The organism is Staphylococcus sp. GDY8P47P (assembly GCF_016892225.1).
Taxonomy (GTDB): Bacteria; Bacillota; Bacilli; order Staphylococcales; family Staphylococcaceae; genus Staphylococcus; species Staphylococcus borealis.
This window is the reverse complement of record NZ_JAFENV010000018.1, coordinates 10563-68233: the sequence shown is the minus strand read 5'-3', so window position 1 is coordinate 68233 and position 57671 is coordinate 10563. Positions and strand designations below refer to the sequence as shown.

The window sequence follows — 57671 nt, the reverse complement described above, 5'->3', positions numbered from 1 at the left end:
AATGAATTCTGTCCCGCTCCCTTTTTCATATTTATATTACTTTATTATACAAATAGTGCCTGATAAATATAAAGAATGGTAATACTTATAACGATTGAAATATTCGTTACCATACCAACTAAAGGTAATGTTTTATATTTAAATTGAATAGAATATGGAATAATCGCTACACCTACAGGCAGTAGCCAAGCAATAAGCAATGTCGCCTTAATCATTTCATCTGAAACAGGTAATAAGAAATGAACGAGTAGTCCGGCTATTAAGCCTAAACCATAATGTGCTAATAAATATTTAATCGCAATGGGTAAGAAATGGCGTTCTATCTTGAAGTTAAGCATAACACCTAATAAAATCATTGAAAGTGGCATGTTCGCTTTAGAGATAATTGTGAAAAAATCAATTGACACCTTTGGTAAATGAATATTTAGCATGTTCAAAGTAAACATAATGATATATGTGACAAGCGGAACGGATGTAATCAGTTTCTTACCTAGATATTTAAAATCGAACTGATCTCCGCCTTGACTAAAATAGCTACCAACAAAATAAGTTACGCCAAACATAATAATTGCGCCACCTATATCAGCCATACCAAAATAAATCATACCGTTCTTTGGCCAGATTGTATCAACAAGCGGATAAGCAAATAATCCAATGTTAAGTGATGCAGTCATCATCCCTACTGTACCTTTTATATGGTTATTATGTCTGTTAAATAGCCATAAAACAGTTATCTTAGCAAGCACACCATATGCAATCATCATGATAGGTAATATTGAAAATGAAAAATCTAATGCTGCACTGTTAAGATTAACAATAACTAAAGAAGGTAGTGTGACATTAAGTACTAGCGTTGATAACACTTGACTATCTGCTGCTTTCAAAAAGTTTATACGTTTCAATAGATATCCTAGCGCGATTAAAAGAATGATCATTATAAACTGCTCTGTCACGGTAGTTCCTTCCTTCTACTAAAACATTTTATTACAGTTAAATACTTTAACATAATTTACATCATTTTTAGAAGTGTCTTGTTTCATGCTATAATTCAATGTGATTATTAAATTTTGATGTTAAAGGGGTTTGAGACTAATGGATTTAGAATCACAATTAGATGAATTAAAATATGATTATATTCGATTACAAAATGACCTCGAGAAGCGAGAATCTCTAAATCAAACGATAGATCCTCTCGTTAAGCAATTAGAAGACATCGAATTACAAATTGCTGACATACGTGCTAAATTACGTCAGAAATAACGATTGTCTTGATTTAGACCAATTTAGGATTAATTTGTTGCCCTAGCGCTTTCTGTAGTAATCATCTAAACTAAGAATAGTCATACTTGGGCACCTTTCCAATCCATTAAGTAATTGCCAATTTGTAATAAATTGTATATTATTTTCAGACAAATCATATAAGTTGTAATTAGAAAGGAAGACAACAGGTGAAACTCTACTTATTATTATTACCCGTTTTATATCTCATTGTTAGTTATATAAGTATTTTCAAAATGCATTCTATATTTATTCGTATTTTACGCATTATCATGGGTGTGTTATTACTATTTGTATTAGCCTTAACAACACTACAATTTCCAGCTGAAAACTGGTGGGTCTTTGTTGTATTAGCCCTTCTTGTCGGTAATGTTGAAGTAACTGCATTCAAAGCTTTAAAACATGATGCTAAAGCTATTTCAATTCTGAATATCCTATCAGTTATTTTATTTGTAATTTATATCATTTTAATTTTTGTAATGTACTAAACCATTCTTTATAAGATTAAAAGAAGCCTAAGGCATCAATCAATGTCTTAGGCTTCTTTTTACATATTAGCAGTAGTTGGCTATATGTTTTATTTACGTGTTATTTTATTTTTTAAAGTGAAGAGGATTTCATAGATGACAGGTACTACAATTAAAGTAAGCAGTGTAGACGAAATTAATCCTCCAATAACAGTTGCTGCCATACCTTTTGATATTAATATTGAACTGTCTTGACCAAATAATAATGGTAACAATGCGCCAATAGTGGCAATGGCTGTCATCAGAATTGGTCTAATACGCGTACTTCCCGCTTCTAGCAATGCTTCTTTCATAGACATACCTTCTTGCTCATTTGTAATCACACGATCTATTAACACAATAGCATTGGTTACAACGATACCTATTAACATTAACATACCTATTAAACTTGGCACTGAAATTGTTTCACCCGTAATGAGTAATGCTAATACGACACCGATAACTGTAAATGGTAGTGAGAACAGTATTGTGAATGGCGCTAAGCCACCTTTAAATGTGATAACTAATACGAGATAAACAATGACGATAGCTACTAACATCGCAAATGCCAATTGGCTTATTGCTTGATTAATATCATCTGTTGCACCACCAACGTTGATTTTAACGTTATCTGGTTTGTCTATCTTATTAATTTTATTCATGACTTTACTTGAAACGCCACCAACGTCAGAATCTGTGATTTTACCAGATACTGTTGTTGCATAATCTCCGTCTTCTTGCACGAGTTTACTTGGTGTTGTTGTACGCTCAAGGTTCGCGATTTCTTTCAGTTGAACTGTTTCACCAGTTGGTGATTTTAATTCCATATTCTTCAATTTATCTTTAGACCAATCTGTCTGTTTGTTTTGTTTAACTTTGACGTCTACTTTATTACCATTTTCTTTAACTGTGGTAATCGTTTTTTCTGGTAAATTCTCATTTAAATTCAATGCTAGTTGACCAGCTGAGATACCTTTTTCAGTTGCTTTATTTTGATCAACTTTAATTTCATATTGATCATACGTTTGCGATAAATCTGATTTTACATTAGTTATACCGCTAACAGATTTCATTTCTTTCTCTACTTTGGCAACGGTATCTTTGATTGCATTCGTTGAAGGTCCTTTTACAGTAACTTCAACCGAATCATTTCCAGAACCAGTACCCATGTCTTGATTTTTCCATTCACCAGGTTGATTCATCTTAGATAAATGTGAAATCACTTTATCAGGTTCTTCTTCAAAGTCAGGTGTGTCTTTATCATATTCAACCATAATCGCCATACTATTCGTGCTACCAGTTGGATCTGCAGGCGAAGGTCCTCCCACAGAATATTGCACAGTTTTCACTTTATCTTTCGATTGCAAATAGGCTTGCGCTTGTTTTGCATGATTCAACACAGCTTTTTCAGTTTCACCAGGTTTAGGTGTATAAGTTACAGCTAGGAATTTATCGTCACCAGTCGAAATATAGCTTGTACCTAATTTTGAGCCGCCTAGTGCAATGCTTCCAATTAGGATAACAACACTAATAATTAAAACAATCCACTTATGATTTAAAGACCAGCCAAGGATTTTACGGTAGCCCCTACTTATGACGCCACGACTTTCTTCATTTTGACTATTCGAATGCGCCTTTAACTTAATTCCTTTTTTGAAAAATGTAGAAGCTAATGCAGGTACCACAGTAATAGATACAAGTAATGATGCTAACAAACTAAAGGCGATTGCTAAAGCGAAAGGTCTAAACATTTCACCTACTGAGCCTGATACAAATGCAAGTGGTAAGAATACGATTATCGTAACAATTGTAGAAGATAAAATAGGTTTAAAAACTTCTCTCGTTGCACTGATTACTAAATGGTCTCCAGACAATGCTTCTTTTGGATCTGACAATCGTCGATAAATATTTTCAACAACAACGATTGAGTCATCTATCACACGACCAATTGCGATTGTTAATGCACCTAGCGTCAAAATATTTAAAGATACATCGCTTAATTTTAATGCAATGAGTGCGATTAAAATAGAAAGCGGTATAGAAACTATTGATATAGCCGTTGTTCTAATATTTCTCAAGAATAATAGGATAACAATAATTGCGACAATAGTTCCTAATGCTGCTTTTTCGACCATAGTATAAAGTGAATCTTCGATTGGCTTAGCAGTATCCATAGTCTTAGTCGCTTTAATGTCATCATTGTTTTTCACAAAGTCATCAATTTTCTTTTGTGCATCTTTAGCAACTTGAACCGTATTAGCATCTTGTGCCTTCATAATTTGGACATTGACCGCATCTTTCCCGTTCGTCTTAGAAATTGATTCACGTTCATCTCCAACAGTAATGTTTGCTAAGTCACTTAACGGTATGCTTGGCATTTCACCACTAGACGCTTGAGATTGATTGTTCATTTGAGATTGAGCGCTTGACGATGATGCGCTGTCTCCAGTGCTACGCATCTCATTACCAGATTGGTCATCACTACTACTTGCTTGGCTTTGACCGCTTATTGTTAATGGGATTTCTAAGTTTTTAAGAGCATTGACGGATTTGAATTGACCATCAATGACGATTGATTTTTCATTTTTGCCAAATTGAAATAATCCTAGAGGTGTTTCACGTGTTGCTGTTTTGATGTAATTCTCTACGTCATCAGCTGTTAATCCAGCTTCATCTAGTTTATTTTGTTTAAATTTTAATGTTACTTGTCTTGTAGTTTGACCATTAAGTTGCGCATTTTGTACGCCATCAACGGTTTGTAATTTAGGGATAAGTTGTGTATTAATTTCTTTTGTCGTCGCTTTGAGATCATTATTTTTATTAGTAAATGAATACGCTACGATTGGGAATGCATCCATAGAATTTCGTGTTAATTCTGGTTCACTTACACCGTCTTTGAAGTCTAACTTATCTATTTCTTTCTTTAAGACTTCTTCCGCTTTATCCATATCCGTATCATTGTCATATTCAACGGTTACTATAGAGGCATTTTGTATTGACTGCGTTTTCACACTTTTTACATATGCGAGTGAGCGCACTTGGTCATCAATTTTGGAACTGATCTCATCTTGGGTTGTTTGAGGTGTCGCACCCGGCATTGTGGTTTGTACAGATATGACTGGATTTTCAACATCTGGCAGTAACTCGAGTTTTAATTTAGCACTAGCATATACACCTCCTAGGATAACTAATACAACCATCAAGAATATTGCAAATTTATTTCCTAACGAGAACGTTAGCATTTTCTTAATCACTTCTGGTTTTCCCCCATTCTTATATCTTAAAAAATCATCCATTCATCCATTTTAGCCATCCCTATTATCCTAAAAAAATCTGAACGTCACAATATTAGTTGTGTAATCGTTCAGATTAAATTCTAATAATAAATAAACTATTTACCTTTTAATTTACGAGAAATTTTAATTTTAGCTTTAGTTAAACGTGGTTTAACTTGTTCAATTAATTGATAAAGTGGTTGATTTAATACATAATCAAATTCACCTATTTTTTCACTTAGATACGTACCCCATACACGTTTAAACGCCCAAAGACCATAATGTTCAGAATCTTTATCTGGGTTATTATCCGTTCCTCCAAAGTCATAAGTTGTCGCACCATGTTCACGTGCAAATTTCATCATTTCAAATTGCATATGATGGTTAGGTAAGAAGTCACGGTAATCATTCGATGACGCACCATATAAATAATATGATTTTGATCCTGCAAACATTAACAATGCACCAGATAAATAAATTCCATTAGGATGTTTTGCTAATAAGTCAGTCATATCGTCTTTTCTTTCAATAGATTTTTGAATTTTAGCTTCGACATCATTGAGTTTATTCTGCGTCTTTTTATCTTGCTTTCTTTCATATTTGTCTTGTAGTTGTGCTTTTTCGTTGTCCAGTTCTTGAAGTTCTTTATCAATGTCCTCTAAGACAGGCTTTGGTTCCAACTTAACAAGGAATAATTCAGCATCTCCATCTTCATGCAGAGAGTCATAAATATTTTGGAAATAACTTATATCTCTTGTTAAAAAGCCATCACGTTCTCCTGTTACCTTCATTAATTCCGCAAAAGTTTTAAGTCCTTCACGATTTGAACGTTCTACTTTCGTACCTCGTTTTAGAGCAAGACGTACTTTTGAACGATTTCGTCGATCAAAACTTTGGATTATTTCTTCATCTGTTTTATCAATTGGCGTGATCATTGTCATTCGTGGTTGAATGTAGTCTTTAGATAAACCTTCTTTAAACCCTTTATGTTTAAATCCTAATGCATTTAAATTTTTAAGTGCATCTATACCTTTATCGACTTCAACATCTGGATCAATTTTAATAGCATAGGCTTTTTCTGCTTTAGCTACTTTTTTAGTTTCGGCTAATAACTGTTCCAAGGCAGCTTTATCACTATAATCTGTTACGAATCCACGAGAAACATAACATAGCGTGAATGGTAGTTTAGGTATCTTCTTAAATAATAATTGACCTACACCTTTAATTTCACCATCTTCGCCCACTGCCACACGCTTTGAATACCATCCTGTTAGTCGTTTTGTTTCTGCCCATTTCGTTAGTTGCAGCAAATCGCCATTAGGATGAGCTTTCACAAACGCATCATGCTCTTGGTTAGTGATATTCATCTTTTCCATGCTATAAAAACTCCTTTTTCTTTACATTAATTATAATTATACAATGTCATGATTTGAGTGTCGACAAACTCGCCGTCCGATTCAAATATTATTTCATGATTTTAAATTTTTGATATACTGTATAGACTTAAAATACTAATATTTCTTAAAAAGAGGGTTATTATGCGAAATTTAATATTAATACTATTTGTTATTTTAAACTTGATAGCTATTGTTGTTACGATGACTCAACCTTTAACTATTTCATATTTTAGTTTAAGAGTAATGTTCGTTGGATTGTCGTTTGTACTTACTATCTTTTTCTTATTATTACAAACGTCAAAAATAACTGCATACCTCAGTATACTCTCTTTAATACTTTCAATCGTGCACATCGGATTGATTGCACATAGTACTTATATTTACCTATATTAATCTTCTGGTTCAAAGCGATATTTAGCACCTTTTGTAATAATTGAGTACGGTGCAGTCGTTTCGCTATCTTTAAATACGACTGTATTATACCCCGACGTTTTCGCATCTTGTATGCGGTATATAATGTGATCTGTCGTTAATTGTACATCCGTGTAATAATCGCCTTCTTCAAGAATAGTCATATCAAACCATTTTTGCCATTTTGAAAGTGTTTTTGCACGCTTTTCACTATCTATAATAATTTTATAGATTTTGAATTGTTTTTGAAAAAGCGGTTCTAATTTCTGATTGTGTTTAACTTCTTTTTCTGCCCATTCAATAAAGAATGGCGGTTTTACCATGTAATCAGGATCTGCAATGTACAGTAGTTTCCATCTTACTTTGTCACCTTTTTTATTCTCTCTATGCATATCTATAGGTCCAATTGTTTCAATGCCACGACCTTCTAATGTTTGCTTCAATTGTTCTATATTTGAGGTTCTTAAAGCAATTGTCTTAAAACCTTGTTGGAAGTGGTCTTGAACAATTTTAGTCGCAAATGCAACGCGACCTTCTTCTGTTTTTGACTCTTTAGTTAGTTTTTCTTTGTCTTCTACATCTATCAATTCAATATAATTTTCATTTATATAAGATAAACGATTAAATGTTCCAAATTTATGATGTTTACCACCCGAGCTAATTTTTAAGATTTCCCCTGGGTATTTAAAGTTCTTTAGGTTATCAACATAATGAATAATATGGTCAAATCTTAGTTCCATTGATCGTATTCCCCTTTAATTATTCGACTTGCATCTATCTTATCAAACTTCTTATCTGATTACTTCTTTTATTCATACAACTTATTAATAAAGTATTGCAATTTTTTTAAATAAGTCATATAATAATTTTTGTTCAAAAAATAGTTAGCAAAGCTAACTTGTTTGGAAGGAGTATATTATGTTAACAAATGAATTTTTTAACAGTTTCATCGGTTTATATCGCCCATATATTAAACGGACGCAACCGATACTCGATCGATTCGATTTACACCCTGGGCAATGGTTAATATTAAGAGATATTGCCAGTACTTCTCCGACGACACTAGTTCATATTTCTAAACGTCGTTTTATAGAGAAACCTACGACACGTAAGATTATTAAAATTTTGTCTGAGAAAGAATTGCTAGTTATAAAACCAAGTAAGCAAGATAAACGTGAGAAATTATTAAGTCTCTCTGATAAAGGACAGGCACTATACGAAGAAGTTTATCGTGAGATTCTACCAGTTCAACAAGCGCTTATTAAGCATGCTGGATTATCAAAGGAAGATCTTGAAAGTGTCATAACAGTAATGAATAAACTTCATCTTGCGTTGGCAGAGGAGGAAGCAGAATGACACAAAACATAAATGCAAAACAACCCATCTTCACGAAAAGCTTTACAGTTAATTTCTCAATCAACTTTTTCGTGTATTTATGCATGTATCTTTTATTAGTCATTATTGCTGACTATAGTAAGACAACTTATCATGCCTCAGATAGTCTAGCCGGACTCGTAGTAGGATTGTTTATTATCGGTTCTTTAATAGGAAGATTTGGTACTGGTAAATATGTTAATAAATTTGGTCCTAAAAAAATATTAATCACTGGATTACTATTGCTTCTTATAACACAATTACTTTATTTTATACCCGGATCAATTACATTTTTAATGTTCGTACGTTTAATAAATGGCATTGCAACGGCTATTGCGACTACAGCAACTGGCACGATAGCTGCACATGTTACACCAGTTGAACGTAAGAGTGAAGGTATTAGCTTATTTTCTCTGAGTTTAGTACTTGGAACAGCTATAGGTCCTTTCTTCGGCATCTTATTATTAAAATCATTTTCTATCAATTTATTATTTACGATATGTGTCGTGTTAGGCCTTATTAGTTTAATTATTTCTTTATTTATTAAAATTGATTTCGATGCCGTTCATAATAAAACGGATGCTAAAGTAGCTCAAGCGTCTGGTTTCAACATTCACAACTTTATTGCTAAAGAAGCAGTACCTGTATCTATTGTTATGATGGTTATTGCATTAAACTATGCTTCCATACTCACTTTCCTAAAATTCTTTGCAGAGCAACGTCATTTATTAGAAGCATCCAGTTATTTCTTTATTTGTTATGCCATCGCTTCTTTAATTACACGTCCAATTGCAGGACGTATGATTGATGCACGTACTGAAAATGTTGTTGTTTATCCAGCATTTATCGCTCTAATCATTACCTTTGTCTTATTAGTATTCAGTTATAATGGCTGGATGTTATTACTTGCTGGTGTCTTTCTAGGTATTGGCTATGGCAATTTATCGTCATCAATGCAAGCAATTGCCATTAAAGTGTCACCTACGAGTAAATATGGTATCGCAACATCAACCTACTTTATTGGTTTAGATATAGGTATTGGATTCGGACCATCTTTATTAGGTTTATTTACAGGTTTCATTAGCTATACAGAAGTTTATATTATTATGGCTATTGTCGCTGCACTTAGCATTGTACTTTACTTTTTTGTTCATGGTAGAAAAGTCAAAATACAATATCAATAAATATAAAGCGCTAGGAAATCATTAAAACGTTTCCTAGCGCTTATTATAATCTATTAATTAGCAATACTAATTGCTTCGATTTCAGATTTCATTTTATCTAATAATTTCTGTTGTGTTGCGTTGAAGAAATAAAAAACTTGTCGCTCATCTGTTTCAGAGCGTAATTTAGAAATCAATTCTTTCTTATAAATTTTACGTATAATCACGTCAATTTTGCTTGTATCCCATAACATTTCAAAATGCAACGTATCGCGTAATTCTTTACCGCTAATTTTTTTACCTTCATAAACTTTAAATAAAACTACAAATTCCTCAATGGAAATTTTATACGATGATTTTAACCAATGTTTTAATTGGCTTAATTCTCTCTCTGCTGCAATAAAGCGTTGTACTTTTTCTGTTGCCATAATTAAAGACCTCCAATGTTGATTCTAAGATGTAATTATTGCTTTAAAAAATTAATTTTCCTTAACAAAATTATATAACACATACACAATTTAATCTATTACAAATTTTATTTGTTTTCTGATTAGTGTTTAATACAAAATCAGTTATACATATACTCAGTGCTATTATGACATTCCTATACTTTAATCATAGGTATTATATTAAATAATGATTTACTTTAAATGAAAACTGTTAATTGAATTTATATTCTAAAAGAACGGGAGCGAAACAGAATTCTTTTTAAATTCTGCGCCACTCCCATTCTTAATTTAACCACCAATGTAGTTCATATTAATTTTCTTGCGTTGACGATTTTTAACGGTTTGTTCAGTACGTTCATCTGAATATCGATCGTCACGAATGTTCCATAAGCTTATTAATTGTTCTCTTAATTCATCATCCGTAACACCTGAACGAATAAATGATTTAATATCAAAGCCTTCAACAGTACTAAATAGGCACCCATAAAATTTACCATCCGATGATAAACGTGCTCTCGTACACGTAGAACAAAATGAAGCTGAGACACTTGTGATTAAACCAAATTGAGCACCATTATCTTTATGTCTATAGTACTTTGCGACTTCCCCAAAATATTTAGGAGGGACTGGTTCAATATCAAAATGCGCTTCAATCATATCTAGCATTTCATTTTTGGTCACAACTTTACTGAAGTCCCAACCATTATCATTACCAACATCCATGAACTCGATAAATCTAATTTCAACATCTTTATCTTTAAAGTAATCGACCATTGGGATGATTTGATCATCGTTTACACCCTTTTGGATTACAACGTTTACCTTAACATGGAAACCAATAGATACTGCATAATCAATTTGATCTAGAATAGTAGTAGCTTTAATATTACGATTATTGATAGCTTGGAACACTTCATTATCAATAGCATCTAAGCTAACATTAATACGTCTTAAGCCCGCATCATATAATTTTTGACCATGCTTTTTCAACAAGAGTCCGTTCGTCGTCATACCGATATCTTCAATACCATCAATGTTGTTTAACTCAGCAATTAATTGATATAAATTGCGTCTAAGCAATGGTTCTCCACCCGTTATACGCAATTTTTTCACGCCAAGTTCTGCATAAACACGCGCAATTCTCACCATCTCTTCAAACGTTAATAACTCATCTTTAGGTAGGAACACGTAGTCATCACCGAAGATTTCCTTAGGCATACAATAGTCACATCTAAAATTGCAACGATCAGTTACAGAAATACGTAAATCGCGAATAGGTCGACCTAATTTATCTTTGATTTGTGCAACCATACATGACCCCTCCTTAATGATTTATCTGATGTTTCAATGTGGCTAAATCTTCTTGATAATTAATATTCTTATACCAATATTCAGGTGGTTGTATGCTTGTAACATCTATACATTCTGTCGTCACTTGATTATATACGTGTCGTAAGCTAAAATCATCTGAATCTAAAGCTTCTTTCATAACGTCAATGCAATTCGGGTGATAAAATGCAATGGTTGGTATGACACGTCCATTTTCTGAATATGCAGCAATATCAATTTGATCTTCGATTAGTTTAGAAACTAAAAACTGATACAATGCACTGATGGCCTTACCAGTTACCATCGGCGTATCAACAGAAATGACAAAGAATAATTCCTCATCATTGTATTGCTCCATTACAGTATATATACCAGCAAGTGGCCCTTTATCTTTATTTTTAGTGTCATCTATAATGACATGATCATGTTTAAATTGATCAGCTAATTGATCATTCGTGCTAATAATGATGTCATTAAACATATTTGTTTCTTGTAATGTTTGAACAATTCGTTGATAAAATAATTGTCCATCTATTTCAGCAAACGCTTTAGCCGTGCCAAAGCGTTCTGAATGACCACCTGCTAAAATAATAGCTTTCATTTCCTGTTAACCCCCACTTACTGGTGGAATCAATGCAACTGTATCTGTTGGTTGAATGATATCCTCTTCTTGTACAAATTCTTCGTTTACTGCAACCTGAAATTTTTTAGATTGAATTGAGGGATGTCTCTCAAACAATCTTTGTTTAAAATTATTAACATCAATTGCTTCATTAATATCAAGTATTTCACTATCAGTTTGCAAAATTTCTTTTATTTCAGCGAAGTATAATACCTTCACACTAGTCCTCTCCTTTAGTTGCAAGGTCGTGGCTACCTCTTTGATGGCCCTGCCATTCTGCACCATCTTCCCATATTTCTTTTTTCCAGATTGGAACAATTTCTTTAATACGCTCTATCGCATACTCATTCGCACGGTATGCATCTTTACGATGTGGTGATGATACTGCAATTAATACTGCAATATCTGAAATTTGGAGCGGCCCAATTCGGTGAACAATGGTTGTAATTGTCCCTGGCCAACGTTCTTGAATTTCATCACCGATTTGCGCTAATTTCTTCTCTGCCATAGGAACATACGCTTCGTATTCTAAGTATTCCGTTTTAATGCCTTTGGTCCACTCTCTTACATGCCCTGTAAAGACCACTACAGCACCTTGGTGTTCATTTATAGTAAATGTTCGATACTGTTCCGTTTGGATAGGTTCAGTAACGATTTCAAATTGCTTCATTTAGTGTCAATTCCTTTGCTCTATCCATTGTAATAGCCAATTATCATAATGTGATAATGCTTGTATATCTTGAACATGGTAACAATATTTAACACATGTCAATTGCTTTAGCTGTTCTAATTCTTCGGTTGTTCGATAAACAATTACTTTATCATAATGTTCATCTTTATATCCTTCAACCAAAATGATATTACAATCAATTGTAACAGATTGGTCAATCATTTGAGTAAGATTTTGTTTATATGCACGCGTGACCGTTTGTTGATAGTGTTCACCTTGCACAATGCTTTGATCTGCTCCAGCATTAAAGTGTTTCATATGATCTACATGATCCTCTTGAAGCGTGATATCATCACCAATGTGACCATGATGTTTGATTGTTGCTACAGTGTAACCATGAGATTTTAAAAATTGTATCGTATGTTGCATCAATGTTGTTTTTCCTGAATTTTTAAAGCCTACGATTTGCAAAATCATAAGGTCATTTCCGTCTCAAAAACATTAGATTCAGTTAAAATAACATTTACTGTATGTCCAGCTTTAAATCCTCTTGTCCCCCCTGGCAACATAATCATTGCATTACTATGCGCAATTGCCACTACTGCTCCTGATTTATTAAACCCTGATGGTACTACAGTCGCACCGCTTTGTGAGAAATTAGCAGTTGCTCGAATAAAACGTGTAAATGGATTAGCTTTCGTAAAATCTTCCATTAATGTAGCTTTAACAACCTGAGGGTAATATGCAGTTGCGCCCATCATGTGCTGAACAGCTGGTTTCACAAATAATTCAAAACCGGTAAAGCAAGCAGATGGGTTGCCTGACAAGCCAAATAAATATTGTCCATTAGCAACAGCTACCGTTGTTACACTACCAGGTCGCATTGCAACTTTGTTAAATAATACTTTAGCATTAACCGCTTTATAAATTTCTGGTAGGTAGTCAAAGTCTCCAACAGAAACACCGCCAGTTGTTATAACAATATCGTGTTTAGACATAGCATCTTTAACTACAGCAATACTACTTTCTAAATCATCTTGTTGGATTTTGTATGCTTCCACGTTTAAGCCAATCTTCTCTGATAATGCTTTAATCATTGGACCATTTGAGTTGCGAATTTTTCCTGGTTGCAAGTCATCGTTCACATCTAATAGTTCACTACCTGTTGCAATGACAGCAATGCTAGGACGACGTGTGACTGGCACTTTAGTATAACCATACGTTGCTAATACGGCTATTGCACCGGGGTTAATGACTTGTCCCTTTTTCAAAACAATATCTCCAGTTGTCGTTTCTTCAGCTTTAAGCGATACATTCTCATTTGCTTCAAATGATTTACGTATCGTGAATGTATCTCCGTCTTCAACTGTTTGTTCAAACATCACTACTGCATCGGCGCCTTCTGGAATTTGAGCACCCGTCATAATACGCACCGCTTCGTTTTGACCAAGTGTTTTACTAGAAACTGAACCTGCACCTATATGGTCAATTACTTTAAATTGTTTGCGGTTTTCTGAATAGGCACCTGCAGAGTCTTCACTGCGTATCGCAAACCCATCATAAGGTGATTTATTAAAACGAGGTATATCATAAGTCGCAACAATATCCTCTGCTAAAATATATCCTAAACTCTCATCTAAATTCACTTCAATTTGATTTAAATATATCTCTTGTTGGACAACACGATGTATTGCTTCTTTCACTGGTATAGGATTTCTTTTTTCAACTGCCATTGATTTCATCTCCAATTTATTATTTAAAATCATGATATACTATCCCTATCAGGAGGGTTAATATGTCAAAATTCACTCATATTAATGAACAAGGTAATGCTAAAATGGTTGATGTTTCAAATAAAGCTGTTACGAAGCGTACTGCACAAGCCCATTCTAGCATTACTGTTAATGAAACAATTTATAATCAAATAATTGAAAATACTAATAAGAAAGGTAACGTTTTAAATACGGCCCAAATTGCTGGTATTATGGCCGCTAAGAACACATCAACAATAATACCTATGTGCCACCCCTTACCTTTAACTGGTATTGATGTTCAATTTGATTGGCAAACGAATGACAACATGTCTTATACATTAAATATCACTGCGATTGTCTCCACAACAGGAAAGACTGGTGTTGAAATGGAGGCATTAACTGCCGCATCAGCGACTGCACTAACCGTTTATGATATGACGAAGGCAGTAGACAAAGGCATGATCATTGGTGAAACGTATCTTGAATCAAAATCAGGTGGCAAATCAGGTGATTATCGTCGATAAGCTATTCTAAGCCCATATATTATGTTCAATTTAAATAATAAAGTCATGGATGCAAAACTTCAATTAGGGAAACCTATCATTTAAGTTTAAATCCATGACTATTTTTTTATTTATTCAATTCATGCAACATATGATTTAATTCTGGCTTAATTAACTTTTCAATAGCTAATTTCACAGCGCCAGTTGATCCAGGTAAACTGAAAATTAATTTATTTTCGACTGTACCAGCAACCGCTCTTGATAATAAAGCTTTAGTGCCCACATCTTCTGTGTAACTTAAATATCTAAATAATTCTCCAAACCCCTCTATTTCTTTATCAAAGATGGGTTTAACTGCTTCAATCGTAACATCTCTTTGCGCAATGCCAGTACCACCTGTTGTAATAATGACATCAATATCAGTTGCCAACCATTGTTTGATTTGCGAATAAATCGCTTCTTTATCATCTTTGACAATCGCATAATGTGACTTTGCGACTTCAACATTAATGTCTTGTATTAAAGTTTGAACAAGTTGACCACCTTTATCTGTTTCTTTATCTCTAGTATCTGAAACTGTCAAAACTGCACAATGAATCGTTCTGTCTACTTTCGCATGATCATGTTGATGCATTAAATTCACTCCTATCCGAATAATTGATTAATTAAATGAATGGCATCTGACGTTTTTGTTGTGCCATGTATAAGCATCCGCCCACCTTCAAAACTAACAATTCGATGTCCTTTATATTCAAACATTATCATATATTTGTTTTCTCTATAATTAAGTTGATGTTGTTTAAGAAACTCACGCACCATTTCCTGGGTAATATTATCATTATCATATTGTACTGTATCTCTACCACATAATGTTGCATATAATGTATGTTGCTGATTTAAATAAGGAAATGATGGATTTGAACCACACGTTGGACATTCATTTCTAAACATGCGACTAAAGCCAAATGTATAATGTTGTCCTTCCCATATATCCCCGTATGTTAATTTACTAGGCACTGATTGTTCAGTTAATAATTTAAGGGCATCTCGCAATTGAAAGCTCGTTGTCATTGTGACTGCAGGTTGTATAACACCGACTGTATCACACGTTAAATTAATTGCTGGGAGTTGTGGCATTAAACAGTTGAAACACGGTGTCTGTCCGGGTATAAATGCAGCTTCTATATAAGTGCTTTGTACGACACCACCATAAATCCAAGGTATTTTCTCTTTATAAGCAAAGTCATTGATTAATTGTCTTGTCTCAAAATTATCCGTAGCATCAATGATTAAATCTACATGCTGTGCATGTTTATCTAAAAAATAATAATCAACATGCGTAATGAACGTATTGAGTGCTAGATCTTGACGCAATGCTTTTAAATGACGTTCAGCAGCGACGACCTTAGGTAGCATTTTATTAGCATCCTCTTCTGTAAATAATGTTTGACGCTGTAAATTACTAAATTCAATATAGTCTCTATCCACAATTGTAAGTGTGTTTATTCCTGCACGAACGAGCCCCTCAGCAACATGTGTTCCCAATGCACCCATACCAACAATAAGTACATGCTTTTGACTGATTTTATTTTGTCCGTTAGCTCCTATTCCTTTAAACAAAGTTTGTCTCGAATAACGTTCCCTCGTCATTTTTATTGCCCTCTCTAGTTAAGACCCATTTCTATTATTATAACGAACAGGGAGTGGGACAGAATTCTTTTAAATTCGTCGTAACCCCAACTTGCTTAGCTTGTAAAATCACTTTCGTGATTTTTTGTGTTGGGGCCCCGCCCACCTCCGCAAGGATGACTAGGACTGAGAAAAGCTTGATTTAAGCGCCTTCTCAGTTCAGTCATCTACTGCGAATTCTCAAAATAGCTTCATTATATTATTTATGTCTCAGCCTCTTATTACCCTATCTTTATGATTTTATCCGCTAAAACTTCAGCTTCAAAATTAGAATGTGTAACAAAGATGATAGGTATCTTCCATTCTTTAAAAATACGTTTGATTAACTTGATTCCCTCATCTCTTGTCGCATCATCTAAACTTGAAAAGGGTTCATCTAATAAAATTAAATCTGGCTTCGTACTTAATGTACGTGCTAATGCAACACGTTGAGATTCGCCTCCTGAAAGCGTCGCTGGATATTGCGCGCTTAAATGATGAATATTTAGACGATCCATTAAGTCATCTATATGAACAGATGGTTTAGCCATAAAAGTGATATTCTTATTCACTGTCATGTTCGGAAATAATTGGTAATCTTGAAATAAATAACCAATATGACGCTCTTGGATTTTCACGTTCACTTTATGTTCAGTATCAGTGATAAGTCTATCATTTATTTTAATATATGCTTTATCCGGTTTTCTTAAACCTGCTATCATATTCAATACTGTCGTTTTACCTATACCTGAAGGTCCTCGTATTGCATAAATTTTAGGGACAGTATCATGAATGTTAATATCAATAAACGTCTTCTTTAATTGATATTGTAGTTTTAACTCTAACATCTAATCTACCTCCCTATATTTATCTTTATTAGCAAAATTCAATACACCTATTACAGTAATTGAAAATGCGACTAACACAAGCACCCATAACCAAGCTTGGTTTTCTCTACCTTGTTCCACTAAAAAGTATATCTCAAGTGGTAACGTGTTCGTTTTATTTGGTATGTAACCTGCAACCATTAATGTTGCACCAAATTCTCCAATTGCACGAGCAAAACTCATCATAATCCCCGCAATGATTGAACGTTTAGATAACGGTAAAATTAAGCGATAGAATATTTTATTTTCACTTGCCCCCATGGTACGAGCAGTATTTAACATTTTAGGGTTAATACTTCTAAATCCTTGAATCGTGTGTTGATACATTAACGGAAAACTAACAATGACAGATGCAATAACTGCACCTGTCATTGTGAATACTACCGGAAGATGTAGTACCTCTTCAAAAAATTGTCCTACAACACTTCTAGGAGAAAATATTATGAGTAAGATAAACCCTAGCACCGTTGGCGGTAGAACAATGGGTAATAATATAAAACTTTCAAGGAGTTTAGTAAGATGCCCTTTTCCCTTATAAAGCAATCGACATATAAAAATACCTAGTACTGTTACAATAATCGTACTTATGACGGCTACTTGAATCGATATCCAAAAAGGTGTTAATTCAGGCATTCTTCACCCTCCTAAACTTCGAAATGATACTCTTTTAAGATATCTTTCGCTTTGTCAGATTTTAAGAAGTCCATCCACTCTTTCGCAAGCTTTTTATCTGAAGTTGCACCTGCTTCATACGTGATTGGTTTTTTAAGTTCTGCTTCTTTAATTTCATTTACTTTATCTGTTTTTTTGTTGTCAGTATATAAATCTGTTTCATAAACAAAGCCCATTTCGGCATTGCCTTTTTCAACATAATTTAATACTTGTTTAACGTCTTTGGCATAAACTAAATGATCTTTAACGTCATTATATAAACCTTGATCTTCTAGATATTGTTTCGCATATTTACCAGCTGGAACTGTTTTAACTTCACCAATTGCTAATTTTTCATTATCTTCTAAATCTTTAACTGATGTTTTGTCGCTATTTTTATCTCCAACTAAGACAAGCTTATTATGTGCATATTTGTATGTATCGTGTGCTTTGTCTTTATCTTTTAGCATATCAACATCTTTAGTGTTCGCAGACATGAATACGTCAGCTGGGGCACCTTTTTCAATTTGTTGTCTTAATGCACCAGAACCACCATAGTTAAAGCTCACATCAACATTTTTGTGATCTTTTTTAAATTCTTTCTCTAATGCTTTACTTACATCACCTAAGCTAGCTGCTGCCGAAATTTGTAATTCTTGTTTGTTGTCACTATCTTTTTTGCTTGAGTCAGATGATTTATTTCCACTATCATTGCTACCAGAATTTGAACATCCTGCTAAAATAATAACTAATGTAATAATAACTGCCATGAAATGCTTAAGTTTCATTTCACAACCCCCTCCTTTTATACCACTTATTATACGCTTATTTATAGCTTTTAAAAGGTATAAAATGATAAATTTCACCTAATCTTCATATTATTAAATATATTTAATATACTATCAATAATTTATATGTAATTTAAATCTTTTCAAATAATGTTCAAAAGTTTTAATATAGAGTTATATATGCCTAAAGGAGAAATAAAAAATGGATAAAGATGTATTACAAGGGCAATCTATCCTCCGCTATGAAGATGGGCAACTCATCAATACAACAGATAGCTATGTTACAGAATTTCCATTGACAATTATTGTTAATGGCACAGAATTTGCTACTGTCATTTGTAGTCCAACACATATGGAAGAACTTGTAGTGGGATTTTTAGCTTCTGAGGGAGCTATTTATAAAAAAGAAGAAATACGCGCTTTGCAAATAGATGATAGTAAAGGTTTCGCACATGTAGAGTTAACTAAAGATTTAGGCGACCGTTTTGAGTATTCAACTAAACGTATGATTGCATCATGTTGCGGAAAAAGTAGAGAATTTTACTTTCACAATGATGCAGCTATCGCTAAAACCTCAATGTCCAAAATTACATTAACGCCGAAACAAGTGCTCAATATGATGACTGGGCTACAATCCGCTAGTACATTGTTTAAACAAACAGGTGGTTTGCATAATGCTGCCATTAGTGATGGTGATGAATTTTTTGAACATAGACAAGATATCGGCCGTCACAATGCGCTCGATAAGCTTTACGGATTTTGTCTTGAAAGACATATACCTGTCAGAAATAAGGTCCTTATTTTTAGTGGGCGTATTTCATCGGAAATATTATTAAAGGCGGCTAAAATAGGTGTAGGCGTCATTTTATCCAAATCTGCACCTACTACGTTAGCGATTACGTTAGCTAATGATTTAAATATAACTGCAATTGGTTTTATTAGAGATGGCAACTTTAATGTTTATAGTCATCCAGAACGTATTAAAGCCACTGACACATTGGATTAATCTTCCAAATGCGTCAGTGGCCTTTTTATTTTACATCTTCTTTGATGATATGATACACAAAGCTTTGATACGTGTAACCTTGTTTCGTGTACATATCTTTGGCTGTATCTTCTCCATCAGCTACGAGTATAACTGGACGTTCATTTGCTATGCTGCCTATATGTGCTTGCAAAGTTGATCCAACACCCTGTCTTCGATAGTTTTCCATAACACCAAAACTATCAATTTCGATAGTTTCCTCAGTTTCAATCACATCAACAGTACCTACAGGTGCTTTGTCAACGTAGGCTATTAGTCGGCATATGTTATCTTTTTTATGCTGAATTGTCCGTCTCGTATCATTGACACTCTCAATCGCAAACGGCTTACCATAAGGCAAGGCAAATGAATAATAAATATTCAAATAATCTTCCATATTGCTTTCATTTACCTCTTCAATCACAACATCTTTTCGACTAGGTAAGCGTGTTAATTCATTACCTTCTATAATATAGAATTCAAGTAAACCTAGTTGAAATCCTTCTTTTTCAATTGCATTTTTCCATACTTCTTCCAATCTTTCATTCTCTGGAAAAGTAAACGCTAAATGATTCGAATGCTGTTGCTCATGCAATTCATACTGTGTAGTCATATCTTTATGCCACTGTTCTATAGTTGGCATTTCTTTATACACCCACTTATTTGTATCATATTTCAAAGGTTGTGAAGGTGTTAAGTAAATCATTATTCGTTCATCTTCATGATATAGATGCCCCTCTTGAGCAATGTTTCGGATTGATATATTCGACATCACTACATCCACCTGCCTCGTTCATTTGTTAGACTTATTGTATCAAACTTTTGAAGCGTGAATGATTTAAAAGTGTTACGCCAATTAAACTTGCAATGATGGCTTTAATGATATCTCCTGGCATAAAAGTAAATGACAATAAGAAGGCTTTACTTACTGGAATATGTATAATGAAGCCCATAATAATTGTACCGACGATATCTAAAAATAAAACACCAATTACTAATGTAGTAACAAATAATACGGCAAAATTGATTTTATTAAAATATTGATCTCTTACAAAACCAATACCAAACGCAACAACCGGATATAAGAATAAGAATCCTGCTGATGGTCCTGCAAATACGCCGATTCCTCCACGTCCACCTGAAAGAACTGGTAAACCTGCAGCAGCTAATAGTAAAAAGACTATGACACTGAGTGTCCCATATTTTTTACCTAATATCATACCTGCTAAAAATATACCAATATTTTGTAATACGATAGGTACTGGCATAATCGGAAGCGGAATGCCCGGAACCAATCCTAAAACACAAATAATCGCTGTCATTAAAGCTGTGTAAACTAAATTTCTTGTATTCATGTTGTATCCTCCTTCTACGAAGATGATTATACCACTAATGTAAACTTTATAAAATAAAAAGTTTACATTTATGAAGGAGAATCTACTTTTTTAGCTAACTGCGTAATATATTTAAAGAAGTCATCATGATTTACACTCGTAACAACTTGGACAGGACGACCTTTTTCTGTCACATATGTACGCCCTTGACTTGGTCCTTGATGTTCAACATCAACATGCTTTGTTATTGATTGAACCAATTCAGGATTACCAACATAAGCAGTGGTTAGGACATCCCATAAAAAGTAAGTTGAATTAGTTATAAAATGAGTCAAAGGTGGGACTGCCGCATAACTAACGCCTAGAAAATCAACGCCTGAATAATGACGTTCGTTTGCCCACATTTGTCGAATATCTAATGTTAATGGCACTTGATTCGTGCTTTCTAAAGCCACCATATCTATAGCAATGTCACTATCAAATACTACTTTTACCGCCTCTGGATCCCAAAATGCGTTCCATTCAGCTGTACCATCATGTTCTGGCTCTTCCACATTGCCTTTTTCAAGAAAAGTCTCTCCCATCCATACTAATTTATCAATATTCTTCTGAATGCTTGGATCAATTTTAAGTGCTTTAGCCAAATCTGTTAATGGTCCCGTAAACAATAGTGTTATCTTTTCTGTTGACTCGCTCAATACGCGTATAATATCCTCATACGCTTCTAGGTTGCTCATGCCAGATTGTTGATTCGTCGTTTGTTCATTCAATATCGGCAATGCATCCATAAAGAATGCATGCATTCTCCACTCTTTCGGAAAAGGATTGGCACCACGTTCATATGATGGCGCAACTTGTAATGATGCATTAGAAAATCGATTAATAATTTTACATGAAGCACTAACAGACGGTTCTAAATAGCAATCTGCTCCTATTGTACTTACACCAACTAAATCAATATCTTCCATTTGTAATAATAAAAATAAAGATATTAAATCATCTACACCACCATCGTGGTTAAAATATACTTTAGTCAAAGTGATTCCTCCCATTATTATGTAAATAGTAAATAAAGCGGGACAGAAATGATATTTTCCCAAAAATTTATTTTGTTGTTCCGCTCTCAACTTGCTTAGCTTGTAGACTTTCTTGATGAAATGCTTTGTGTTGGGCCCTTTCAGTAAGGTTGCCTAAAATTAAAAGAAGCTTGTTGCAAGTGCACTGTTATGTTAGTCAACGACTGCCAATATATTTTAAGAGCCTAAAACATTGATTGATGTCCCAGGCTCTTAAAATATCATAAAAAATTGATCGTCGTCTCTATATTCTATTATTTACTAGCTTCAATTAATTTGTCTTTTAAATCTTTTCGCATAAAGTCAAGTGTGTAAGGGTCATTATACCAATATGTTTCAGCCTTAACTTCAATCACGTTACCATTTTTAACTGCTGGCAAGTTTTTCCAGATGTTTGTTGTCTCATAACTTGGTTTAGATTTACCTTCTCCTGTTGAGACGATATAGTCACCAGCTACGTCTTCAATTTTTTCTTGACTGACTTCAGCCCAACCTTCTTTTTTAACTAAATCTTGTTGGCCTTTAGGCATATTCAAACCAAATGCTTGATATAATACTTCTCCACCACGCCCCCAGTTGTCGCCGTAAGTGTAAACTTTCTTGTCAAATTCATCTAAGATAGAAACTGTTGCGTCCTTACCAATTGCATCTTTGATTTCTTTGCCATCTTTTTCAGTTTGTTTCTTCCATTTTTCTTCCCATTTTTTAACTTCGTCTTCTTTACCCATAATCTTACCTAACATTTCTTGTTGTTCAAGGTATTTGTGTTTACCATAATCAACAACAATCGTTGGTGCGATTTTTTCATATTTTTTGATATTTTTATCTGTAGAGTAAACAATAATTAAATCTGGTTTTTTCTTAGCCACTTTTTCAACGTCAGCTTCACCAATTTTTGTTGTATCTTTAAATTTCTCTTTTAAAATTGGGCTTTGATCAACTTGATTGTTAACCGCAACAATATTCGCGCCTAATTTATGTAAACCACCTGCAAATGTAGGTGCAACGACAGCAATACGTTTAGGATCTTTAGGAATATCTATCGTCTTTCCACTATCTAATTTATATGATTTTGTTTCTTCTTTTGAATCAGATTTACCCGAACCACCGTTATTACCACATGCAGCTAAAACGATGATTAGAACTAGTAATGGTAAAATTAATTTCTTCATAACATCCTCCTGTTGAAAACGATTATCAATTTCAACAAAATTATATCCTACAATGCGACGTTTTACAATAAAATTTTAAATTATTTATAAATTAAAAAAGAGTGGAACACATTATTTTAAAATTGTTGTCCCACTCCCCCCGCAAAGCTCATCGCTACTGAGAAAAGCTTGATTTAAGCATCTTCTCTGTTCGATCAACTACTACTTCATACTATTATTTTTTCCCATTCTCTTATACTTACCTTATTTACACTATTTAAAATAAATTGCACACAGATTTAGCTATGTTAGTATAAGCGGCATCCTCCATAGGTGGATTGTGTAATCCAGCTCTCATATCACGGTAATAACGTTGCAATGGTCGTTCCATTTCAAGACTCTTCGCGCCAACGATTCTCATCGCTAAATCAACTACTTCTAACCCTTGATTCATTACTAGTACTTTACTCGCAGATGTTTCATTCCATAACTTAGGTTGATTTTCTGGATGATTATAGCCTTTAGCAGTACTCCATAAGAAATGACGAGCTGATAATAATAGCGACTCCATTTTACCAATATTTTGTTGTACAGTTGGCAAATGACTAATCGTACCTTCTATACTATTTGGACCATACGTTGTTGCGAAATTGATTGCATAATCTCTTGCCGCCTGAGCAATGCCTAAATAAGTGCTAGGAATGTGCAATATCCATCCATTCGGTTGCGGTTTTCGTTTTGACTCAACAAAAAAGTCATTCGGTACCCACACATCATTTAATACTAAATCGTGACTTTCTGTTGCTCTCATACCTACCATATTCCAATTATCGGCAATTTCTAAGCCCTCAGTGGCTCTAGGCACTAAGAAAAATCCTACTTCTTGCAAGTCATCGACATAAGCGGCGACAATATAGTGTGTCAACGCTTTGCTCATTGATGTGAACGTTTTAACACCATTTAATAGATAGCCATCATCTTGCTTAACTGCATGCGTTGCAGGTCTGCCACCACGAGTAGGGCTACCTGTATCCGCTTCACTTACTGCTCTATTGACTAAAGCACCATTTTTAATTTCTTTAGCAAAACGATCCAGCATATCTTGATTCCACATTGATTGTTCATATATTTGTCCTATGACACTTAAATGCCAACCGATTGATAACGCCGTTGCACCATCAATTGCTCCTAAATACGTTTGTAACACAACCATATCTTCAATAGTCGCGCCTTCACCGCCATATTCAACGGGTAACGTAAGTATGCTATATCCTTCTTGCACTAACCATTCAATATTCTCAAATGGGAATCTCGATTGTTTATCATTTTCTCCTGCTCTTTTTTTAAAAGTTTCCTCAATTGATTGAAACTTTTGTATCCATTTTCTTTGTATATCTGTGTTAATCAGAACTGAATTGATCAATTATATCACCTGTTCATTGTCATTGTTATTTAAACCTAGTTTATCACTCAACATTTTAAAATGAAAGTTAACCACGTTCAGATAGCAATATAAAAAGACTTAAGTCAGAGAGATTGAATATCTCAATACTTAAGTCTTCTCATGAATAAACATGAATTACTTGATGTACTTTTCTAATTCAGCAATCAGTTTATTAATCTTGTCTCGTTGTTCATCTGTTACATAAACAATAACTATTCTTTCATCTTGTATGCTACGCTTTTTTGAAAGTAACTGTAAATCTTTTAACTTTTGTAATGCTTTAGTTAAGTAATAAGGTTTAAACTCTGAATACGTTGCAATTTCCTTCGAAGTTATTTCATTTGTTTTACTTCTTGCAATATAATTTAAAATATAAACCTCTTCATAATTTAAATTATATTTCTTTTTAGTGTCTTTGAAGAACTTTTTAACTTGAAATGTTGCGTTAACTAAATCATTGATGTCTTTAATTTGTCCCATATCCTAAACCACTCCTCTGATGTACGTCTTGTTGCTACAAGGTTCATGTCTACTATTTATTACTTACCAAACATTTCTTATGCTATAAATTTTATTTTATAACATTTAAGTATAATATTTCAATATTTTTATGAAATTAAAATGATATTATATATCAATAACACGTTCCATCAATTAAATTACACATAATCAATTTGTCTTAATTGCTAGTTAATAGAATATAAAAAAGGAGTGCGACAGAACTCTTTTTGAATTCATTGTCCCACTCCTAACAAAGATGATTCGCGTTGAACACAGCTTCTTTAAATCGCTGTCTCAATTCAGTCAGCTACGATATATTTGCAATGTCGCTTCGTTATATTAATTTTTTATTTCGTTCTTTCTATATATTAAAGACTTAAACTAACTGAAAAAATAGTTAATAACTGTTTTTTTATCCCTTAATTATCTAATACTGCCATTTTATTGTTATTTAATTTTAGCATTCACATAATCAACAAATGGTTGAATCTCTTTTGTTTGAATTTGTTTCATTGGTACTTTCCCAATGTTAAAAGTAAACACTAAATCTTTACCATCAAATTCAATTGCTTCTATTTCATTGTATGGAATATTTCTATAATAGAATTGTCCATTCATATCTACATTCATAATTAATCTTTCAGAGGTAGCAATAAACGCACCTTCAAACTCACTTTGTCCTTGAACGTTATACTCAATCATCCCTAGTACAGAAGGCCCTTTAGACTCTGTTGGGAACAAATCATCGGGATTCACATTATCTAAAATCATGCATTCATTCTCCTTACCTATTATGTTTATTAAATCAATCTCATTTCCTCTTGGAATTTATTGTAACATTTAACAAATATTTGATAGGTTTCATATGCTCGTGATTCACTAAATTTTATGTTTACAATACGTTCATCTATCGAATTACGATATTTCTCTAAATACCCTTTATGATAAAGTTCATTAATAACTGCGTTTATACATATTAAGTATCGATAAGACATAGATTGAATCTCTTTTAATGAAATGACTTGCCGATTCGAAATGAACGCTCCTAATAAAATCAGTTCATCTAAACTCAGATTAAATTCCTTCGCTAACATTTGGACTTTATATCGTGCATCAAAAATAGTGATGACATATTTCAATGAATTGTAATGGGTACTTTCTATTATACATGCAAAGTTTTTCACTTTTACCATTTCATTAATTTCAGAAAACATCGTATTGAGTTTATCCTGACAGTTTGTTGATGGGAGAAATAATAAGCGTCTTTGATCATTATGATCACGCAATTTAATAATCCATCCCAAATGGTACAAGTGCTCTAAATGATGTCTTAGTTGTCTTTTTGAAATAGATTGATACGTGATTAATTCATCTATATAAATACCTTGATGATGAACATGATAATAATTAATGACTTCATTTAATGTTTTTAATTGTTCAAACTTTAATTGGTAGCTATACTTTAGCACCTCACCTACCGCCTTCATAAAAACCAGATAAAACAATAATGTTTCTAACTTATGCTTATCCACCATACCTATCACCTCATGACACAATCTTTAGATTGGGCTATCGAAAGCATCTATGGCAAATCGCTTAACCGTATAAAATGATTAAGATTACTTTGAACATAGCAATGATACACCACTATTCCTACCCAACCTTTTCAAAGATAGACATTTACATGACTCTTTCAATAAAACAACTTCATCTTTATATTTTGTGAATCAGTAGGTCGTACTTACGCATACGCAATCATAACAGTGATTGATGACTTCTGATAGGTTATTTTAACTGTAATGCGCTTTGGCTTCAGCAATTAATAACTGGGTTGTTTCATCAAACGGTATTTCTGATTGATTCAATGATTGGTATTGATGTGACTGATTTTTAGTTCGAATTTGACCAGGTGTGTTACCATACCTTTTATTAAATAAAGCGATAAAATGTGGAAGATGATTGAACCCATGCTTGAACGCAATGTCTTGAATCAAATGATTACTGATTAAGATGTCTATTAAACATAATTTTAATCTAACATCATTTATATATTGCGTTATATTACGATAAGGTGTGTGATATTTGATAACTTTACTTAATTCTTTAGCTGACATATTGAGTGCGTTTGCCATGTCCTGACGACTAATCTTAGTACTGTGATGTTCAATAACATACTCGTGTACCTTATCAACTAAAGCATTTTCTAATTTGTAATGAACACGTTGTTTTCTTTGCAAATATCCTAATTCTACACATAAATGTTTAACAAGCTTATCTTTTATTTGTAATTTGTGCGGTTGTCTACTTTCAAATTCCAGTATATTTAGAATAAATGGTTCTATTTGACTTCTTTCTATAGAAGAAAATTTATAGCCATTTGACTTAATATAATCATCAGCAAACTTCAAATAATCTTTGAATGCTATTTCAATGTTTGCGACGATCGCACCATCTTCGCTTTCAATCGAGTAAATATCATTTAGCATCACAAATAATAAATCTCTTTCTTGCATCTGAAATCTCTCTAAATTTAAATTTACTCGTCCTGACCCTTTCAGCCAATAGATTAATTTAATATTCGATTCCTTTTGCTTGCTTATCTTTATATCTTTTAAAAGTTTTACCGAAAAGTTATTAATCATACGTACGTCCTCTCACTTTATAATATATAAAGACATGACATAAACAGAAATAATAAATTATCCCCCATAACTCTAATAACTATTGCTGCATCATTAACGTTTCTCTAATTTTAACGCATTTAATCGAATGTCTATCTTCATATATAATTGTATGGTTTATTTCGGTATTATCAGTAGCAAACTTTTAACCAATTATATCATTTTATTATCTTATATAACGATTTTTATATCCAAAATGATTTTTATAATATCAAATATTATAAATTGCTTTAACACGCCTGCGAGAGAGTAATAATACAATTAAATTAAAAGATGATTCAGATACTTATTGTAAAAACAATACAAAAATAATGAATTCTATTAATTTTATATCAAATTTATTTTTTGCTGTTACTTTACAAAAATGTTACAGAGAAATGAGTATCTTTTTCATATATTTTTTAAAACGTTGCTATAACAGCGTTTTTTAATATTACAAAAAATTACTTATTGTATTTATCTCAACACTATTTATTAGCAAAAAATTACAAAATGATAACAACGCACACAAAATGATTTTTTTCTGATAAAGTATTTCTTGTCGTTAAGAAACTTATTAAAAACTGGACTCAAGGGTCATCAAATGACTATTAAATATAAAATATTAATTTAATTCTCAGGAGGAAATTTTACAATGAAAAAAATCGCTACAGCTACAATCGCTACTGCAGGAGTTGCAACAATCGCTATCGCTGGACATGGTCATGAGGCACATGCAGCTGAACAAGGTTACAATCCAAATGATCCAACTTCATACAGCTACTCTTACACTATCGACCAACAAGGTAACTATCATTACACTTGGAAAGGTAACTGGAGCCCAAATCAAGTAAATCACTCTAGTCAATCAAATTATTCAAACTACAACTATTCATATAACTACAATAATTACAATAACTATAACAACTATAACTACAATTACTATGACAATAACACACAATCATATAGTTCAAACACACAACAAACTGGTGGTTTAGGTGCAAGCTACTCAACTTCAGATCGTAACATTAAAGTAACTACAACTACTGCGCCATCATCACAATCTAATGGTGTGTCAATTTCAAGAGCTTCAAGTTCAGGTAGTAACTTATACACTGCTGGTCAATGTACATACTATGTATTTGATAGAGTAGGCGGTAAAATCGGTTCTACTTGGGGCAATGCTAATAACTGGGCAAGCGCTGCAGCTGCATCAGGTTACACTGTAAACAATTCACCATCAGCTGGTGCTATTTTACAAACTTCTCAAGGTGCTTACGGTCACGTAGCATATGTTGAAAGCGTTGGTAGTGACGGTTCAGTTACTGTATCAGAAATGAACTACGGTCACGGTGCTGGTGTTGTTACTTCACGTACTATCTCAGCTAGCCAAGCTGCTGCATACAACTACATTCACTAATTTTATGCGTAACAAATAAATTAACAGTCTGGGACATAAATAATATAATAATGCTATTTAGCAAATTCGCAGTAGCTGACTGAACTGAGAAGGCGCTTAAATCAAGCTTTTCTCAGTTCTAGTCATCCTTGCGGGGGTGGGACGACGAATTCAAAAGAATTCTGTCCCGCTCCCTTTTTAATGTGCACAAGTTTAATCATATTGTGACCTGTTGGATATATAATTAAGCGTATTAAAAAAGATTGGAAAGTAACAATCCATACTTTCCAATCTTAATGTATGTCCAACAAATTCATTCTTTCTTGCTTTGTTATATCTTTTACTATAATGGTGCTAATAATAAATTCGTTTGTCATCGTTCATGGATCCAATTCTCGCTACAAAAATTGAACCCACTACTATGAAATATTTTGAGTATATTTACAGTTAAAACTTAAATGCATTAGATATCATCGCTACAAAAATATCTATGTAATGTTTTAACATACTTGAATATATCCTTTTGACAAATGATTAAACATATTTTTACGAATTTTTTACATAACTTTTGTTGTTTAATTTACGAATACCAAGTCCTGAAAATCCATAAACAATAGCTAGAATTGCACATAAGTAACACGGCACTGTCCAAATAAAGAATTGATCTACAGATACGCCCAATTGTTGTGTGTAATAAATTCCTGAAGTTCCCCAAGGTATTAACGGCAATACCATTGTACTAGAATCTTCTAAAGTTCTTGATAAATTAGTTTTATCCAAATCCATATCGACAAACATGTCTTTCATTAAGACACCCACCATGATAATGACTATAGATGCTACACCAGCAGCAAAAACTAACATTAAGCAACATATCACCGTTATTAAAATTAACGTCCCCACTGATGTTACACCTTTAGATACTGTATTTAACATGACATCTAAACATCCTGATGTCTCTACAATACCTGCGAAAGCATAACCACAGAAAATTGTAACAAGTATTTCTGTCATACTCATCATGCCACCTTGTTCTAATAACGACGTCGCATTGTTAGAGAGATTGGTATGACCAGTCATTGCAGGTGTAAAACCGTTAAACATAGCTTTAAATCCATCAACCATATTAAAGTGATGATTTAATGTACCTACAATAACAGCACTCAGACTAGATGCTAACATAGAGGGTACTGTGGATACTCGACACACTAAGCAAATAATGATAACTAACAAAGGTATCCACACCCATATATTAATATGATATATACCATCAAGTTCATTTAATAATTGATGTATTTGCTTTGTATTGACTGCACCTTTTGAATTTAATCCTGCAAAGAACCATACGATCAACCCTATTATTGATGCCGGTATGGTCGTCCACATCATTGCCCTAATGTGAGAAAAGATGTTCACCTTAGTGACTAAGGCAGCCAAATTGGTAGTATCTGATAATGGTGACATTTTATCACCAAAAACTGCACCTGCAATAATAGCACCTGCTGCCATACCTAAGTCGATATTCAGCTGATGTGCAATAGATATCAAAGCAATACCCGCAGTAGACGCAGAGCCCCATGCTGTCCCTGTGGCTAAACTACAAATTGCTGAAATGATAAATGCAGAAACTAAAAAATAATGTGGATTTAAAAATTTCAAACCGTAATAAATTAAAGCTGGTACAGTTCCAGAATACATCCAACTACCAACAATAATGCCTACTGCTAAGATAATAAATATTGCAGGCATTGCCGTTGTTAGCCTTCGAGTAATACCCTCTTCCAAATCTTCCCACTTTAATCCTACACGCCAAGCAATTAAAGCAGCATAGGCAGAAGATATAAGTAATAGCACTTGAATTGGAATATTAAATTTTATAAATCCGATTGTTACGACAAGAACCATAACGATGATTGTAGATATTGCTTCCCAGAACGATGGCTGTCTTTTCATACACATTCCTCGTTTCTATTAGATTAATGACCTCTTTTCATAGCTAAATATTTATTTGAATGATTAATTAAATATGCATGTATACATCGTTTATTCAACTTTTCATTATTCTAAACCGAGTTTTTCTAAACCAAGTTCTTCAACTTTAAGACCTTCTTCGAAAAAGTCACGTTCTAAAATTGTAGACGCAATCATGATAACCGCATCGATATTGGGTGTCTCAACATCGATTGCTCGTCCTAGACTTGACCATAGCACTAAGCCATATGCGATATCTTCTGTTAAGTAACGATTTTGAACTGAATTAGGTCCAGGAATTTGAGAGAAAACAGGACTCGTATTAAAGAGTCGATTTAATGGTTCATCTTCGTCTTTACGCTCTAGATATCCTCTTTGTATACGTGCCTCTTTCGCAGTTAAGAGTTCAAACCCTAATTTACGACCTAACGTTAAACGTTCTAATTCAATCGCATGTAATAATCTGACAGTGTGTTTCGTGATTCCTTCCTTATACAAGGCAAATGAATCTGCATAATCGATTCGACCTACATTTAATAATGTTGGCCCAGGATGTACTTCTGGATTTCCATTTTCTAAATTTGTCTTCCATAAGTTTTCTTCTTTAACGAGGTATGGATAAACTTGACTCACTTTTTCAAAGCTGTCACTAAGTTCTTTCTTGTTATAAGTAGAGAAGAACACCTTACGTACATTGAGTGATAAATCTACACGTGCTGCTTCAAAGTCAACACGCGTACCGTACGTTAGCGTATTAGCTTCAGCAAACTTAGGCTGAACCTCGATATGTCTATCCTCAAGTACATTAATAAAACGGATTGAAGCCATCGCTGCTGCAATATTAAAGAAAATCAGTTGATCATTCGTCACGTGCTCAGCCATTATTTCCGCATAGTATTCAATATAAGATGAAGGAATAATTACTTGAACAAGTTCAGCGTCTTTCAAGACATATTCAATGTCATCACTGATGTCAGTAAACGGTACAAATGATTCGGCACCTTCATTGTTAAAATCAAAGCCACCCTTTTCTAATGCATGATTAAACTTTTTAATAGATGAATTTCGACAGTATAATTTCACATCATGGCCTTGATTCACCATATCTACTGCCGCTGTTACTGCACCATTACCTGATCCTACTACTGCTATTTTCATAATTATAACTTCCTTTCAAACTATCTTATTGTCTCTCATTTTGATTAAAAATAAAGGGAGCAGGTTAGAAATCTACATCGCTTCACTAGATTTCTATTTAACCTTGAAAAGACAGTCCAAAATAACTATCTGTTTCCAAGTCCCGCTCCCGGGCAAAGTTGGCTAGAATAAAAATAAATTAAAGCCATCATCATTTTTATTCAGTCAGCTACTGCCAAATCATTCATATGAATCATTATTAAACAAATTAGTACTTAAATTTATACAACGCTAAACTATATCCTATTTTTAAAAAATTAAACACGCTAAATTAATTTAAATTAATTTTAAAATTAACTAATCATTTTAAAGTAACTTTGTTATATTAATAGTGATACATGATTATAAGTTGAAAGGAGTATTATTATGTCAGAATATGATAATCAATCACACAACTCTCCGATTCAGAGGGATAATGAGCAAGATGCGCGTTTAATGGCAATGTTAGTCTTCTTATTAGGCTTTTTTACTTCTATTATTGGTCCGATTATTATTTGGGCTATTAAACGTAATGAATCACAATTAGTTGATAAAGCTGGAAAAAATTACTTCAACATGCTCATTTCATATTTCATTTGGAGTGCTGTCATTGGCATTTGTATTGTTCCGTTATTCTTCATATATGCTGTTAATAATGAAGCGGTTATCATTATCGTAACAATATTAATCTTTATTCTTTCTATCTTGCTATTTGTGCTTTCTATTTTATATTTCGTATTCCACATCGTTGCTTGTGTGAAATATTTTAGTGGAAAAGCGTATGTTGTTCCGTTATCAATTCGTTTCTTTAAATAAATAGCGTACCAACTAATGTTACAAATGCCTGTAACATAAATCATATGTTAACATTATCAAAATATAAGAATAATGTAGTATACATGCATATTCCAAGCATTATTACATTACGTAACCTTGAGCACCCCTTTATTACGGAGTTGTTCAAGGTTTTTGTATTTCATTTACGAAAACGTAACAATGCACATAACGGGTTTGAAATCTGTTAAAGTATGATTTGTCGTTGGGAGCGACTAAAAACTTAAATCAAAGTCAATTCAACATATCGCTAACTAAACCTATTGTTGAATATCATATTTTGGGAGGACTTTTTACTATGAAAAAAATCATTACAATTTCAACTTTAACAGCAGGCATTGGTGTATCAGCATTAGGATTAAATGCTAACCATGCGGATGCTGCGGAATATAATCACAATCCAGCACCACAACACAATCAATTCGGTGGCGGTTATCAACAACCTCAATTTAACCAACAATCATTTAACTATAACCAAAGCACTACTTCATCTTCAATAACTGACGGAAGTACGTCATCTAGTAGTACTTCAACAACAACTACGTCATCAACACAAACGACTTCTTCAACATCTGGTAATTTATATACAGCTGGCCAATGTACGTGGTATGTTTATGACAGAGTTGGTGGCAACATTGGGAGTACTTGGGGAAATGCGAATAATTGGGCTAGTGCAGCTTCAGCAGCTGGCTACACGGTGAATCAAACACCTGAAAAAGGCGCAATTCTACAAACATCTGAAGGTACTTATGGACATGTTGCTTACGTGGAGAGCGTTAATAGTGATGGTTCTATAACTGTTTCAGAAATGAATTATTCTGGCGGACCATTTGTCAAAGATACGCGTACCATTTCAGCAAGCCAAGCAAGTGCTTATAACTATATCCACTTATCATAATTTCTATATATAATGATCAGTTAAAAGCGTATGCCTCGTTAATTAAACATTAACAGCATACGCTTTTTTAAGTTTCTCAAATTGAATTTTAATCAACGATTTGAGAGAATGAGCATATTAGTCTTTTATAGGTAAGGAGTGTTAGGTTATGCAATGGCTTAAAGTCATCTTTGCTGGTCTGATTGAAGTGGTTTGGGTAATAGGATTAAGTAATGCCCATAATTTCGTTACTTGGTTATTCACTTTAATCTTTATTGTATTAAGCTTCTATTTAATGATTTCCGCTTCTCGACATCTACCTGTTGGGACCGTTTATGCGGTGTTTGTAGGCATAGGAGCTGCTGGTACAGTGATTGCTGATATGCTTTTCTTTGGTCAACCATTTACGATTACGAAACTGGGCTTGTTACTACTATTGTTGATAGGAATTATAGGCCTCAAATTATCAACGAACGACACGCCTCAAGGAGGTATGTAATATGTCATGGCTATATTTACTCATTACGGGATTATTAGAGGTACTTGGTGTCATTTGGTTAAATCAATTTGCACGTTCAAAACAAAAAATTTATATTATTTTGATGGCAGTGACGTTCATTTTTAGTTTTAGTACTTTAAAACTAGCAATGGCAACCATTCCAATGGGCACTGCTTACGCTATCTGGACAGGTATTGGTACTGCTGGAGGCGCTATTGTAGGAATGATATTTTATAGAGAATCAACACATTTTAGCCGCATATTCTTCATTTTCTTAATACTTTTCTCTGTAATTGGTCTCAAAATAATTCAATAAAATGAAATGAATTACATTTGTATACGTTTTCTCCTTTTATTATACTTAAGGAGAAAACAATGTTAAGGAGTGAGTATCATGGAAAAAGTTTATATCGCTGGCGCAATTCCTGACGTAGGATTAAATCTACTTAAAGAACACTTTGAAGTTGAAATGTATGATGGTGAGGGCATCATTGACAAGGAAACGCTAAAAGAAGGTGTCAAAGACGCTACTGCACTAATAAGTATCCTTTCAACGAATGTGGATCAAGAAGTAATTGATAGCGCAACTAACTTAAAAATCATTGCAAACTATGGTGCTGGATTTAATAACATCGATATTAAATACGCACGTGAAAAAGATATTGATGTTACAAATACACCTAAAGCATCAACTGCATCAACAGCTGAATTAACATTTGGCCTTGTTTTAGCTGTTGCCCGTCGCATAGTAGAAGGCGATAAATTATCTCGTACTAAAGGTTTTGACGGTTGGGCACCTTTATTCTTCAGAGGTCGTGAAGTATCAGGTAAAACAATTGGTATCATCGGTCTAGGAGAAATTGGTAGTGCAGTAGCTAAACGCGCGAAAGCTTTTGATATGGATGTCTTATATACTGGTCCACATCAAAAGAAAGAAAAAGAACGCGAAATTGGTGCGAAATACGTAGATTTAAATACATTACTTGAAAATGCAGACTTCATCACGATTAATGCTGCATATAATCCAGATTTACATCATATGATTGATACTGAGCAATTCAAACGAATGAAGTCAACAGCCTATTTAATTAATGCAGGTCGTGGCCCTATTGTTAACGAAGAAGCTTTAGTAAAAGCTTTAGAAGAAAAAGAAATCGAAGGCGCTGCATTAGATGTTTATGAATTTGAACCTGACATTACGGAAGGATTAAAATCACTTGATAATGTCGTTATCACACCACACATTGGTAACGCAACATTTGAAGCTAGAGATATGATGTCTAAAATCGTTGCAAATGATACAATCAAAAAATTAAGTGGCGACACACCTCAATTTATAGTTAATAAGTAATCTAAAATATGAAAAAAGACGGAAACTGAAAGGTCTTATGGCTAAGTGAATTCGTACTCACTTAAGCATGTATAATGACTTCAGTATCCGTCTTATTTTTTTATTTACTTTTCGCTTTATATAAGAATTTAGTTTGTCTACTTAATAAACGTTTAGGTGTTCGCTTCATTACACCATTGCGTAATGAGATGACTAATTTGTTATCTTTTTGAGCTATTTTACCAATCTTTCTTGAACGTTTAATGACTTTAGTAGTATGTTTAACTCTTAACTTATCATAGCGTTTTAATGCTTTGTCCAAATCGTATTCAGCTAAGCAATTGGCTAATACAATTGCATCTTCCATTGCTTGCCCTGCACCTTGCCCCATATTAGGTGTTGTTGCATGTGCTGCATCTCCTAACAATAGTATGCGTTGGTTTACAAATGATTTGATTGGTTTCATATCATATAAATCATGTTTCAGAATACCTGTTTCGCTCTGTTTATCTAAAAGATGGCGTACGGGTTCTGGATAATTATTGAAATATGCTTGAAGATGTGGTTTTTCAAATGATTGATATTTTGAATCCTTTTCAGACGCATTCATTGTGATAAACCAATACGCTTGATTATTGATAAGTGGGACAATACCTACGCGACCACGTTTACCCCAATATTCATTAGCTATATCTGTGTTTTGTAGGTTTGCATCATCCACTAAGCCACGAAAACACGTATACCCTTGATAAAGTAGCTTGGCATTCGGATGAACAGCTTGTCTGACAACAGAATGAATGCCATCTGCACCTATACATAAATCAAAGCGCTGACTTGCATGGTTAGAGAAATGAACTAGCACTTGTTGATCAACATTATCAACTTTAATGACATCATGATCAGTATAAATACATTGAGGATTGACATAAGACTCTATGAGTTCTATTAATGTTTGTCGTGCTAAAGTAACATTTAATGTGTTTTCTTTTAATTTCACAGTAGATAAAATGTTTCCTTTGTCATCAAGGACATTCATCGCTGATAAGTTTTGACCCGCATTTTTGATGCCTTTAGCTAAGTCATGTTTTCCTAATTTCTTAATGACATTATCACCAATGCCTATCCCTGCGCCAACTTCACTAATGTTTGGTTGTCTTTCAAAGATAGAAACGTCATGTCCTTTTTCTGAAAGTAGTGCACCAGCGGTTAAACCACCTATTCCTGCACCAATTATTGCAATTTTCATTTATTTACACCTCAGTATTAAATTCTACTAAATTTTATCATAACTATTCTTTATCATTGCAGTTGGAAATGCAACATCCTGCAATTGTTAACCTAATCATGAAGTATAGAAGTTTTTGCGAATATCATCTTTTTTAATACCAAATTCATCATAATATGATTGCATAAATGTTGCGATATGATCTGCCCATAAGATATCACTCGCATACTGATGCTGACCTGGATTCTTAGGATTCCATCGCATTTGATAGAGCGTAATCTGGTCATTATCAAAATAGTTCGCACGGATAAATTTGGCACCACCTAGTATTGCTTTGCGTGGTGTCGTCCATGCTGCTTCTTTCGCGTAGCTTTTACCTGTATGTATTGCATTTTCATCGAAGGCACCCACACCAAAAAAATTATAATACCGTGTCTTGCCATCTTTGATACCACTAGCGAGTTTAGATTCACCATTCGCCGTTTCAACACGTGCATGGCTTATTAAGTAGATGATATTCACTTTATATTTATCTTGCGCTTCTATAAAAGCATCGGCTTGATTTTCAAGAATACCGTATCCTTTTAGCATCTGATTTACTTCTTGTTTCGACATTGGAACTTGTTGAGAAATATCCATGTATTTAAAGTTATTATCATCTCGTGATATGCGCATCGCCTTCTCTATGTCTTGGTTATTCGCATTCACAAATTGACCATTGCTTTCAACTGTATTTAACACACTTGCATCTGTTTGTTTCTGTAATGCTTCTTGAAAGCTATAATGACGATCATTTTTCAACAAATCCGAGTGATTAATAATTAATAAAACAATGAAAATAATGATGATAGTACCTAACAATATGATTGGCAAACGTAAATGAGATAATTGTTTCATGTCACTGACAATCCTTTATATAGCTAATTAAGATAAATATAAGTAAGTAATGATAATAACAATTAAGACAATCGCAAACGATATGTTGATGACAATCTTCATGCCAGTTCGGTCTCTGAATAATACATTGAAGATAACCAAACTAATTGCCAGTGATACAGCAAACATTGAAATTGCTAGCACCATTTGCATCATCACTAAAAAAATAATTCCTAAAATAATGAATACATTAGAAATCACTGTCATAATTTTAATTGCGTTTGGATGAATTGTTCTCACCCCTTTTTATTAATATATAGTCCACCTTACCATAATTTAAGTTGAAAGTACTTATAAATTTATTTAAAGAAACGAAGTAAGGAGTGAGACTGAATTCATCGTCTCACTCCTTACTTATTTTAATTACATTATTTCTCGTCTCTTGACATACCTTTCAGTAAGTTAAGCATATATGTCAAGCTACGATTCATATCATCGTCTTTAAGGACACCCATTAGACTACGAATACTTGTTTTAGCATTAGGATTAGCTTGATTTGCAACATGTAAGCCTTTATTCAGTTTATTTAAGAATTGACTTAATTCTTGTACATTGAGCTCACCTAACATAAAGACCATTGGTGCTAAATTTGTAATTAAACCTGCGTATAAGTCTTTATTAAGCTCGGTCATAAATTTATTAATGATCACTTGACGTCCTCTAATACCGCCATTCATTAAATCAAGAATTTTCGCCTCATCTAATGCTTTCACTATACGAATTGCTTTTAAAATACTATCTTTATTTTCAGCAATAGCATCTGTGACTTCATTAATACTTTCAAGTTTAATTTGCGCTTCAGACTTCTCTAAACGTTTAATTTTTGTTATTCTTTCAGCCATTATTTATCCACCACATTTCCTGGGAAAACATAATCAGGACGTTCCCATTTTTTCTGTACTTGGACACTATATTGCGGATTACGTTGCTTATCGACACGGAAGTTTGTTGGATTTAATGGTGACTTACCTTTACGTGTCAATACTTCCATTCGACAACTTGTTCGTTTATATGATGGTGTGTCTGTATATTGATCGACATCACTGTTCGTTAATTTATTGATAGCACCTAAATCACCATTTGACATAGCATCATTATTTAAAGGAATATAGATTTCTTTACCTTTAACTCGATCGGTAATTGTGGCAATCAATGTTGCTTCCCCAGTTTCAGAAATCAATCGTAGTTCTGCACCTTCATGAATATCACGTTCTTTTGCTAGTTCTGGTGAAATTTCAACAAACGCATTAGGCATTTTATATTTAATCATTTCAGTTTGATATGTCATATTACCTTCATGGAAATGTTCAAGTAAACGACCGTTATTCACATGTAGGTCATACACTTCGTCTTCTTTAAAGAAGTTATCAAATGTCAATGGGAATAATTTAGCACGACCATTTTCAAAATTAAATCCATTCATATATAACGTTGGTTCATCTGTACCGTCTGGTGCTACTGGCCATTGAAGACTGTTGAAACCTTGTAATCGATCATAGCTTACACCTGAATAAGATGGTGTTAATCGTGCGATTTCATCCATGATTTCACTTGGATGTTTATAATTCCAATCCGCACCCATACGTTGCGCAATTAATTGGAAGATTTCCCAGTCTGGTTTAGACTCACCTAATGGTTGTAATGCTTTGTTAATACGTTGAATACGACGTTCTGTATTTGTAAACGTACCATCTTTTTCTAATGATGGACTTGCTGGTAAGACAACGTCTGCATAAGTTGCTGTAAATGTTAAGAATTCATCTTGAACTACTAGGAAGTCTACTTTTTCTAAAGCTGATTGAACAAAATTAATATTAGAATCTACAATACCTGTATCTTCACCGTATAAGTATAATGATTGAATATCTCCATTATGGATACCTTCCATCATTTGGTGATTGTCACGTCCAGGTGTTGGGTTTAATGCAACACCATATTCTTTTTCAAATTTCGCTCTAACTTCATCGTCGGCCACTTTTTGATAGCCTGGGAATTGGTCAGGCATACTACCCATGTCACTTGCACCTTGTACGTTATTGTGACCACGTAACGGATACGCACCTGAACCTGGTTTTCTGTAGTTACCTGTGACAAGTAATAAGTTAGAAATGGCTGTACTTGTATCACTACCAATATCTTGTTGCGTCACACCCATTGCCCAACAAATTGACATTGATTCAGCTTTTGCAGCCTCTTCAGCAAAACTAATGATTTGTTCTTTTGGAATACCAGTTGCTTCTTCAGCAAAATCCATCGTAAATAATTCTAATGATTTGTAATATTCATCATAATTATCTACCCATTCATTTAAGAAATCTTTATCATGTAAATCATGATCAATGATGTATTTCGTAGCCGCACCAAGCCATACTAAATCCGTACCTGGTTTCGGTTGATAGAAGGCATCCGCACGCTCTGCCATTTCATGTTTTCTGATATCGAATACATGCATTTTTTGTCCGAATAATTTTTGTGCACGTTTCATTCTTGAAGCAATTACTGGGTGTGCTTCAGCAGTATTGGTACCGATTAAAACTGTCATTGCTGCTTTTTCAAGATCTTCAATTGAGCCTGAGTCCCCACCATGACCAACTGTTCTAAATAGGCCTTTTGTAGCTGGAGCTTGACAATATCTTGAACAGTTATCAACATTGTTAGAACCGAAAACTTGTCTTGAAAGTTTTTGCATTAAATATGACTCTTCATTTGTCCCTTTAGAAGATGCGATAAATGCTAAGTGATCGCCACCGTATTCATCTTTAATACGTTTGAAGTTAGATTCAATTACATCCAACGCTTCATCCCATTCAACTTCATGGAACTCGCCGTCTTTTCTCACAAGCGGTTTTGTTAAACGTTGGTCTGAATTAATATGACCCCAAGAGAATTTACCTTTCACACATGTAGCAATTTTGTTTGCTGGTGAATCGTGTGATGGTTGAACTTTAAGCACTTCTCTATCTTTAGTCCATACATCAAATGAGCAACCTACGCCACAATATGTACAAACCGTTTTCGTTTTCTTAATACGTTCTTTACGCATTTCCGCTTCAGAATCTGATACTGCGAATAATAGACCATCACCTGGTTCAGCTTTCTTAGTTAAATCAATCATTGCTGCTAATGAACCTGGTTCAGTATCTGTCATATAACCAGCATTGCCCTCCATATTAACTTCCATCATGGCATTACAAGGACAAACAGTTGCACACTGACCACATGATACACATGATGACTCATTAATTGGAACATCATTATCCCAGATAACTCTAGGATGTTCACGATTCCAGTCAATTGAGATGGTTTCATTTACTTCGATATCCTGACATGCTTCGACACATCGACCACAGAGAATACATTGATCTGGGTCATATCGATAAAAAGGACCATAGTCTTTTTCATATGGCTTCGTCTTATATTCATATGACTGTTCCTCTAACCCCCATGCATCCATGGCGTTATGTATTTCACAGTCACCGTTATTATAATCACATACTGTACAATACAACATGTGTTTTTCTAAAATACGATCTAAAGCTTCTTTTTGGCTCGCTTTCACATCGCTATTTTGAGTATTAACTGTCATAGGTCGATCTACAACAGTGCTACACGCACGTTCAATTTTGCCGTCAATTTCGACCATACATGTATCACATGTTTGGATTGGTCCCATTGACTCGTTATAACAAATTGAAGGTACGAAAGTATCACGAGATTTTATAAACTCGAGCAAACTTGTTCCTGGTTCTACAAGATAATCTGTGCCATCAAGCGTGACGATTAAATGTTCTTGCATACTCTCCACCCCATCTATATTAAAATTTTCCGTAAAATGACTTAACGACGTAACCATTCCATTCCAATACCCCACATATATTGAACATAGAATTACATTAATTGTATTACTTATTTCATTAAATGTTAAGCGTTTCATAAATTTTTGCAATTTTAAAAGAATTAAATATTAATAATACATTCCACTATTACAAACTTAATTTTTAAAGATTTATTATATTTTAATTTTTTAGAGTATATAAAAAGAGGTAGGACCAAACACTTTTGAGTTTGATCGCCTACCTCTATAAGTATAGGTTTACTTGAATAGCAAAAGAGAAAGCGTGGGACAACGCATTTATTTTAACTTTTGTCCCGTTCATTATGCTTACAAGTTATTATTTAACACATCTGTAGCATTCTGTTTTGAGTCATCATTTGGTATAAAGTACCAAAGACCATCATCTTGAATGCCTCCTTGCCCTTCTAATTGATGACGGTTCACTGTTGCATTGGCGTTTTTATAATTTTTTCTAATATCGTTCATGTCATTTAACGTTAAATCTGTTTTTACATTTTTCTGGATTTGATTCATCAATGATGGGAAATGTGTCAATGCTGACGCACTTGTCATCTTATTTGCCATCGCTTGAAGGATCAATTGTTGTCGTTCTTGACGACCGAAATCGCCACCAGCGCCCTCTTCTTTACGACTACGTATAAAGGCCATTGCAGTATCACCATCTACGTGTGTGGATTGACCTTTTACAAAGTTTGTTCCTTTCGTAGTGAAAGTATCATTACTCGTAACATCGACGCCACCTAAAGCATCAATCATATCATGTAAGCCATCCATATCAACCGTCGCATAATGATCGATAGGAACATTCATTAGTTTCTCTAATGATTTAACAGCCATCGTCGGCCCACCATAAGCATAAGCATGATTGATTTTCTCTGTTGTACCTTTACCTACAATATCAGCTTGTGTATCTCGAGGCACACTAACGATTTCTGTTGTTTGTTTCTTCGGATTAATAGAAAGAAGCATGATTGTGTCACTTCTTTCACCATCATTTTGACTTTTACGTTGTGCATCTGAGTCAACACCAAATAATGCAATGGTAAATGGGTCACCGTTAGATAAACTGATATTCTTTGATCTCAGTTCTGAATGTTGTCTATTTAATGGATTATGAATCTTACCACTCGTGATAAAAATACTAGCCACCACAAAAATTGTCGCTACAATTGCTAGTACAAACAATATTCCTATAAACCATGTAACTATTTTTACGGGCAGGCTCATTCGTTTATGCGTTCTACGCATCCTACCACTCCTATTCTTTTTTATGAATTAATATCATAATTATATATTAAAATGATTAACTTGCTATACGTCTTAAGAACTAACTTTTCTTAAACTAGCGATTATAAGTATTAAATATGATAGCCACCATCTCGATTGATAATAGCCAAAATAGCTTTATAACAACCACGGTTACTAATAATGAAAGGACCACTCTTAGCAAAGTCTAACGGTTCGCCATTTAATTGTGTCATTTCCAGATTTAATTCTTTTGCAAATAAAAATTGTGCAGCTATATCCCACGGTTTAGGGTTTGTATTAATATGTGCGCCAAATTGCCCTTTGATGACTCTAACTGAATCTAATCCACATGATCCAATATTTCTCACGCTGAATGACGCATCATATAATGCTTTACTTGTATCCTCATTTATATATTGTGTTCCAAACGAAATGATAGCATCACGTAATTGTAATTCACGAGGTGGCAATAATGGCTGACCATTAACATATGCCCCCTTACCCGCTATAGCCTTGTACAATTTATCATGAGGATAATCATATATGTACGACAGTTTAGGTTCCCCTTCAACGAAATATGCAATGATAATACAATAATCTTCTTGTTGCTTAACTAAATTTGCCGTACCATCAATTGGATCCATAATCCATAAATGACCCTCGTATGGCTGAATCGTATCATTATCTTTTTCTTCAGCTAACAATTGATGACCAGGAAAGTGTTCAGCTAAATACGTTTCAAATTTGTTTTGAAGTTGCTTGTCTACATTAGTAACTAAATCAAAGCGATTTAGTTTGGTATCCGTAGACATATCTTTGATTAATTGTGGAATAACATCATCTAAGTGTGTTAACCAATTCATGATATGTGTATCTATATAATGAAGTTCATTTTGCATCATTTCACCTCAACGATCTATTTCACTTTATTGTATCTTACTGTATTTATTTGTCATAGGTATTTTTAAATTGCGACACAAAAAAATCGGCTAGTCATCTGCTAGCCGACAAATAGAAAGGAAAGTAAGTAATAAATATTGAAGATGTTTCGATGTAACTCGAACGATTCACAACAAGCTATCTGTTATATAGCTTCTACCCCTTTGTTTGAATTCGTTCTCCCCTGTTACAAATAATATATTAGCATAAAACACTTAATTTGTAAGCGTTTTCTAAATAAAAAATGTTTAATTTTACACACATAATCTACGACTATTCTCAAAATGTCTTCAATATCAGTGTTATGTTATAATTAATGTAATATGTAATGGTTATAGGTGGTGTTTATGTTGAAGAAATTGGATCGCCAAAATCAAATTATTTCATTGATACAACAAGGCAAAACAATCAATGCATCAGAATTGGCACAACACTTAAATGTTTCTGTTCGTACAATTAGTCGTGACATTGCTGATTTAGAAAATCAAGGTGTTCAAATATACGCACATAAAGGGAAACATGGTGGCTATCAAATTCAAAATTCTGAGGATAAAATACAAATTCATTTTAATGAACAGCAATTGGTATCTCTATATTTAACCTTAATAGAAAGCCAATCTTATTCAACATTACCTTATACGAAAGAGATTGAATCTATAATTAATCAACTTATCAATATACCTAACACGCATGTTCGTAAATCACTCACCCATATGACTGACTTAATTAAATTCGAAGATACAGAACAAATTACTTTACCTCATCTATTTACAGACATATTAATCTATAGTTCTGAGCGAAATGTTATGCTGATTGACTTCAATGATCATCATGATACTATTGCTGAAAATGTGATATTTATTGGTTTACTATGTCGTAATGGTGAATGGCTAGCTATTATATATGAAATCGGTTTAGGTCGAACACGGGAACTACCAGTACTCGATATTTATGATATTTCTTATTCCTTCGAAAAGACGATTAAAACATACGATATTTCAATACAAAATTATACTCAATTTTTAAATCCAATCGAGCATACTGACTAATATGTTCGGTTGGTCCTCTACGTTCTACCTCTTTTATGACTTAATACCTTCAAAGTAAGGAGTTTCACATACCTTGGATCAATTAACTCAAATTCGTCAACAACTCATTGTGCTACTCACGCACATCGAAAAGATACGATATTACTATCTAATGGATGATCGGTACTTAAATCAAGAAATTGACGCGTATCATACTTCGATTCATCATTTCAGTCATGATTTAGCTTTAACGCTTCACAATGACGCCAACAACAGTCACACATCACCTTCCCTTGAACTCAAACATGCTTATAATAAATTACTGAATCATTTATCCTCACACCCGTTACATGATTTTCAACAAGGAACGATATTAATTGATTTACAACAACGCCAAAATCAAATTCACCAAACATTCGTTCACTTGTTAAATGTGTTCCAGTAGTTTCATTTCCCTTGTACAACCATCGATACCCATGACTTCTTCAAACTTTTATGCATCTTTCTTAGTCATAAATTCACGTCAATTCTGTCATTCAATCTCATCTTTAAATACTTAGCGATCCACCAATTAAATATAAAAATTATATAATATATATGTAAATTGTAATAAAAAACGTGAAACGCTATAATTGTAAGTGATTACAGTAATTAAGGAGGATTCACATGCTAGGTTTCTCAGTCTATTTAGGTCAACCATTAAATACTTCTTATATTTTAGATATGGTTCATCTTGGTTATGACATTATTTTCACATCATTACAAATACCTGAGGAAAATGATGAGACAAAATTGACGTATTTGGGAGAATTATGTCAATTATTAAAAGATACATCAGTAACCTATATCATTGATATCAATCCTTCATTGCTGAATCAAAACGTTTACCGTTTTTTCGATCAATTTCCAAATGGGGATTTTGTTATTAGAATAGATGAAGATTTTAAGCGTAGTTTAATAGAAGACTTATATCAGCATCATTTAAAGTGTTGTTTAAATGCTAGTACGATTACTGCTCATACCCTTGATACACTTTACAATCAAAAATCATTACCGAAAATTTATTTTTGCCATAATTACTACCCTAGACCTGATACAGGTTTAGCTTTAAGTTTCATTGAACAACAAAATGAGCTTATACGAAAATATGATGAACATGCTCCGATTATGGCCTTTATTCCTGGAACTACTTTTAGAGGTCCAATATTCAAGGGACTTCCAACTATTGAGCAACACAGACATATGACGTTACTTCAATCTGCACAAGCTTTAGTTCATTCTAAACTAAACTATATTCTTATTGGTGACACTGCTATCACTCGCTCAGAGGCAATCGCTTTACAGCAGATGGTTGATCATCGTCATTTCAAGCTTCGTCTAACTTATTTTGATGAATCATACGAGCAACTCATCTTCAAACATCATACATCTCGTCTTGATGCGCCAGAACATGTCATACGATCTAAGTATTCTAGAGCAACAAAGGTCAGTATTCCTCCTAATAATCATTCGAACCATAATCGCACTAGAGGAGATATTACTGTGGATAATTCACTTAACAAACGTTACGAAGGTGAGTTGCAAATTATTAAATCAGATTTGCCTAGTCATAAAGCGATTAATCATGTTGCTTCAATATGCGCTGAAGATATAGCAATGATTGACTTAATCCAACCTGGTGACACTTTTGAATTTATTACTGAAAAGGAGAAACGCTAATGGAACATTTAACAACTGAAAGTAGAAATACACAAACGATGCATTTAGATGAAATGTCTATTTTAGAAGCTTTAAAAGCAATGAATCAAGAAGATCAATTAGTAGCTAAAGCAGTAGCCTCTATACTGCCACAGTTAAATAAAGTCATTGAAGCAACCATCACTCGATTTCGCGATGGTGGTCGCATTATATATATTGGAGCAGGTACAAGTGGTCGTTTAGGTGTATTAGATGCAGCCGAATGTGTTCCAACCTTTAATACACAGCCAAATGAAGTAATCGGTTTAATTGCTGGAGGTCAACAAGCTATGACTGAAGCAATCGAAGGTGCTGAAGATAACGTAGAAATGGGAATGACCGATTTAAAAACAATCCATTTAAATCATAGAGATGTTGTCGTAGGTATTTCCGCAAGTGGACGTACGCCTTATGTTAAAGGAGCGTTAACGTACGCTAATGAAATCAATGCAATGACAGTCGCTCTATCATGCAATTCAAATAGTGACATCAGTACAATCGCTAATCATGCACTTGAAGTCAATGTTGGACCTGAAGTATTAGCCGGCTCTACGCGACTAAAATCAGGCACAGCACAAAAGCTTGTGCTTAATATGATATCAACCATGACTATGATTGGTGTTGGAAAAGTGTATGATAACTTGATGGTTGACTTAAAGGCGACAAATTACAAACTTGAACAACGCTCTATACATATTATTGAAGACATTTGTGGCTTAACTTTTGAAGAAGCGCAATCCTTATATCAACAAGCTGACAATGATATCAAAGTGGCAATCGTTATGAATCTATGTGACACAACGAAAAGTGATGCTAAATCGAGACTAGCAAAGCATAACGGTATTGTGAAACAAGCAATTCAATCTTAAGGAGGCAATGATATGAATAAGGATCAACAATTAGCCCATCATATCTTAGATGCGGTTGGTGGCATTGATAACGTGGATAATATCATTCATTGTATGACACGTGTGCGTTTAAAAATAAACGATGCGTCAAAAATTGATTACTCAAAACTTAAAACTATAGATGGTGTACTCGGCGTAGTACAAGATGAGCGTCTTCAAGTCGTGGTTGGTCCCGGTACAGTTAATAAGGTATCAGCTGAAATGGTTAAGCTAAGTGGTGTACAACTAGGAGAAGATATCCCCCACTATAGCAATAAGTCTGATATCGAAGCGCAAGCTAAAGAAAATAAAAATGACTATCAACAAAAGCACAAACAAAGTAAACTAAACAAGATTTTAAAGTCTATTGCTAACATCTTTATACCATTAATCCCTGCATTTATAGGTGCCGGTTTAATTGGTGGTATTGCCGCAGTACTCAATAACTTTATTACAGCAGGCACTATTTCAGCCGATTGGGTCAAACAGCTTGTAGCCGTACTTAATGTCATTAAAGATGGTATGTTAGCGTATTTAGCTATCTTTACTGGATTTAATGCTGCTAAAGTATTCGGTGCAACGCCAGGTTTAGGTGGTGTTATTGGGGGTACCACATTATTAACAGGTATTACCGAAGACAACCCAATCAAAAATATCTTTACTGGTGAACCTTTATTAGCAGGTCAAGGTGGTATTATAGGGGTTATCTTAGCAGTATGGTTATTAAGTATGATTGAGAAAAAGTTACATAAAGTCGTTCCAAATGCGATAGATATTATCGTAACACCAACAACATCATTACTCATTATAGGTTTGCTAATGATATTCCTAATTATGCCTATTGCCGGATTTATATCTGACGGTTTGGTTGGCGTCGTAAATTGGGTCATTGGGGTAGGTGGCATATTTAGCGGATTTATTATAGGCGCGTTCTTCTTACCACTTGTTATGTTAGGCTTACATCATATATTCACCCCGATACACATCGAATTAATTAATCAATCTGGTGCAACATACTTACTACCTATCGCAGCAATGGCTGGTGCTGGACAAGTAGGTGCAGCTTTAGCTTTATGGGTAAGATGTAAGCACAATACAACACTAAGAAATGCGATTAAAGGTGCATTACCTGTTGGTTTCTTAGGAATTGGTAAACCGCTTATTTATGGTGTGACTTTACCATTAGGTCGACCTTTTATTACCGCTTGTATCGGTGGTGGTATTGGAGGTGCGGTTATCGGTGGAATTGGTCATATTGGTGCTACCGCAATAGGACCTAGTGGTATTTCATTATTACCTTTAATTGCACATCAGAAATATTTAGGCTACATTATAGGATTACTATCTGCGTACCTAGGTGGTTTTATTTTCACATACTTTTTCGGTACGACTAAAGAAATGAGAAACTTAAATAAACTAGGTGATTAGATGACAAACATTTTATATTTAATCGACGACAATTATCCTTCTTTTTCTAAAAATGAAAAGAAACTATCACGATTTATATTAAACTCACCACATAAAGTGATTCGCATGTCGAATCAGGAGATTGCTGAAGAACTGGAAATGAGTGTTTCAACATTAAATCGATATAGCCAAAAATTAATTAATCAAAGCTTTCATGAAGTCAGAACACAGTTAGCAACATTATTCCCTAAACAGGAAACACCGTATAAGATTGAACTGCTTAACAATGAGTCGGTAGACACTTTAAAAAAGAAGTTATATCATCGTGCAGAAGAAGCACTTCAAAAGAGTTCTACCTTTGCGGATAATGCAACAATAGATAACATATGCAAACAGTTTAAACGTGCGAATACGATTTTTATATTTGGCTATGGTGCATCATATGTCTGTGCTACGGATTTATATCAAAAATTATCGCGTATTGGGCTAAATGTTCAACTTGTACAAGAAACACATTTATTTACAACGATGTTGTCTACGCATGATAAAGATGATTGTGTAGTATTTATAACGAATAACGGCGATCAAAGTGAACTTCGAGCAATGGTCAAAGTGGTTTCAGATTACCATATTCCAATTATTACCATCTCAAGTTCTGAGCATAATCATGTAGCCAAGCTTTCTGATATTGTTCTAACGTATGGCCATTCAGACGAAAATGAATTGCGTATGGGGGCAACTACTTCTTTATTTGCTCAGATGTTTACGATTGATGTTCTTTTCTATCGTTATATTGCATTAAATTATGAAACGTCATTAGATTTTATCACGCAATCAAAAATGGCACTCGATAATTATCGTAAACATTTATCAAATGTGGAATTTAAGCATTAACCTTTTCAAACAAGAAATAAGATATAGAAGAGGGAGTGGGACAGAATTCTTTTTAAATTCGTTGTCCCACTCCCAACTTGCTTTGCTTGTAGAATTTCTTAGTGAAATTCTCTTTGTTGGGGCCCCGACTCCCAACTTGCTTTGCTTGTAGAATTTCTTAGTGAAATTCTCTTTGTTGGGGCCCCGCCCGCAAGGGTGACTAGAACTGAGAAAAGCTTGAATCAAGCGCCTTCTCAGTTCAGTCAGCTACTGCGAATTTGCAAAAATAGCTTCATTATATTATTTATGTCCCAGCCTCTTATTTAATGTAACCAAGACATTATGACTTGGGTTTTAGCTCTTTTTGTTACGACGCTTTCTTTCGGTAAAAGCGTTAAAAAGAGAGCGGCACAGAATTGATTTAAATTCATTGTACCACTCCCCTTCATATGAATCTAAGCACTGTGTGTCTTAGTCCATTTTGAATCATGTGTTGATGATGTTTGATTTGATTTATTTATGCGCTTATTTAACTTTACGGTATCCATCATTTTTGTGATGTCCACGAACGAAGTAGTAAGTCGTTACCGCTGCTAAGAAAATAATACCAATGACAACTGAAACAACTGTTTCTTTGTTGAATAACATGCCAATTAATACAATTAATAAGAATAAGATTGTAATTGCACTCGCAAACGTTCCACCAGGCATTTTGAATGGATGACCTTCAACCTTCTCAGGATGCAATCTTCTGAAACGAATGTGACTAATTAAAATCATAAACCAAGGAATCATACCAGGTAATATAGATGCACTATATACATATACGAAAATACTATCCGCACCTTTAATAAATAAAGGAAGAATAACATTTAATAACGCACCTACTAAGATACCTAAAGCAATGGCTAATACTGGATAGAATGGTACACCATTTTTCATAACTCGTGTAAAGATTTTAGGCATTTGACCTTTTTGACCTAATGTAAAGATCATACGACTTGCACTAAAGATACCTGAGTTACATCCAGATAATGCTGCAGTTAAAACAACGAAGTTAATTAATCCAGCTGCAAAAGTGATACCAATTTTAGCAAATGTAGCTACAAATGGGCTACCGATTTCACCTAATTGATTCCATGGGTAGATAGTAACAATTACGAAAATCGCACCAATGTAGAAAATTAATATACGCCAGATAACACCGTTTACTGCACTTTTAATATTTTTCTGAGGATCTTTTGTTTCTCCGGCAGTGATACCAATTAATTCAACGCCTTGGTAAGAACCAATAACAATTGATAATGCAAAGAAGAAACCTACAAATCCATTAGGCATAAAGCCACCATGAGACCATAAATTTGAAAGTCCAATCGCATGGCCACCATTACCAATTCCAAAGAAGATTAATCCTAAACCAGCAATGATCATTAATATAATTGTTACAACTTTAATCATTGCAAACCAGAATTCAAATTCACCGAATGCTTTTACAGAAGTTAAGTTAGCTGCTAATAATAGTAGCACCGCAACGACACCAGGAATCCATTGTGGTAAGTTTGGGAACCAATAATTCATATACTCGCCCACTGCAATAACTTCACTCATTCCTACAACAATCCATTGGAAGATATTACTCCATGCTGTCATATATCCTGCTGCAGGGTGAATGTAATCACTCGCAAATGTAGCGAAAGATCCAGTAGTTGGATTTAAGTAAATCATTTCCCCCATTGCTCTCATGATTAAGAATAAAAAGATCCCTGCGATTAAATATGCAAAAATAACTGATGGACCAGTCCATTTAATCGTACTTGTTGCTCCCATAAATAAACCAACACCAATAGTACCACCAAGTGCGATCATTCTAATTTGACGTGCACTTAGCCCCCTATGTAATTCATTGTTATCCATTAAAATAACCCCATCTCTATTAAATCTAAGGTTCGAATACTTTTGTCTTTCAGAAAACCCTCTTTTGCTTTCCTTCTTTTCCCTTAAAAGTTCCTTTACCTTAATGAAGTTATTATACTATAATTTGACAAAATTAAAACATAAATTTTACAACTTTTCGAAATCGCTTCCATTACTGTTGTAATAACTCTTTTCAAATTTTTAAAAACCTTGATTTTACAGTATTTTTGCCATTTAAACAAAGTTACTTTTTACAATATTTTTTATTGAGATTTTTCACTTTTGCAAATAATCTTTTTTTAATTCAATTGTTTATAATCATTTTCTGAGCGTTTAATGGATGAGGATGTCGCAAAAATTAATTTAGAGTGTGATATACTTTTGTTAGAATTTTTACTGATCAATACAAGGAGTATTAATGAATGCAAGCATTGTTAAAAAAGAGTGTTAAAATTTCTATTATATTTGGCATCGTTTTCTTTCTATTAAACTATTTCAGTGCCAATCATGATACCGTTAATCCACTAATCATAAGAACACTAATCGCAACTTTAACTTTTTTCTTATTATATTTTGCTGTGTTTACAATTTTCAATTCAGATGAGCGTAAGTTAAAATTTGGCATTACGTTGCCAATCGCTTTAATTATTTTCATAATTATAGGTGCCCTCTTCTTTACACTGGAAATGGGTGTTATAGCGGGTCTCATTGTTGGCCTTTTAGCAGGATTTATTTGGGAATGGATTGATAAACAGAATGGAGGTACAAAATAATGTCTGTCACAATAGGTATCATTTTAATTATTGTCTTACTTATACTAAGTTTAGTGCCTAATTATAAAGCGATGCAACAAGCTAAATCACAAGGTCAAAAATCCACACGTTATACAATTATGGTAGGTATTGATTTAATTCTCATCGTCTTATTAATCGTCACTATTATATTAAAAGTATTTATGAACTAAGCGGTAATCATAATCTAATCGTAAAACTAGATTTTTATAGAAAGAGGGAGTGGGACGACGAATTTAAAAGAATTCTGTCCCACTCCCACTCTTTTCTATTTACTAACTATCATACGAGTGCTTTATATTCTTCCTTGTAACAATAAGTAATAGCCTATAGTAGCTAAAATCAAATAGATCATTGTACCGACAACGAAAGAACGCACTTGAACTTTAAAAGGTATATGTTTACTAAATATAGGGCCTAATACTAAATTTCCTATGCCTATGATAATAGGACCTGCTAAAAAGAATATGATAATTTGCCACGACATCATATTTACTCCTTATTCGCTTCAAAGAATGTATTTACTATCTCTTCAAAGCTTAAATCTTTGCCGACATAAGCTATGTCAGAGAAGTCTTGTGCTTCTGTCATCTCATTTGTATTAATAATTACATCTAACCCAGCATTCATTGCACCAGTAGCGCCATTGGCTGAATCTTCAATAGCTAAGCAATGTGCAGGTGAATAATTTAAGCGTTGTACAGCCGTTAAATAAAGCTCTGGGTCTGGTTTCACCGCTTCAACATCTTCTCTTCCTACAATCACATCAATATAATCGTTAATACCTAACGTTTGAATCGTAGGCATAATTTCTTCCCTATAACTACTTGTCGCAATCGCCATAGGTATGTGTCGTTGTTTTAAATATTTCATTAATGAAGACACTGTGTCGATAATATCTAATTCATGACTCGAATTATTATGTTCATCATATATTTTTTGTTTCTTCTCAATACCAATTTGTTGTTCAAGATAGTCATGTAACCCTTGCGCATGTCCCCCAATGTGACTTCTGTAAAACTCAAGTGTCACAGGTTTCACGCCATGAAATGAAAGATGTTTGTTAATTATTTCATATAAGTGTTTCTCAGTATCTATAATGGTACCGTCGAAATCAAATACTACAGCTTTATACATAAGATTGCTCCTTTAATTACTCCAATTATTGCTAAGTTTATCATATGACATATGAATTTCATACTTCGCCGAATACGTACTAACACGTTTAAAAGGAAACGCTATTTGAATGCGTAAATTTAATTCCATGTTAAATCGCGTTACGATTGGATTACAAAATAATTAAATCGAACTTCATTCAAAAGTCCTAGTGCTAATATTAATAAAGAGTGATACAATCAGTGTGTATAAAAGAACGGTGTACGACTTAAGGGAATTTACAGGCTAAATGCTTTTTACATACGTTAAATAAATATAGGAGGTCATTGCATGTTGTTAGACAAATTTGAAACTTACATTATCAACATTGTAGGTTTAAAATCTAGATCAACTCGAAAACATTTAATTAAAGTCTGCAAAGACGTTAAATTTTGCGATTCATTTCAATATTCAATAATCAAATACGATGATATACCCGTTTTAGAAGTTAGCTTACCTAAGCAGCAACTGCCATATTTTATTAGCTTTTTAAGTTTTTATCAATTCTCAATTTATCAGATTTTATCTCCTAAACGAGTAAATACGTTACTAGATACGGAACAACCTTATCAATCATCTAAACGTTTCGATTTAGCAATAGACGGCCTCCAAGATGCATTCATTAAAGATAAAGTTATTGATATTATGACTTATTTCTCAAATAACTTTGATATCAAATACACATTAAATAACAACTGTGCAAGCGTATGTTGTGCACCTGAAACATTCAGCAAATTACTACAAACGATTGCATGCAGAAATATTGATATTCTTTCTGCATCTTATAAAACACGTGTACTACATAAAGCAAACATTTCTTAATTAACTATCATCATAGTAAATCTATACTACGTAGAATAACCAAACTAGTTAGGAGTGGGACAAAGAATTTAAATAGCATTCTGTCCCACTCCTTATGCATTTTCTTTTTATGATAACAATGGGTTTAAATCCAAGTGACGCTCTGTTTATGGTGAGCAAGTGATAGAAACGTTTTACCAAAATAGGATTGTATACAAAAAATGACCAGTAGAAAATCTTATTCCAGATTTTCTGCTGGCCTTTTACTTAAATACATTATTTTTTATCATTGTCATCATAAACTAAATGTTCAAATGCTTCACGTACTTGTGGGACAGTCATTCCAACTACCACCTGAACGTTTTTACCACTTTTCACGAGGCCATGAGCCATTTGTTCATGAGTGAAATAAGCACTATCTTCAACTTTTGATTCATCATTAACTGTTAAGCGTAAACGCGTTGTACAATTTGTAACGTCTTTAATATTTTCTTTTCCGCCTAATCCTTCTAAATAATAATGTGCTTTCGCTTCATATTCATTGCTAGGTTCAAAGCCTGAATTATACGTACTTCCATCGCCTTTTTTCTCTTTGTAATCTTTCTTAGAGAATAATTTAACTTCTTCTTCAGCTCGACGTCCTGGTAATGGAATATCAAATTTCAAGATTAAGTATCTGAATACAACGAAATAGATACCTGAGAAAATCAAGCCTATCACAACTTGAGCTACATAAGTTAACCAATGATTTTGTCCTAATGGAATCCAGTTCGTCGCGATGAAATCAAGTAAACCGCCGCCCATGTTACCAACAACGCCGAAACCATACATAATTGTATCCATTGTCGCTGCTAATAATGCATGAATTACAAATAAGTAAGGTGCGATAAATAAGAATGTAAATTCTAAAGGTTCAGTAATACCAACAACTACCGCAGTTAAAGTAGCTGGTACTAACAATGCTGCAACCTTTTTACGGTTTGCTTTAGGCGTTGTAGAATACATTGCTAATGCAATACCAATCGCACCAAACACTTTACCGTTACCTTGTAACATGAAACCATAATGGAATTGTTCTTTTAAAGGTTTACTACTTTCAGCAAACTCATTTAAATGTCTAAACCATTCTGCTTTAAGTCCATCTTTTGCTACAACTGGACCTACTTCAATTGGCGCATAAATGAAGTGATGTAAACCAGTTGGAATTAACACACGTTCTAAGAAATGATACAACCAAACACCAATATAACCAGATGCGATAATGAAATGTTGCATTGATTCAATACCACTTTGTATTGTTGGCCATACAACACATGTGATTGCTGCAATTGGTAACATAACAAAGAATGATATTGTTACAACAAATGTTAAACCTTGGAATACACCTAACATTTCTGGTAATTTCTTGCTATAGAATCGGTTATGTATCCATGTCACGATGGCAGAAATAATGATACCACCAAGAATATTTGTATCTAATGTTTCGATACCAGCAATTGCTTTTAAGCCAGTTACATTTTCAACACCTTTTTCTAAGTTGGCACCAAATGTATGTGGCCATTGCGTTAAAATCGCGTTGATAAATGTATTAAACATTAAATAGCCCATTAATGCAGCTAAAGCAGCATGACCAGGTGCTTTCTTAGCTAATGATAAAGGCAATCCAACCACGAATACGATTTCCATATGATTGAAGATTACCCAACCACCTGATTCAATTACAGACCAAAATTTAAACCAAAATGTATGATCATTTGCTAATCCGCCCATGATAGTTGGATTTTTGAATAATGTCGCAAAACCTAATACAATCCCAAAGAATGCAAACATTAATACGGGAACGATCATAGCACTCCCAAATCGTTTAATAGCGTTCATAATTTAACCCCCAAATCTTTCTATGTTGTACTTAAGTCCATCGTACATATAAAAGCGTTTTCTTAATATCTATTATAGTAAACGCTTACACATATACAATGACGTTGACCGATTTTGAAATAATTTTGTATAATCAGTTTATGTTTTCTATACATGAAAATATTTTCAGGAAAGAATGAGAGGTGTCTTTGTGCTATTAGATGAAAAAGTAAATGCTAATTTCGACAAGTTAAATGATAACGACCTTCAAATTGCACATTTTGTAAATACGCATGTCAATCAATGTAAAACTTTAAAAATACATGAACTCTCGCAATTCACTCATGCATCTAATGCTACGATTCATCGTTTCACACGAAAGTTAGGATTTGATGGTTATAGTGACTTTAAATCCTATCTTAAATTTGAAAGTGAACATTTAAGTCAACTGCCAAAAGATTCAATGGATGCTTTTAAACAAGAAATAGAAACAACATTTAGCTATTTAGATCGCATCGATTATAATTTGATTACAGATAAACTGAATCATGCATCTACTGTTTATTTATATGGCACCGGTCGTGCGCAAAAGAACGTTGCGGAAGAAGCGCAACGAATATTGTTAACAATGCATAAAAATATCATTGTCTTACATGACGTACACGAATTAAAGATGGTACTGAACCGTTCAGTAGCTGAAGATTTATTTTTCATTATTTCTCTTTCTGGTGAAAGCCATCAACTTTCAGATGTAACTAATCTACTTCAATTACGTCAAAAATATTTTATCTCAGTGACAACAATGAAAGATAATACACTAGCGCAAAAGGCTAGCTACAACGTTTATGTATCAAGTAATACGTTCTATTTATATGATGGTACAGATTACTCAAGTTTTATTAGTTATCATATTTTCTTCGAAACATTACTACGAAAATATAATGAACGAAAAGATAGCGGTGAACTCAGTTAAGCGCGATTAACAAAATGGGAGCGGGACAGAATTCTTTTGAATT

General features: G+C 33.7%; 61 protein-coding genes. 23 read left to right on the top strand and 38 right to left on the bottom strand.

Annotated features, from left to right (window positions below):
- Positions 1-44 precede the first annotated feature (44 nt).
- Complete coding sequence (locus tag JVV30_RS08335; protein WP_204193970.1) at positions 45-953, bottom strand: AEC family transporter; 909 nt, start codon at positions 951-953, stop codon at positions 45-47.
- A gap of 139 nt (positions 954-1092) precedes the next feature.
- On the opposite strand from JVV30_RS08335, the gene JVV30_RS08330 reads away from it, so the two are divergent.
- Together JVV30_RS08330 and mspA are read left to right on the top strand one after the other, a co-directional pair.
- Entirely contained in the window at positions 1093-1260 is a 168-nt protein-coding gene (locus JVV30_RS08330; protein ID WP_176747962.1) for an SE1832 family protein, read from the top strand.
- A 188-nt stretch (positions 1261-1448) separates the two neighbouring features.
- Positions 1449-1766: a membrane stabilizing protein MspA gene (mspA, locus tag JVV30_RS08325; protein WP_070855278.1), complete on the top strand. Its 318-nt coding sequence runs from the start codon at positions 1449-1451 to the stop codon at positions 1764-1766.
- Between the two features lie 89 nt (positions 1767-1855).
- On the opposite strand, the gene JVV30_RS08320 is transcribed toward mspA, so the two are convergent.
- Both JVV30_RS08320 and JVV30_RS08315 read right to left on the bottom strand, forming a co-directional pair.
- On the bottom strand, positions 1856-5038 hold the full coding sequence (locus JVV30_RS08320) for an efflux RND transporter permease subunit (RefSeq protein WP_204193968.1): 3183 nt from the start codon (positions 5036-5038) through the stop codon (positions 1856-1858).
- Between the two features lie 137 nt (positions 5039-5175).
- Positions 5176-6435, bottom strand: a complete 1260-nt coding sequence (locus JVV30_RS08315; protein WP_070855280.1) for a lipid II:glycine glycyltransferase FemX — start codon at positions 6433-6435, stop codon at positions 5176-5178.
- A 162-nt stretch (positions 6436-6597) separates the two neighbouring features.
- Here JVV30_RS08315 and JVV30_RS13285 point away from each other — a divergent pair, with 162 nt between their 5' ends.
- Positions 6598-6849: a hypothetical protein gene (locus JVV30_RS13285; RefSeq protein ID WP_080365498.1), complete on the top strand. Its 252-nt coding sequence runs from the start codon at positions 6598-6600 to the stop codon at positions 6847-6849.
- Here JVV30_RS13285 and JVV30_RS08310 read toward each other — a convergent pair.
- A complete protein-coding gene (locus JVV30_RS08310) occupies positions 6846-7607 on the bottom strand; it encodes a VOC family protein (protein ID WP_070855281.1) in 762 nt (253 codons plus the stop codon). The two genes, JVV30_RS13285 and JVV30_RS08310, sit on opposite strands and share 4 nt — an antisense overlap.
- A gap of 178 nt (positions 7608-7785) precedes the next feature.
- On the opposite strand from JVV30_RS08310, the gene JVV30_RS08305 reads away from it, so the two are divergent.
- Complete coding sequence (locus tag JVV30_RS08305; protein ID WP_053028568.1) at positions 7786-8223, top strand: MarR family winged helix-turn-helix transcriptional regulator; 438 nt, start codon at positions 7786-7788, stop codon at positions 8221-8223.
- Positions 8220-9425: an MFS transporter gene (locus tag JVV30_RS08300; protein ID WP_070855282.1), complete on the top strand. Its 1206-nt coding sequence runs from the start codon at positions 8220-8222 to the stop codon at positions 9423-9425. The genes JVV30_RS08305 and JVV30_RS08300 overlap by 4 nt, the downstream gene beginning before the upstream one ends.
- A 53-nt stretch (positions 9426-9478) precedes the next feature.
- Here the strand turns inward: JVV30_RS08300 and JVV30_RS08295 are convergent, their stop codons facing one another.
- The 7 genes from JVV30_RS08295 to JVV30_RS08265 form a co-directional block, all read right to left on the bottom strand.
- Entirely contained in the window at positions 9479-9832 is a 354-nt protein-coding gene (locus JVV30_RS08295) for a SarA family transcriptional regulator (RefSeq protein WP_053028570.1), read from the bottom strand.
- A 309-nt stretch (positions 9833-10141) separates the two neighbouring features.
- Positions 10142-11164: a GTP 3',8-cyclase MoaA gene (gene moaA, locus JVV30_RS08290; protein WP_070855283.1), complete on the bottom strand. Its 1023-nt coding sequence runs from the start codon at positions 11162-11164 to the stop codon at positions 10142-10144.
- Between the two features lie 13 nt (positions 11165-11177).
- Complete coding sequence (gene mobA / locus JVV30_RS08285; RefSeq protein ID WP_070855284.1) at positions 11178-11783, bottom strand: molybdenum cofactor guanylyltransferase MobA; 606 nt, start codon at positions 11781-11783, stop codon at positions 11178-11180.
- Positions 11784-11789: 6 nt separating this feature from the next.
- Entirely contained in the window at positions 11790-12023 is a 234-nt protein-coding gene (moaD, locus tag JVV30_RS08280) for a molybdopterin converting factor subunit 1 (protein WP_053028573.1), read from the bottom strand.
- Between the two features lies 1 nt (position 12024).
- On the bottom strand, positions 12025-12474 hold the full coding sequence (locus tag JVV30_RS08275; RefSeq protein ID WP_053028574.1) for a molybdenum cofactor biosynthesis protein MoaE: 450 nt from the start codon (positions 12472-12474) through the stop codon (positions 12025-12027).
- Positions 12475-12480: 6 nt separating this feature from the next.
- Positions 12481-12951 (bottom strand): molybdopterin-guanine dinucleotide biosynthesis protein B, encoded by a 471-nt coding sequence (mobB, locus tag JVV30_RS08270; protein ID WP_070855285.1) that lies wholly within the window; start codon positions 12949-12951, stop codon positions 12481-12483.
- Positions 12948-14207, bottom strand: coding sequence for a molybdopterin molybdotransferase MoeA (locus JVV30_RS08265; RefSeq protein WP_204193965.1), 1260 nt, complete (start codon positions 14205-14207; stop codon positions 12948-12950). Before JVV30_RS08265 ends, mobB begins: the two co-directional genes overlap by 4 nt.
- A gap of 62 nt (positions 14208-14269) precedes the next feature.
- On the opposite strand from JVV30_RS08265, the gene moaC reads away from it, so the two are divergent.
- Positions 14270-14752 (top strand): cyclic pyranopterin monophosphate synthase MoaC, encoded by a 483-nt coding sequence (gene moaC, locus JVV30_RS08260; protein ID WP_070855287.1) that lies wholly within the window; start codon positions 14270-14272, stop codon positions 14750-14752.
- A gap of 106 nt (positions 14753-14858) precedes the next feature.
- On the opposite strand, the gene JVV30_RS08255 is transcribed toward moaC, so the two are convergent.
- The 5 genes from JVV30_RS08255 to modA form a co-directional block, all read right to left on the bottom strand.
- Positions 14859-15365, bottom strand: a complete 507-nt coding sequence (locus JVV30_RS08255; RefSeq protein ID WP_070855288.1) for a MogA/MoaB family molybdenum cofactor biosynthesis protein — start codon at positions 15363-15365, stop codon at positions 14859-14861.
- A gap of 11 nt (positions 15366-15376) precedes the next feature.
- On the bottom strand, positions 15377-16381 hold the full coding sequence (locus JVV30_RS08250; RefSeq protein ID WP_070855289.1) for a ThiF family adenylyltransferase: 1005 nt from the start codon (positions 16379-16381) through the stop codon (positions 15377-15379).
- A gap of 260 nt (positions 16382-16641) precedes the next feature.
- Positions 16642-17247, bottom strand: coding sequence for an ATP-binding cassette domain-containing protein (locus JVV30_RS08245; protein ID WP_053028580.1), 606 nt, complete (start codon positions 17245-17247; stop codon positions 16642-16644).
- Positions 17248-17919, bottom strand: coding sequence for a molybdate ABC transporter permease subunit (gene modB, locus JVV30_RS08240; protein ID WP_070855290.1), 672 nt, complete (start codon positions 17917-17919; stop codon positions 17248-17250).
- An 11-nt stretch (positions 17920-17930) separates the two neighbouring features.
- Positions 17931-18725 (bottom strand): molybdate ABC transporter substrate-binding protein, encoded by a 795-nt coding sequence (modA, locus tag JVV30_RS08235; RefSeq protein WP_070855291.1) that lies wholly within the window; start codon positions 18723-18725, stop codon positions 17931-17933.
- Positions 18726-18927: 202 nt separating this feature from the next.
- Here modA and fdhD point away from each other — a divergent pair, with 202 nt between their 5' ends.
- Positions 18928-19731, top strand: a complete 804-nt coding sequence (fdhD, locus tag JVV30_RS08230; protein WP_070855292.1) for a formate dehydrogenase accessory sulfurtransferase FdhD — start codon at positions 18928-18930, stop codon at positions 19729-19731.
- Positions 19732-19756: 25 nt separating this feature from the next.
- Here the strand turns inward: fdhD and JVV30_RS08225 are convergent, their stop codons facing one another.
- The 9 genes from JVV30_RS08225 to JVV30_RS08185 form a co-directional block, all read right to left on the bottom strand.
- Positions 19757-20521: a GNAT family N-acetyltransferase gene (locus JVV30_RS08225; RefSeq protein ID WP_053028584.1), complete on the bottom strand. Its 765-nt coding sequence runs from the start codon at positions 20519-20521 to the stop codon at positions 19757-19759.
- 34 nt (positions 20522-20555) lie between these two features.
- Positions 20556-21104, bottom strand: coding sequence for a biotin transporter BioY (locus tag JVV30_RS08220; RefSeq protein WP_070855293.1), 549 nt, complete (start codon positions 21102-21104; stop codon positions 20556-20558).
- 68 nt (positions 21105-21172) lie between these two features.
- A complete protein-coding gene (locus JVV30_RS08215; protein WP_204193964.1) occupies positions 21173-22135 on the bottom strand; it encodes a nucleoside hydrolase in 963 nt (320 codons plus the stop codon).
- A 278-nt stretch (positions 22136-22413) separates the two neighbouring features.
- Positions 22414-23331 carry an ABC transporter substrate-binding protein gene (locus tag JVV30_RS08210; RefSeq protein ID WP_053028587.1) on the bottom strand — a complete coding sequence of 306 codons (918 nt, stop codon included), beginning with the start codon at positions 23329-23331 and terminating at the stop codon, positions 22414-22416.
- Between the two features lie 256 nt (positions 23332-23587).
- Positions 23588-24730, bottom strand: a complete 1143-nt coding sequence (locus JVV30_RS08205) for an acyl-CoA dehydrogenase family protein (protein ID WP_176747963.1) — start codon at positions 24728-24730, stop codon at positions 23588-23590.
- 159 nt (positions 24731-24889) lie between these two features.
- The gene (locus JVV30_RS08200) at positions 24890-25234 is read right to left on the bottom strand and encodes a transcriptional regulator, SarA/Rot family (RefSeq protein WP_037549844.1); all 345 of its coding nucleotides are present in this window, start codon (positions 25232-25234) and stop codon (positions 24890-24892) included.
- Positions 25235-25702: 468 nt separating this feature from the next.
- Positions 25703-26026, bottom strand: coding sequence for a PH domain-containing protein (locus tag JVV30_RS08195; RefSeq protein WP_070855295.1), 324 nt, complete (start codon positions 26024-26026; stop codon positions 25703-25705).
- 29 nt (positions 26027-26055) lie between these two features.
- Positions 26056-26790, bottom strand: a complete 735-nt coding sequence (locus tag JVV30_RS08190) for a transcriptional regulator, SarA/Rot family (RefSeq protein WP_239469345.1) — start codon at positions 26788-26790, stop codon at positions 26056-26058.
- Positions 26791-27045: 255 nt separating this feature from the next.
- Positions 27046-27768, bottom strand: coding sequence for an AraC family transcriptional regulator (locus tag JVV30_RS08185; protein ID WP_239469344.1), 723 nt, complete (start codon positions 27766-27768; stop codon positions 27046-27048).
- Positions 27769-28570: 802 nt separating this feature from the next.
- On the opposite strand from JVV30_RS08185, the gene JVV30_RS08180 reads away from it, so the two are divergent.
- Positions 28571-29335 (top strand): CHAP domain-containing protein, encoded by a 765-nt coding sequence (locus JVV30_RS08180; RefSeq protein WP_070855297.1) that lies wholly within the window; start codon positions 28571-28573, stop codon positions 29333-29335.
- A gap of 525 nt (positions 29336-29860) precedes the next feature.
- Here JVV30_RS08180 and nhaC read toward each other — a convergent pair.
- A complete protein-coding gene (nhaC, locus tag JVV30_RS08175; protein ID WP_204193963.1) occupies positions 29861-31267 on the bottom strand; it encodes a Na+/H+ antiporter NhaC in 1407 nt (468 codons plus the stop codon).
- A 105-nt stretch (positions 31268-31372) separates the two neighbouring features.
- Positions 31373-32443 carry an NAD/NADP-dependent octopine/nopaline dehydrogenase family protein gene (locus tag JVV30_RS08170; RefSeq protein ID WP_070855299.1) on the bottom strand — a complete coding sequence of 357 codons (1071 nt, stop codon included), beginning with the start codon at positions 32441-32443 and terminating at the stop codon, positions 31373-31375.
- Positions 32444-32848: 405 nt separating this feature from the next.
- On the opposite strand from JVV30_RS08170, the gene JVV30_RS08165 reads away from it, so the two are divergent.
- The 5 genes from JVV30_RS08165 (at position 32849) to JVV30_RS08145 (ending at position 36022) form a co-directional block, all read left to right on the top strand.
- Positions 32849-33277, top strand: coding sequence for a magnetosome magnetite crystal formation protein family (locus JVV30_RS08165; protein WP_053028594.1), 429 nt, complete (start codon positions 32849-32851; stop codon positions 33275-33277).
- Between the two features lie 316 nt (positions 33278-33593).
- Positions 33594-34193, top strand: coding sequence for a CHAP domain-containing protein (locus JVV30_RS08160; RefSeq protein ID WP_070855301.1), 600 nt, complete (start codon positions 33594-33596; stop codon positions 34191-34193).
- Positions 34194-34341: 148 nt separating this feature from the next.
- Positions 34342-34671 carry a DMT family transporter gene (locus JVV30_RS08155; RefSeq protein WP_053028596.1) on the top strand — a complete coding sequence of 110 codons (330 nt, stop codon included), beginning with the start codon at positions 34342-34344 and terminating at the stop codon, positions 34669-34671.
- Between the two features lies 1 nt (position 34672).
- Complete coding sequence (locus tag JVV30_RS08150; protein WP_204193962.1) at positions 34673-34987, top strand: DMT family transporter; 315 nt, start codon at positions 34673-34675, stop codon at positions 34985-34987.
- A 78-nt stretch (positions 34988-35065) separates the two neighbouring features.
- Positions 35066-36022 carry a 2-hydroxyacid dehydrogenase family protein gene (locus JVV30_RS08145; protein WP_204193961.1) on the top strand — a complete coding sequence of 319 codons (957 nt, stop codon included), beginning with the start codon at positions 35066-35068 and terminating at the stop codon, positions 36020-36022.
- Positions 36023-36122: 100 nt separating this feature from the next.
- Here JVV30_RS08145 and JVV30_RS08140 read toward each other — a convergent pair whose 3' ends face one another.
- The 7 genes from JVV30_RS08140 to JVV30_RS08110 all read right to left on the bottom strand — a co-directional run bounded on the left by JVV30_RS08140 (position 36123) and on the right by JVV30_RS08110 (position 44168).
- Positions 36123-37247: an FAD-dependent monooxygenase gene (locus JVV30_RS08140; protein WP_070855305.1), complete on the bottom strand. Its 1125-nt coding sequence runs from the start codon at positions 37245-37247 to the stop codon at positions 36123-36125.
- A gap of 96 nt (positions 37248-37343) precedes the next feature.
- Positions 37344-38123, bottom strand: a complete 780-nt coding sequence (locus tag JVV30_RS08135) for an N-acetylglucosaminidase (protein WP_204193960.1) — start codon at positions 38121-38123, stop codon at positions 37344-37346.
- Between the two features lie 27 nt (positions 38124-38150).
- A complete protein-coding gene (locus JVV30_RS08130) occupies positions 38151-38369 on the bottom strand; it encodes a hypothetical protein (RefSeq protein WP_053029047.1) in 219 nt (72 codons plus the stop codon).
- 161 nt (positions 38370-38530) lie between these two features.
- A complete protein-coding gene (locus JVV30_RS08125; RefSeq protein ID WP_053028601.1) occupies positions 38531-39004 on the bottom strand; it encodes a helical membrane plugin domain-containing protein in 474 nt (157 codons plus the stop codon).
- The gene (gene fdhF / locus JVV30_RS08120; RefSeq protein WP_070855310.1) at positions 39004-41958 is read right to left on the bottom strand and encodes a formate dehydrogenase subunit alpha; all 2955 of its coding nucleotides are present in this window, start codon (positions 41956-41958) and stop codon (positions 39004-39006) included. The genes JVV30_RS08125 and fdhF overlap by 1 nt, the downstream gene beginning before the upstream one ends.
- 366 nt (positions 41959-42324) lie before the next feature.
- A complete protein-coding gene (locus tag JVV30_RS08115; RefSeq protein WP_193839046.1) occupies positions 42325-43266 on the bottom strand; it encodes an LCP family glycopolymer transferase in 942 nt (313 codons plus the stop codon).
- Between the two features lie 110 nt (positions 43267-43376).
- Positions 43377-44168, bottom strand: a complete 792-nt coding sequence (locus JVV30_RS08110; RefSeq protein ID WP_053028604.1) for an inositol monophosphatase family protein — start codon at positions 44166-44168, stop codon at positions 43377-43379.
- A 387-nt stretch (positions 44169-44555) separates the two neighbouring features.
- Here JVV30_RS08110 and JVV30_RS08105 point away from each other — a divergent pair, with 387 nt between their 5' ends.
- The 6 genes from JVV30_RS08105 to JVV30_RS08080 all read left to right on the top strand — a co-directional run bounded on the left by JVV30_RS08105 (position 44556) and on the right by JVV30_RS08080 (position 50158).
- Complete coding sequence (locus JVV30_RS08105) at positions 44556-45254, top strand: helix-turn-helix transcriptional regulator (RefSeq protein ID WP_070855323.1); 699 nt, start codon at positions 44556-44558, stop codon at positions 45252-45254.
- Positions 45255-45327: 73 nt separating this feature from the next.
- Entirely contained in the window at positions 45328-45678 is a 351-nt protein-coding gene (locus tag JVV30_RS08100) for a hypothetical protein (RefSeq protein ID WP_070855312.1), read from the top strand.
- Positions 45679-45899: 221 nt separating this feature from the next.
- On the top strand, positions 45900-46952 hold the full coding sequence (locus JVV30_RS08095) for a MupG family TIM beta-alpha barrel fold protein (protein ID WP_070855314.1): 1053 nt from the start codon (positions 45900-45902) through the stop codon (positions 46950-46952).
- Positions 46952-47839 carry an N-acetylmuramic acid 6-phosphate etherase gene (gene murQ / locus JVV30_RS08090; RefSeq protein WP_070855316.1) on the top strand — a complete coding sequence of 296 codons (888 nt, stop codon included), beginning with the start codon at positions 46952-46954 and terminating at the stop codon, positions 47837-47839. Before JVV30_RS08095 ends, murQ begins: the two co-directional genes overlap by 1 nt.
- A gap of 12 nt (positions 47840-47851) precedes the next feature.
- Positions 47852-49285, top strand: a complete 1434-nt coding sequence (locus JVV30_RS08085) for a PTS transporter subunit EIIC (protein ID WP_204193959.1) — start codon at positions 47852-47854, stop codon at positions 49283-49285.
- Positions 49286-50158 carry a MurR/RpiR family transcriptional regulator gene (locus JVV30_RS08080; protein WP_053028609.1) on the top strand — a complete coding sequence of 291 codons (873 nt, stop codon included), beginning with the start codon at positions 49286-49288 and terminating at the stop codon, positions 50156-50158.
- A gap of 504 nt (positions 50159-50662) precedes the next feature.
- On the opposite strand, the gene JVV30_RS08075 is transcribed toward JVV30_RS08080, so the two are convergent.
- A complete protein-coding gene (locus JVV30_RS08075) occupies positions 50663-52051 on the bottom strand; it encodes an amino acid permease (RefSeq protein ID WP_070854621.1) in 1389 nt (462 codons plus the stop codon).
- A 422-nt stretch (positions 52052-52473) separates the two neighbouring features.
- Between JVV30_RS08075 and JVV30_RS08070 the strand changes: the two genes are divergently transcribed.
- Positions 52474-52824: a hypothetical protein gene (locus tag JVV30_RS08070; RefSeq protein ID WP_053028611.1), complete on the top strand. Its 351-nt coding sequence runs from the start codon at positions 52474-52476 to the stop codon at positions 52822-52824.
- Positions 52824-53015: a hypothetical protein gene (locus JVV30_RS08065; RefSeq protein ID WP_053028612.1), complete on the top strand. Its 192-nt coding sequence runs from the start codon at positions 52824-52826 to the stop codon at positions 53013-53015. The genes JVV30_RS08070 and JVV30_RS08065 overlap by 1 nt, the downstream gene beginning before the upstream one ends.
- Positions 53016-53137: 122 nt before the next feature.
- Here the strand turns inward: JVV30_RS08065 and JVV30_RS08060 are convergent, their stop codons facing one another.
- Together JVV30_RS08060 and JVV30_RS08055 are read right to left on the bottom strand one after the other, a co-directional pair.
- Positions 53138-53329, bottom strand: coding sequence for a hypothetical protein (locus JVV30_RS08060; protein WP_053028613.1), 192 nt, complete (start codon positions 53327-53329; stop codon positions 53138-53140).
- A 5-nt stretch (positions 53330-53334) separates the two neighbouring features.
- Complete coding sequence (locus tag JVV30_RS08055) at positions 53335-53979, bottom strand: HAD family hydrolase (RefSeq protein WP_070854620.1); 645 nt, start codon at positions 53977-53979, stop codon at positions 53335-53337.
- A 309-nt stretch (positions 53980-54288) separates the two neighbouring features.
- On the opposite strand from JVV30_RS08055, the gene JVV30_RS08050 reads away from it, so the two are divergent.
- Positions 54289-54819, top strand: a complete 531-nt coding sequence (locus JVV30_RS08050) for a hypothetical protein (protein ID WP_075108049.1) — start codon at positions 54289-54291, stop codon at positions 54817-54819.
- Positions 54820-55074: 255 nt separating this feature from the next.
- Here JVV30_RS08050 and JVV30_RS08045 read toward each other — a convergent pair whose 3' ends face one another.
- Positions 55075-56676, bottom strand: coding sequence for an alpha-glucoside-specific PTS transporter subunit IIBC (locus JVV30_RS08045; RefSeq protein WP_070854618.1), 1602 nt, complete (start codon positions 56674-56676; stop codon positions 55075-55077).
- 190 nt (positions 56677-56866) lie between these two features.
- Here JVV30_RS08045 and JVV30_RS08040 point away from each other — a divergent pair, with 190 nt between their 5' ends.
- Positions 56867-57628 (top strand): MurR/RpiR family transcriptional regulator, encoded by a 762-nt coding sequence (locus tag JVV30_RS08040; protein ID WP_053028617.1) that lies wholly within the window; start codon positions 56867-56869, stop codon positions 57626-57628.
- The last annotated feature ends 43 nt before the right edge of the window (positions 57629-57671 follow it).

Bases quoted from the DNA above. Each gene is read 5' to 3' on its own strand.
- JVV30_RS08330 (WP_176747962.1), top strand. From the start codon at position 1,093: ATGGATTTAGAATCACAATTAGATGAATTAAAATATGATTATATTCGA.
- JVV30_RS08315 (WP_070855280.1), bottom strand. From the start codon at position 6,435: ATGGAAAAGATGAATATCACTAACCAAGAGCATGATGCGTTTGTGAAA.
- JVV30_RS13285 (WP_080365498.1), top strand. From the start codon at position 6,598: ATGCGAAATTTAATATTAATACTATTTGTTATTTTAAACTTGATAGCT.
- JVV30_RS08310 (WP_070855281.1), bottom strand. From the start codon at position 7,607: ATGGAACTAAGATTTGACCATATTATTCATTATGTTGATAACCTAAAG.
- JVV30_RS08305 (WP_053028568.1), top strand. From the start codon at position 7,786: ATGTTAACAAATGAATTTTTTAACAGTTTCATCGGTTTATATCGCCCA.
- JVV30_RS08300 (WP_070855282.1), top strand. From the start codon at position 8,220: ATGACACAAAACATAAATGCAAAACAACCCATCTTCACGAAAAGCTTT.
- JVV30_RS08295 (WP_053028570.1), bottom strand. From the start codon at position 9,832: ATGGCAACAGAAAAAGTACAACGCTTTATTGCAGCAGAGAGAGAATTA.
- moaA (WP_070855283.1), bottom strand. From the start codon at position 11,164: ATGGTTGCACAAATCAAAGATAAATTAGGTCGACCTATTCGCGATTTA.
- mobA (WP_070855284.1), bottom strand. From the start codon at position 11,783: ATGAAAGCTATTATTTTAGCAGGTGGTCATTCAGAACGCTTTGGCACG.
- JVV30_RS08275 (WP_053028574.1), bottom strand. From the start codon at position 12,474: ATGAAGCAATTTGAAATCGTTACTGAACCTATCCAAACGGAACAGTAT.
- mobB (WP_070855285.1), bottom strand. From the start codon at position 12,951: ATGATTTTGCAAATCGTAGGCTTTAAAAATTCAGGAAAAACAACATTG.
- JVV30_RS08265 (WP_204193965.1), bottom strand. From the start codon at position 14,207: ATGGCAGTTGAAAAAAGAAATCCTATACCAGTGAAAGAAGCAATACAT.
- moaC (WP_070855287.1), top strand. From the start codon at position 14,270: ATGTCAAAATTCACTCATATTAATGAACAAGGTAATGCTAAAATGGTT.
- JVV30_RS08255 (WP_070855288.1), bottom strand. From the start codon at position 15,365: ATGCATCAACATGATCATGCGAAAGTAGACAGAACGATTCATTGTGCA.
- JVV30_RS08250 (WP_070855289.1), bottom strand. From the start codon at position 16,381: ATGACGAGGGAACGTTATTCGAGACAAACTTTGTTTAAAGGAATAGGA.
- JVV30_RS08245 (WP_053028580.1), bottom strand. From the start codon at position 17,247: ATGTTAGAGTTAAAACTACAATATCAATTAAAGAAGACGTTTATTGAT.
- modB (WP_070855290.1), bottom strand. From the start codon at position 17,919: ATGCCTGAATTAACACCTTTTTGGATATCGATTCAAGTAGCCGTCATA.
- modA (WP_070855291.1), bottom strand. From the start codon at position 18,725: ATGAAACTTAAGCATTTCATGGCAGTTATTATTACATTAGTTATTATT.
- fdhD (WP_070855292.1), top strand. From the start codon at position 18,928: ATGGATAAAGATGTATTACAAGGGCAATCTATCCTCCGCTATGAAGAT.
- JVV30_RS08225 (WP_053028584.1), bottom strand. From the start codon at position 20,521: ATGTCGAATATATCAATCCGAAACATTGCTCAAGAGGGGCATCTATAT.
- JVV30_RS08220 (WP_070855293.1), bottom strand. From the start codon at position 21,104: ATGAATACAAGAAATTTAGTTTACACAGCTTTAATGACAGCGATTATT.
- JVV30_RS08215 (WP_204193964.1), bottom strand. From the start codon at position 22,135: ATGGGAGGAATCACTTTGACTAAAGTATATTTTAACCACGATGGTGGT.
- JVV30_RS08210 (WP_053028587.1), bottom strand. From the start codon at position 23,331: ATGAAGAAATTAATTTTACCATTACTAGTTCTAATCATCGTTTTAGCT.
- JVV30_RS08200 (WP_037549844.1), bottom strand. From the start codon at position 25,234: ATGGGACAAATTAAAGACATCAATGATTTAGTTAACGCAACATTTCAA.
- JVV30_RS08195 (WP_070855295.1), bottom strand. From the start codon at position 26,026: ATGATTTTAGATAATGTGAATCCCGATGATTTGTTCCCAACAGAGTCT.
- JVV30_RS08190 (WP_239469345.1), bottom strand. From the start codon at position 26,790: ATGGTGGATAAGCATAAGTTAGAAACATTATTGTTTTATCTGGTTTTT.
- JVV30_RS08185 (WP_239469344.1), bottom strand. From the start codon at position 27,768: ATGCAAGAAAGAGATTTATTATTTGTGATGCTAAATGATATTTACTCG.
- JVV30_RS08180 (WP_070855297.1), top strand. From the start codon at position 28,571: ATGAAAAAAATCGCTACAGCTACAATCGCTACTGCAGGAGTTGCAACA.
- nhaC (WP_204193963.1), bottom strand. From the start codon at position 31,267: ATGAAAAGACAGCCATCGTTCTGGGAAGCAATATCTACAATCATCGTT.
- JVV30_RS08170 (WP_070855299.1), bottom strand. From the start codon at position 32,443: ATGAAAATAGCAGTAGTAGGATCAGGTAATGGTGCAGTAACAGCGGCA.
- JVV30_RS08165 (WP_053028594.1), top strand. From the start codon at position 32,849: ATGTCAGAATATGATAATCAATCACACAACTCTCCGATTCAGAGGGAT.
- JVV30_RS08160 (WP_070855301.1), top strand. From the start codon at position 33,594: ATGAAAAAAATCATTACAATTTCAACTTTAACAGCAGGCATTGGTGTA.
- JVV30_RS08155 (WP_053028596.1), top strand. From the start codon at position 34,342: ATGCAATGGCTTAAAGTCATCTTTGCTGGTCTGATTGAAGTGGTTTGG.
- JVV30_RS08150 (WP_204193962.1), top strand. From the start codon at position 34,673: ATGTCATGGCTATATTTACTCATTACGGGATTATTAGAGGTACTTGGT.
- JVV30_RS08145 (WP_204193961.1), top strand. From the start codon at position 35,066: ATGGAAAAAGTTTATATCGCTGGCGCAATTCCTGACGTAGGATTAAAT.
- JVV30_RS08140 (WP_070855305.1), bottom strand. From the start codon at position 37,247: ATGAAAATTGCAATAATTGGTGCAGGAATAGGTGGTTTAACCGCTGGT.
- JVV30_RS08135 (WP_204193960.1), bottom strand. From the start codon at position 38,123: ATGAAACAATTATCTCATTTACGTTTGCCAATCATATTGTTAGGTACT.
- JVV30_RS08130 (WP_053029047.1), bottom strand. From the start codon at position 38,369: ATGACAGTGATTTCTAATGTATTCATTATTTTAGGAATTATTTTTTTA.
- JVV30_RS08125 (WP_053028601.1), bottom strand. From the start codon at position 39,004: ATGGCTGAAAGAATAACAAAAATTAAACGTTTAGAGAAGTCTGAAGCG.
- fdhF (WP_070855310.1), bottom strand. From the start codon at position 41,958: ATGCAAGAACATTTAATCGTCACGCTTGATGGCACAGATTATCTTGTA.
- JVV30_RS08115 (WP_193839046.1), bottom strand. From the start codon at position 43,266: ATGCGTAGAACGCATAAACGAATGAGCCTGCCCGTAAAAATAGTTACA.
- JVV30_RS08110 (WP_053028604.1), bottom strand. From the start codon at position 44,168: ATGATGCAAAATGAACTTCATTATATAGATACACATATCATGAATTGG.
- JVV30_RS08095 (WP_070855314.1), top strand. From the start codon at position 45,900: ATGCTAGGTTTCTCAGTCTATTTAGGTCAACCATTAAATACTTCTTAT.
- murQ (WP_070855316.1), top strand. From the start codon at position 46,952: ATGGAACATTTAACAACTGAAAGTAGAAATACACAAACGATGCATTTA.
- JVV30_RS08085 (WP_204193959.1), top strand. From the start codon at position 47,852: ATGAATAAGGATCAACAATTAGCCCATCATATCTTAGATGCGGTTGGT.
- JVV30_RS08080 (WP_053028609.1), top strand. From the start codon at position 49,286: ATGACAAACATTTTATATTTAATCGACGACAATTATCCTTCTTTTTCT.
- JVV30_RS08075 (WP_070854621.1), bottom strand. From the start codon at position 52,051: ATGGATAACAATGAATTACATAGGGGGCTAAGTGCACGTCAAATTAGA.
- JVV30_RS08070 (WP_053028611.1), top strand. From the start codon at position 52,474: ATGCAAGCATTGTTAAAAAAGAGTGTTAAAATTTCTATTATATTTGGC.
- JVV30_RS08065 (WP_053028612.1), top strand. From the start codon at position 52,824: ATGTCTGTCACAATAGGTATCATTTTAATTATTGTCTTACTTATACTA.
- JVV30_RS08060 (WP_053028613.1), bottom strand. From the start codon at position 53,329: ATGTCGTGGCAAATTATCATATTCTTTTTAGCAGGTCCTATTATCATA.
- JVV30_RS08055 (WP_070854620.1), bottom strand. From the start codon at position 53,979: ATGTATAAAGCTGTAGTATTTGATTTCGACGGTACCATTATAGATACT.
- JVV30_RS08050 (WP_075108049.1), top strand. From the start codon at position 54,289: ATGTTGTTAGACAAATTTGAAACTTACATTATCAACATTGTAGGTTTA.
- JVV30_RS08045 (WP_070854618.1), bottom strand. From the start codon at position 56,676: ATGAACGCTATTAAACGATTTGGGAGTGCTATGATCGTTCCCGTATTA.